This window comes from Serratia sp. PAMC26656 (genome assembly GCF_016469055.2).
Taxonomy (GTDB): domain Bacteria; phylum Pseudomonadota; class Gammaproteobacteria; order Enterobacterales; family Enterobacteriaceae; genus Serratia; species Serratia plymuthica.
In genome coordinates, this window is record NZ_CP150486.1 from 2673981 (window position 1) to 2731651 (window position 57671).

The window sequence follows — 57671 nt, forward strand, 5'->3', positions numbered from 1 at the left end:
CGCTCAGGGGCTGGGGGCGGCAGTCATGATGGCGATGACCATGGCGTTGGTGGGCGAGACCCTGGGTAAAGACAACACCGGCCGGGCGATGGGGCTGCTCGGCACTATGTCCGCTATCGGGACTGCGCTCGGGCCTTCGCTGGGGGGCGCGCTGATTTTTAGTTTTGGTTGGCGGGCGATGTTCCTGATCAATCTGCCGGTGGGCCTGCTGGCGTTTATTCTTGCTTACCGTTACCTGCCGACCCCGGTTCATGAACCGCAAAAGGAACGGGCCAGGTTTGATTACCCCGGTACCTTGTTGCTTGGACTGACGCTGGCCAGTTATGCGCTCTCCATGACGCTGGGGCGCGGCGATTTCGGTTGGCTTAATCTGGTTCTGCTGCTGTGTGCCGCATTGGGGATCGGGTTGTTTGTTTGGGTGGAGAACAGCACGGTATCGCCTTTGATTCACCTGGCTATGTTCCGTCAGCCGGGGCTGAGTGCCGGGCTAATGATGAGTCTGCTGGTGATGGTGGTGATGATGACCACGCTGGTGGTGGGGCCGTTTTACCTGACGCACGGTCTGGGGCTGGCGGTGGAGCAGGCGGGATTAGCGATGTCGGCAGGGCCGATTACCGCTGCGGTGGTCGGTGTGCCGGCCGGCCGGTTAGTGGACAAACTGGGTGCGCAAAAGATGACGGCCGTGGGTTTGGTTATCCTGGCCACCGGCGCCGGTGTCATGTCGATGATGTCGATAAGGCAAGGAGTCTTGGGGTACGTGCCGCCGCTTTGCGTGATCACCCTTGGTTATGCGTTGTTTCAGGTCGCCAATAATACCGCGCTGCTTAAAGACGCTACCCCCGAGCGACGCGGGCTGATTTCCGGCATGATAAACCTGTCGCGCAACCTTGGGTTGATCACCGGTGCCTCTGCCATGGGCGCACTGTTTATGTTTGCCTCGAACACGGCAGATATCAACACCGCCGAGGCTGTCGCCGTGACCGCCGGTATGCATTTCACCTACGGAGCGGCGGCGTTGCTGGCACTGGCCGCGTTGGGTATTGCCCTCGGCGGCCGGGCGCTTAGGGTTCGCTATTCGGCGCGCTGACGGCGTAACGTTCCTGCACAAATCCATTGTCGGAATGCGTCGCGGCGATCAGGCGCAGCTGTTGTTCTGCACCCACGGCACCAAACAGCGGTATGCCGGAGCCCAATAACAGCGGAACGCGCGTAATGGTCAGTTCGTTAATCAACCCGGCCTGCAGGAAACGCTGCACGCAATTGCCGCCATCGATATACAAATGTCGGTATCCTTCATTCGCCAACCGGGCGACGATGGCCTCAGGTGCGCCAGCCTCCCGCCTTACGTTGTTTTGCAGGTGGGGCGGGATGTCGAGCGCGCGTGACGACAAAACGATCACCGGCAAGGCGCCATAAGGCCATTCGGGGAAAGCGCTCACCTTTTCATAGGTATTGCGGCCCATCACCAACGCGTCGACGTCGGCAATAAATTCCTCGAAGCTCAGCCCGTTGAGCAGCGATACGGCGTATTCAGGCCGCAATAGCCAATCGATATCGCCGTCGGCTCTGGCGATAAAACCATCCACGCTGGTGGCGATGTATACCGAGCATTTTATCAAAGCAAGTCCCCGCGATAGGCCAGATGAATCTTGTTGCCGTCCGGGTCACGCAGGTAAGCGCCAAAGTAACCTTTGCCGTAATTCGCGCGCTCACCGGGTTCACCCTCGGCGCTGCCGCCGGCCGTCAGGCCTGCGGCATAGGCTGCCAGCACTTGATTCTCATTGTCGGCGGTGAATGCCACCATGCTGCCATTGCCGGCGCTGGCGGGTTGACCGTTATACGGCTCGTAAGCGTAAAATCGCGGCAAGGTCAGCCCCGGTTTGATCCAACAACGCGCGGCGGGGCCGCCATCGGGCGTTACCGGCCGTTGTGTTAATCCCAGCGGCAGCAAAATGGCATCGTAAAATTCTGCGGCCTTGTCCAGATTGCTGACGCCTACGGTGATATGGCTAAACATCTCTTCTTCTCCTTGCTCTGGGGTCCATTGTCTGTTCATTCATACTATCCCAAATCGACAAAAAGCCGACATTGCGCCGGCTAATGCTTACCCCAGATACTCGATAATAGACAGACCGCCGTTGTAATCCGTGCTGTAGATAATGCCCTGGGCGTCGACAAACACGTCGCAGGATTGGATCACCTGCGGGCGGCCCGGGCGTTTATCCATCATGGTCTGCGGCGCAGCGGGCACCAGCGCGCCGGTTTCTTTCGGCTGATAAGGGTTGCTGATGTCGTAGGCGCGGACGCCGGCATTTTGATAGGTGGCAAAAATCAGCGTCGAGCTGACAAAGCTGCCGGGGCGGTTCTCATGCAGATTATGCGGCCCGAAGTGCGCGCCCTTGCCGACGTAATCCCGTTCATCTGGCTGCGGAAAGGTGGCGATGCTTATCGGGTTGGCCGGTTCGCGGATATCAAACAGCCAGATCAGCTTTTCGCCGTCCTCCTGGTTGTCGAGCACCGCCTCATCCAGCACCACCAGCAGATCCCGTTCCGGCAGCGGCAACGCGGTGTGGGTGCCGCCGCCAAAGGGCGGGCTCCAGTTGCGGTGGGCGATAAGCTGCGGTTGGTTGCGATCGCGGATATCCAACAGCGTCAGCCCGCCGTCGCGCCAACTGGCGTAAGCGGTGTCACCGCTGATAATGGCATGGTGCAGGGCGTAGCGTTTGCCCTCCGGCCAGGTTGGCGTTTCGCCTCCGGCGCTGTGCATGCCCGGCAACCACCAACGCCCGGCGATTTGCGGGTTGCGCGGATCCGCCAGATCGACAGTCAGGAAAATATAGTCGCTGTAGCCGTCAATCAGGGCCGAAACGTACGCCCATCGGCCACCGACATACCAGATGCGGTGCACGCCGATGCCCTCCAGCGTCAGAAAACCGATTTCCTGCGGTCGCTCCGGCGTGGAGATATCGAAAATACGTACCCCGGCGCTCCAGCCGCGGGCGTCGTTGCCTGACACCGTCTGGCTGATGGCGCGAGTGTAATACACCTTTTCGTCGGCAAAACGGGCGTCGGCAAACAGGTCACGGGCGTTGATCACCAGCAGCAAATCGTCATGCGCCTGCAAATGCACGTTCCAGGTGCCGGGCGGTGCAGGGACAAAGCCGACGGCTCGCGGGTTTTTCGCATCGCGCACGTCGACGATGGAAAACCCCTGCGACACCATATGGCCGATGTAGGCGTAGCCCCGGTGAACCATCACCTGCACGCCATCGGGCCGTCCGCCCTGGTTGCTGTGGCCAATCAGCCGCATGTTGCGGCTGTACTCGGGGTGGGGAAGCGGTTGCGATGCCATTAACCTTCCTTATTTTTTAGCCTGTTGCGCTTCAAGCGTGGCGAACCATGGCGCAACGAAATCGTCCGATTTACCCCAACCCGGAATGACCTTGGCCAGCGAGGCGACATTGGTGGCTTCAGGGTGGTTCAGCAGCAGCGCTTGCGGAATGGCGGCGGCCTTAAACTCATAGGTTGCCGGGGTTTTCTCGCCGGCGATTTTGTTGGCCACCAGGCGCAGGTTAACGGCGCCAATCAGCTTGGGATCGACCGCCACGCTGAGCTTCCAGGCGCTGCCCTTGGCACGCATCAACGCGAGATCCTGGTTCGAGATATCAATGCTATAGAGTTTGATTTCGGTGCGGCCATTCTCCTGCAAGGCTTTGTACGCGCCCTGGCTAAAGGCGTCCCAGGTTCCCCAGATGGCGTCGATTTTGCCTTTGGGATACTTGGCCAGAATCGCGCCGATCTTGTTGGCCGTGTCGCCCTGAACGTCGGAAGACACCGCGCCGATAGACTCAAGCTCTTTGATGCCGGGTTGGTCGCGCAGCAGTTTCTGGTACTGCGCCTGGCGCCGCTCCATCGGCGGGAAACCCGCAACCCAAAGTTTGACGATGTTGGCTTTGCCGTCGAAGTCTTTCACCAGTTGACCGAAGGAGAGATCGGTTAATGAAGCGTCGTCCTGCTGGCTGACGGTGACGCCCGGGATGTCGCCCTGTACCGCGGTATCAAAGGCCGCCACCGCGATGCCGCTGTCGGCAATGCGCTTGAGCAGGGCGGTTGAGTATGGATCGCGTCCCTGCGACAGAATAATGCCGTCGTATTTCTGGCTGATCGCCTGATTGACGAAGTCCTGGAATTTGGCATCGTCACCGTTGGTCAGGAAGGTGTTGACCTGAAACCCCAGCTTGCGGCCTTCCTGCACCGCTCCGGTGACGAACTGCGTGGTATTGTCGTCCGAGCCCAGATTGCGGATCACCGCAATGCGGATCGGCCCCTGATGGTTGGCGATCGCCGCTGGAACCGGTGCGGCAGTGGGGGCGGAGACAGCGGGAAACACGGCGAACAGGCTTAACGCCAGTAATGAGGTGTTGAACAGTTTCATTAAGTTTTACCCTGCGTGGTTAAGCATCATTAAAAAACGGAAGGACAATTCATCGTCACCATTGGAATGGTTTTTTTTACCGGCATGAATTGAGGCAGCCAGTTTCCACGGCGGCCGGACGGATGACAATGAATGAAAAATCATAAGCTAATGCAAAACAGTATTAGTCATCGGTCTTCCCACCCCTATGATGGCAACAGCAAACAAAATAAGGACTTGAACATGAGTGATACCCACATTCGCGTGGTCGCCGGCCCCGCCAACTATTTTGCTTTCCCCGGTGCGATTGACCGGTTGGCGCAGTTTTATTCGCCGCAGCAACTGGATAACGCGCTGTGGATTTATGGCGAGCGTGCGCTGGCGGCAGCCAAACCCTGGCTACCTGCGGTGTTTGATGCGCCCGAAGCCCGCAAGGTGTTGTTCAACAGCCATTGCAGCGAAAGCACGGTGCAAAGCATCGTGCAACAGGCGGGGGCGGATCGGCAGGTGGTGATTGGCCTTGGCGGCGGCGCAGTGCTCGATACCGCCAAAGTGGTGGCGCGCCGGCTGGGTCTTCCGGTGGTGGCGATCCCGACCATTGCCGCAACCTGCGCCGCCTGGACGCCGCTTTCGGTCTGGTATAACGATCAGGGGCAGGCGCTGCGTTACGAAATTTTCAACGATGCAAACCATCTGGTCCTGGTGGAACCGGAAATTATCCTGCGTGCGCCGAAAGCGTATTTACTGGCGGGCATTGGCGATACGCTGGCGAAATGGTACGAAGCGGCGGTGCTCAGCCCGCAACCGGAACGCTTGCCGTTAACCGTGCAACTGGGCCTCAATACCGCGCTGACCCTGCGCGACGTGCTGCTCACCGAAAGCGAAGCGGCATTGCAGGCGCTGGCGCACGGGCAATTGAGCCAACCTTTCCTCAACGTGCTGGAGGCGATTATCGCCGGCGGCGGCCTGGTGGGCGGGTTGGGGGATCGTTACACCCGCATTGCGGCGGCGCATGCGGTGCATAACGGGCTGACCGCTTTGCCGCAGACCGATGCTTTCCTGCATGGCACCAAGGTAGCCTATGGCATTTTGGTGCAAAGTGCCTTGCTGGAGCAGTGGGAAACCGTGACGCAGTTAATCGCGCTTTACCGGCGGTTGGATCTGCCGGTAAGCCTGGCCGCATTGGCGGTGGATATTCACGATGACGAGCAGGTTCAGCGCCTGATTGCTCGTACGTTGCAACAGGGCGAGTCGATTCATTTGCTGCCGGTAGCGCTCAGCGAGACCACATTGCGTTCTGCGCTGAGCTATGTGGAAGCGCAATCCGCCTAAAGAGTGCTACAGGTGAGGAGCATGCAGAAGCACCGACACGCCGTGAATCCGTCCATGGAGGCTCGTATCGCGCGTCCATGCGCTCAACGGTCGGCTAACCTGCATGCCTCCACCTGTCTCAGGCTCGGGGGTGTGGCGGTACTGAACTAAACCGGGGGAAAGGGCTCTCCCCCGGTTCGATTAGCTTTTAGAGGCGTTATTGCGCAACCAGGCTACCGTATCGCCGATCGTTTGTTCTACCGGCCGGAATGTCAGGCCCAGTTCCCGTTCGCTTTTGGCATGATCGAAATGGGAGCGGTTGGCCTCTTTGACCATCAAACGCACCGTCGCCAAACTGAGCAAGACCGGCTTGCCGCTGAGGCGAGCGTAAGCTTCCTGCAGCGCGGCGATGATATAGAGCAGCGGTAATGGCAAGGTGCGCTTTGGCGTTTGAACCCCGGCTATTTTGCCCAGCAGCGGCACCAGTTGCTGCATGGTCATATGTCGTCCCGCAGCCAGATAGCGTTCTGCGCGTTTGCCGCGTTCGGCCGCCAGGATCATCGCTAACGCCACATCTCGCGCGTCAACCACTGAAAAACTGCCCGGCACCAGGCCTGGCAATTTGCCGTTCATCACGTCATTGGCCAACTGGCCGGAAGAAGTGGGGCCAAGATCGGCGGGACCCCACATCCAGCCCGGCAGGACCAGGCTGCCGTTCATATCGGGGTGGCTTTGCAGAAACGCCAGTACCACCTCGTCAGCCAGAATTTTACTGCGGTAATAATCATCGGCATCCTCCGAACGACGCAGACAGGTTTCGTCTATCGGCATGCCCGGTTCACCGTTGAGCACCGCAATGGAGGAGGTATGAACAAAACGGCGTATGCCTGCGTGGTATGCCTGCTCCAGCAGACGTTCCGTACCGTCGACGTTGATCGCTTTCAGTTCGGGCCAGTGGCTGCCGCCCTTGTAGTTGTCACGAAAATACGCGGCGGTATGAAACAGTACGTCACAGCCTTGCAGATGCGCGGCAAAGGCGGCCACATCGGTCATATCACCGGCAATCAGCTCGACGCCTTTGACGGAACCGAACTGCCGGCGGCCTTTCTCCAGCGAGCGTACCAGTGCTTTGACGTGGCAGCCTTTTGCAATCAACTCTCTGACCAGGTTATTGCCGAGCAGCCCGGTGGCACCGGTGACAAAAACCGTTTTCATGTTCATCATCATTAAAATCTTAAGTGAGTTTCAAAGTTCATATGATATCTTAATTTAGTGGGGGGCATTTAAAATATCAAGTGATATCTTAAATGCGTATCCATTACTCCAAAGCAGCCTAAAGTCGAAGAAGATGAAGACAGAAAAAAAGCGGTTAACCCGCGAAGAAAGCCAGCAGCAAACCCGCGAGCAGTTGCTTGAAACCGCGCGCCAACTGTTTGTCGCCGGCGGTTACGGCGGTACCTCAATCCGGGATATCGCCAGCCAGGCCGGGTATTCCCAGGGGGCGTTTTATTCCAACTTTGCTTCTAAGGAGGCCTTGCTGCTGCAACTGTTACAACGCCATATGGAAGCGGAGGCCACGCAACTCACTGCGCTGGCGCAGAGTGATATCGATACGCCGGAGCGAGTGTTGACGGCGCTGGAGGCTTGGGCGGCGACCCTGAATCTGGAGGCGGACTGGTGCATGCTGTCGGTTGAGCTGCAGTTGCACGCGAAACGCAGCCCGGCCTTTGCCGTGGAGTACAAAAATATCTGGGACGTACATCAGGCAAAAATTGGTACGGTGATTGGATCACTGTTTCAACGGGTAGGCAAAGCGCCGCCGGCGGATCAAAACGAACTGGCGGCAGCCTTGATGGCGATGGCGCACGGGCTGGCTTTGCAGCGGACCGGCACCGGCACCGATCCCTCCGGCAAGTTGATCATGTTGTTTCTGCGCAGCCTGCTGTTTGCACCATCGGCAACCTGAAATGTCTACCGCAGGTGCGCCGTTCACGGAACATAAATGATTTCAAAACTCGAGGTTTTGTCGTAATAGGGCGTCATGCCGCCGTCGACGTAATAGACTTGTAAATCATAATGATAAACCAGCTTTTTATCCGGATTAAGGATCAGTTCCAATACCGAGATCTTCACGTTGACCGAATGAGCGGGATGGTCTTTATCCAACTCGACGGTTTGATTGTCGATATTCACCAGAATACGCTTGATCGGGCGCGGGCCTGAGGGATCGTAAGCACCGCTGTCGCTCCTGAATTCAACGGTTTTATTGATGTCTACCGGGGCGGTCTGTTTGATGAATTCCCGAACTTTGCTTTGGTATTTGGCGTCCAGCGCGAGCAGCACCGGGAGATTGTCCGGGTTAAAGCCGACGAATTGCACCGCCAGATAACCCTTGAGCAACAGGTTTTGCGGTGAGCGGTCAAATAACGCATCCCAGATCAGCGCAAACTGTTGGGCGGGCAGCGTGAAGGAATCCACGATGCCGCTTTGCAGGTTGATCAGCGCATTTTTCTCCTCGGTTTTTCCATCGGGTAACCCCAACTGCAGCTTCAGCGAGTCGGCGTTGGCGAACGGTGCCAGCTTGCCGTCCGGTTGTGTTTGCGTGAACTGCCCGGCGGCGTCGGCGATGCGCGCCTGGTTTACCTTGGGCGAGAGAAAATAATCGAAGGTCACTTTGACATCGTCCAGCGACGTCGCGTGTTCTGCGGCGGCGAAGGAAATCGACAGCATAGGTTTGTCGTCGTCGTCGGCATTGGTCGCCAGCAGGAAGGTATCCGGCAGATAGTAAAGGTAATTTTTGCGGACATAGTCCTGATAATAGTTGTACCACACGTCCTTATAAGGCATTGGGGTGAGAATCAACTGCAGACGCGGCGGTGGCGGCACAATACCCTGGTAAATATAAGGGTAATAGTTTTCGGCAAAATAGAAGATTTTAGGTGAGGTAATGGTATTGAGAATGCCGTGATCGGTGACGATGGCCACCACCAGCGTGGTTTGCGCGTCGTAATCCGACAGGGCGCGCAGCAGGGCGTCGCGCTGTTCCAACCGATCCAGATCCAACTGCGCGTGGTAGCGGTTTTCCGTGGCGGTCAGCAACACTTTATTGAATATCATTTCGTCAACGTTGCCGAAGGTACTGAAGGTCAGCACCACATAGGGGACTTGCGGTACCTGCCTGCTCAGTGCGAAATCCAGCTTCATGCTCCAACTGGTTCCGTCTGTAGTGGTGGCAATCTGGTAACGGGTTTCCCCCGAAACGATCTCGGTGCAGACCTCTGCGGCCAGATCCTCTGCCAATGCGGCGGGCGCGGCGCGATAGCGCAACCGTTTTGCCTCGGCGTCTGGAAACTGTTCGCGTGCGTTGTCCAGAATGATTTTGTTCAGTGTGACCAGATCATTGAGAAAGGTATTCATAGCTATCCTCAGTGCGATGGGGGTGGGCCAGAGATCTGAATGGGTTCAGGCAGGCCGAGGTCCAGAGGAAGCGCCCGTCATGCCGACGGTAAAGCGGGCTTTCCAACCGGTCGGCGGGCCGTTGCCAGCGGGCCAAAGCGTCAATGACGGGCGTGAGTTGCGGGATCCCGCGCTGTCTGGCGTATTCCAGGGCGGTACGCCATTCGTGGGGATGAGCGTAATAGGGCGTCAGGGTGCTAAGCCTGTCGTAGTGGTTGCCGCACCACTGCACGGCCCGGTTCAGCATTTGAAGAATGCGCAGGTAGGCCGGCGCGACAACGCCGGTTTCAGCCTTTAGCGTATTGAGTAAAATCAGTGCGTTGGTATTTACGCAGCAATCCAGTTGACGGATGTCATTGTCGTCCTTCATCCAGGTATGAAAGCTTTGGCATTCCGCCCACTGATGTTGCACCGCCGACTGACGGGGATCGACCCGGCGGACCTGATAAGCGTTCATGTGCGCAACGGTCTGCCTGAGCTGCGCCAGCGAAATGCGGCCAAACTTGTAAAGCAGTTCGGTAATGATGGCGGTGTCGTCAATGTCTGCGCAGAGGCTTTGGTTCGCCATCCATGCAGGATGGGCTGCGGTCGGCCAAAAGCTGAAATGGAACGGCCGGGTTTCGCAGGCGAGCAAGAAATCGAGTGCCTTCTCGATATAAGGCGCGGTCTGCCGGGTGTACTCCAGAGTACGTAAGACCTGGGCGGTGACAAAGGCATTTTCATCCCGATGCCAACGGCCATCCGGTGTTCTGACATGGGAAATAAAGGCACCGCTGGCGCACTGCTGCTCAAGCAACGCCGTCAGGTTGGGACGGGCGTCACTTACCGCTGGGGGGGCCGCTCTCAGTGGCAACACCTCGAATTGCGTGTTTTGCGGGCTGAAAGTACAGCTGATGCCGTGACGGCCCTGCATATCAACCGAAAAACCGACCACGTTGAACTGCAGCGGGACCTGCGCGGTCATGGCCCGTTGCAGCAAGGGCAGGGTGCGGCCGCTTTGTGCCGACAGGGCTTGCACTGCGGGAAATACCCGCTGGTTATCGCCAAAGAAACCGGGCGCGATGGTGAACAACGTAAAACTCTCCAGTGCGCCGTTTTGGTCATAGGCCAGGCTAAAACCGTAGGTGGTGGGTGGAAAACCCTCGCCACTCAACGTGTGTCGCAGTGCGCTATCCAGCAGTGGCGTTAGTGCCGCAAGCCATCCCTCGCAGCCAAAAAAGGCCATGACCGCCGCAATATCTGCGTGCGTGATCAGTGCGCTGTGCCATTGAAAGTAATATTCGCGCGGTGAGGCAGGCAGTTCCGGGTAATAGCCAACCATCAGTAACGACAAACCTGCCTGTTGGCAACCGGCAACCGGGTAATCCGCCGTGCCGCCAGGCCATGTGGACGCGTCAGGCACTTCGGAATACACTTTGAACTTGACTGCATCCGGCGCATATTTTCGCCCCAGCCAGGAGCCAAATCGCAGCGGCTGCACACTTTCGCGCTGCATGCGATTGACTGCGTCAAAACTGACCTCAGCATTAACGTGCGGAGGAGCGGCGGTGATTCGTTGGCAATGCCGGTAAAAAGCCGCGATCCCGCGATCCTCCGCGTAACGCGGCAAAAAAGGATCCAGCGTGCAGGATAACGCCTGCGGTTTAGACGAGGAGACGGTGAACTCAAGCGGGCAACCGTTATAGGCCAGCAGGCTGGTGTTAAAGGCGGCGGCCAGGCAACCGGAGGCCAGGCGTGCCTGGCTGAAACGGGTGATCTCGGGGACCAGCGTGGTCCGCAAATAAGGCGCTTCCTGGCACAGGGCGTTTACCAGGGCGTTCCATGCCGCTGGCAATACTGCGTTACGTTCGGCCATCGTCAGTCACCTAGGCCACGGCTGGAATAACGATGGCGGGCGGGTTCTCGGTGCCGTCTCGAACGACGCTGTCGCCACCGACCAGGAAGTACGTGATTTTATAGCCAACCTTCCAGGGTTTTTCCGTCAGGCAGCGATATTTGAAGGTCTGTTCATCACTTTTATCTTCGGTAAACAGGTACTTCTTGGTTTTACGGCTTTGCTTGTCATCCAGATAATTCAGCTCGACAATTACCTGATTGTAATTCTCCCAAGAGAATTTCCTGTCGAGGAAGATGGTTATTTCGTTGAAGGTCAGCACCGAGCCGGGATCCAGGTTCAGCAGGGTTGAGGCCGATACCGTCTGCGGCTGATAGCTGCTGCTGCCTTCCCAACCGGAGGTGGCGGCAGACTTGAAGGCATACTCGCTGTGGATCACAAAGAGTTCATTGCTGTCGCTGCTGCGCGAGATGGTTTTGCTCCATTTACCGTCATCGGTGATAAATGGCTCGGCCGTATAAACCTGTTTGTTGTAGTCGATTTTGAAGGTGGCGGCTTTAATGCCGTATTCGGCAAAGCCGTCCGGTCCCAATACGGTAAAATCGATTTTCTGGAAGAAGGGATCGTTAACGTTCACTTCAATAAAGTAAGGCGGTTCTTTTTTGGCGCGCAGGATGTCGCTGCCGATAAAGTTTTGCGGCACGGCGGATTGACTGAGCGCTTTCGACGAGGTGTAGTTGAAATTCAGGCTCTTGGTTTCTTCGATTCTCACCAGTTTTATTTCCAGCGAGGCGCTCGGGAACAAACCGCCTTTACCGCCTTCTTCGCCTTCTTTACCGCTGGAAATCAGCGAGTCCAAAATCGAGTCGCTGGCCGATTTTGCCTGGGTATTGCTGTCGTCATTGGGCTTGAGCGACGCGGTGAAGAAGCTTTTCAGGATCTCCTCTTTAACGAATTGCAACGCCCATTCCTTTTCCTTCGCCTCCTCTTCGCTCGGCATGCTCTCGGTGACTTTGATCACCAGCTTCTGATCCTGCTGCAGTTTTTTAATCACGCTGTCAAAACCCAACCAAAAACTGGCGGGGGTTTCCACCGGGATGGGGATATTGGCGCCAAACTTAAGATCGAACTCTTTGTAAAGGCTTTCAAACCTGGCCTCGACCTCGACCTTTAACGCCGGGGTGATGCCGGTAAAACTGAGGTTATAGGCCACGGCGGCTGGCGCTTGCGCCTGATTGAAGGCGGCTTCCAGAATGACGGCCTGTTCCGGCGTCAGTTTGGCGCTGAAGATGGCGCTGTTATTGCCAAACAGGCTGGGGCACTGCGCGCTGATCAACTCGCCGTTAGCGCTGCCGACATCAAGCACAAAAAAGTTGACCGTGCCTTTGTCATACGGCACCTGGGCCTTACGGGCGGTTTTGGGATCAACATTCAGTTTACGCAGGTATTCGTTGAAGGTGCGGTCCAGCTGGGCTTCATCGATCGCGGTATTCACCTCGAAGTTGATGTAACCCCCTTGCTGACCGCTGCCGTCGCCGGTGTATTTAATCAATGAAAAAATCGGCTTTCCGTCTTTCTCTGCAATATGGATATCACCGGGCAAATACCAGAACTGTTTGTCATCGGAGTCATCGGCAAAGAAGGTGATGTTGTTGATGGTGGCGGTTCTTGCTCTGAGTAATAACATGGTGTTTCCTTAATTAATTGAGGTTGGCAATATCAATAGTGTCTTGATCGGTGGCGGTTTGGACGTACTCGGGCTTATCCCCGCCCTGGCCCGGTAGGTAACTGAACCAGATCTCAAGGTTGACAATGAGCCGTTCGGGATCGACCTGGTCGGCGCTAAAGCGCTGTGAGGCGGCATCGATTTCGGTAAACTGAAAAATTTGCTGCAGAGGCGGGGTTTCATCGCCGGGCAAATAGGCATAGCTTGCAGACACCAGAACCGACTCCACCTGTTGCCAGTCCATACTGGCAGACAGCGTTAATACTCGCTGGTGATACAAACTGGAGAACAGGTATACGTCCTGACTGGTCGGTTCGTTCAGCTCCGCAGAAATATGGGGCGAATTGACGGCGCTACTGTACTCTTTGGTGACGTCAAATAAGTACTGGTCGGGGTTGGGCAGCATCACCGGGTAGCTGTCCTGCTGCGCCGTCTGGCTAATCTGAAAGCTTTTCGACAGGCTGGCTGCCGGCATTCCAATGTGCCGGCAGCGCAGGGTGACCAACACCGACTGGTACCAGCGCCAGTCAAACAGGCTGGCGGTTTTGATGACAAAATCATAGCGGCCGTAGAGCGACTCAATATCCAGATAGACATCGTTCAATTCGGTTTGCAGCGCGCCGGAACTGACCGATCTTACGCCGCCCACCGCCTGGTTGAGGTAGACGGTGAAGTCATACTCGACGGGCCACAGCATTTTGCCGGTTTTCGGATCGGTGATACTGGGTGACCGGAAGATTTTCGGTTTGGTATCCCCCTGGCGGAAAGTGTATTGCTTGTTGTCCGGGCCATAGCGCAGACGCACCATCACCAGTTGAACGTTATCGTCCAGTTCGTCGGACAGCAGACTGACCCGGACCTCTCGGTGGGCAAAGAAATCATCCTGCAGATCGTGTTGGCTGATCACCCGATCGGCCTGATAGTCGGTACCGGCGACCAGTTCAGCAAACAGCGCCTGCGGATAAAGCGAGCGTTTGACTACCGTGGTTTCAGTCAGTTTTCCGCTTAAACGCCGTTGGTCAATATCCTCAACCGACAGCCGTTGCAGATAAAACCCGGCCTTTGGCTTGGATTGTTGCGGGACTTCGGCAAACACCGGGGTAAAAAATTCGCTGATCAGGATCTGTGTCAGTTCGGCCGCGGCCTGCTTGAAGTGGCCATCGGGATCCGTGTCCCTGACTTTGACAGTGACCACTTTTTCGCTGATTAACCGCGACGAGGTTTCTTCGATATCGACGGAAAAAATCAACAGGTTGAAACCGACCGATTCTTGCAGGAACTGATAAACCTGGTTCCAGCGGGCTTCCAACTCAAACGTGGCAGGGGGGAGCTGTTGCAGATAGTCAATTTTGTAGCTGATGGCGATCGGCGTGGAGGCCGGCGCGTTCATCAGGCTCGCCAACAGTGCAATATCGGCGTCCGGCGGCAATTTGGCCAGCAGATAGCAGTTCTGTTGCTCACTCAATGAGGTTTTGCTGGTTTGACCGGCGATAAAGCCGGGAATGTCCAGCGTGGCGCTACAGGCAATGGCTTGTAACGGCAATAACACCGCATCGCGCGGGATGTCCGGGCTGCCCGCTGCCGCCGCCTGTGCCGCCTCGAGGCTGCTGGTCAACTGGGTTTGCAGCGACAACATGGCATAGTAAACCGTGGCCGGTTGACTGCTGTTTCTAAATATCTGTAGTTGGACGGCGGGCTGGTTGCCGTCAATAACGCTAATGCCCGGCGCGGCCGCGCAATAATAATAAATCGGCCTGTCCGGGTCGGCTCGGATAAAACAGATGTTTTGCACTACGACCTGAGTGTTCATAGCGACCATTCCATTTTATAAAGGTGAATCAGGGCAAAGAAGCTTTGCCCTGGGGTGTGTCAGTGCATCAGTAAGTCACCACCACGATGGTGCTGGTTCCTGTCACATCCTTCTCGACGGTTTTTTCCAGATTGTCAGCCCCGTAATACACCGTAGAGACGTAATGGATCTTCACCTCATTCTCTTTATCCGCCTGCATCAGGTCGAAGGTCAGATACTGGGTGAGGGACTTGGAGTCAAACTCGGTCAGGGCCAGGGATTGGGATTGCGTAAAGTCCCATTTCGGGTAATACACCACCATTTCATAGGTGATCAGGGTGATCTCTTTCTGAGTCGGTTTGAAGATAATGGTGTACTTCTGCGATTTCGGCAGGGCATTGGCGACCAGGATCTGGTGGCCACGGATCAGCCCATAGCCCGGTAGCTGCGGGCTGGTCTCAACGCCGCTGGGGATATAGGTCAGGCTGTCACCATCCAGGGCATAGTAATCGGTGGAGAAATAAATCGGTTTATCCACCTCGACGCCAATCGGGTAAATAAAGGGTTGAGGCGGAGTCGATTCACTGACTACCTGGCTGTTGGTCTTGAGTTTGACGCCCTTATCCGGATCGGAATATTGCGTTTTGATCACCACCTGGCTGAAAACTTTCCAGCCCATAGGATCGAGCAGCGTAGCAATGTCGGCATAAACGATGCCGCAGTCGGCCACGTTGATGGAGATAATCAGATCCTGATCGCTCTGAAGTTCGCCAGAGTGGTAGGGCTTGGCCTGCATACCGGTGAAGTTGACGGTATAGGAATATTTAAATGCACGGCCCAGCTCGGGTTTGATAAACCATTTGCCGGTTTTTTTCGCTTCGCTGTCGCCAGGGGAAAACTGCAGAGTGCTCTGATTGTCTTTGTCGTAGATGGCGGTCACCACGATATTGGCCACGTTGTATTTCGCCAGGTCCTGAGTGACAAAAAACTCGGGCTGAATGTACTGATAGAAAGGATCGTTGAGATCGTACTCTTTAAAGTAATCTTTCAGATTGGCTTCGCCGACGATGGATTGGATAGACGGCAACTGGGTCTGGGGGGCGATGGAGAAAGAGACCACCGAGTTTTCCTCATAGACGCGGGTAAAACTTTTGGTTTCGCTGAGGCTGGATTTGAATTTATCAAAGCCGTCGGCGTCATTAAGCAACTCGAGGCTCATGTCCAACCCGGTTTGGCTACTTAAAATCTGCTCTACCTGTTTTTGCCCCCAGGCGGCCAGCCCCTCTTTCCATTTATTGTATTGTTCCTGCGTCATGCCCATTTCATCGTAAGAGAGCCCGGTCTGAACATCGACCTTGATCGCGCCTTTTTCGATATATTCGCGCTCAATTTTTTTCTCATCGGCCGACCAGGTGTGGTAGCTGATGCTTTGCGTTACCGACTTGGTGATCTCGCTATCGTAGCTGACGGTGACTTTGGCCGCCGGCAGGGAAGCATCCAGACTGAAATCGAAGCGAATGCCTACGCTGGAGTTCGTATCGGTACCTTTCAACACCTGTTCGAACAGGGTGGCGCCTTCGCCTGTGAGTGAAAGGCTGAAAACGGTATTGTTATCCCCCAGGCCTGATGGCGACACCGTGGTGGGGATTTGGCGATAGAATTTCTCGTTGCTGTCCAGAATCAATGAAGCCTGTGCCGAGGTGAGTCTCGGGACTTCCAGCTTGATTTTTGTTGGCGTCAATTCATGCACGAATTGGTCATTGCCTTGGTTGCTGTCATATAACGCGACAAATCTGGCAGCCTGATCGTCATTTAAACCGGTATTGCGCAACGCGGTATCCATGGCTGCTTTTTTGGTCGCATTTTCGGGATCGGCCACCGAGGCCTGCTCGGCTTGAACATACTTGACGATCAGGGTGGATTTCGCGATCAGCGGCTTTTTAAGCTCGCCGAGCAACTCGATGCTGATCTTGTCTTTCATCTCCGAATCAGGCTGCGGCAGCATGACGGTAAATTGCGCATAGCCGCCCTGGGTGTCTTCACTACGATACTTGTAGAACATGAAATAGGGGCTTTTGGTATCCCTGGCGACAAACACCGGGATCTCCGGCACCACATAGTAAATATTCTTATCAATGCTGTCGCCATAACAGGTAAAGGCATATTCCTTAATACCCAGATACTTATCCGTAGCGATCTTGACCGATTGCTGCAAAGCGGTGGTTAACATAGGGCGTTCCTCTTGTTTATGTCACTTGTTGTATTGCAGTTTGACGGGGCTGACGGTGGCCTGTTGTGGGCCAGAGTCGTAGGTTTTGGGGAACAGCGACGAGGTTTTTCCTTGCCAGCGGTAATCGATTCGGCCATTTAGTCCGGCTGCATGGGCATTGATCCACCAGTTGGTCTGCCATTGCTGGTTGACAAACGCGAAGCTGAAGTTTTGTTTTTTAACCTGGCCGGCAGGGACATAAGTGGCCGTGCCGTTAATCGATTTAAAGCCGTCCTTCAGGTGCCCGGCTTCAAACAGTACGCTGTAAAAGCCCAGGTCTTGAGGGGTGAGTGCGACTGCGTCTTGCCAGCCGAATTGGCTTTCATAACTGGAGTAGTCGGAAAACGTCACTTTGAGGGTGATGTCGTCGACCGTCGTTTCGGTTTTTAAGATCACCGGCGGGAAATTGGGCCACTGCATTGGCGTTTGCTGGCCCGCCCAACGCAGTTCGATAGACATAATGTTGAAACCGTTAGGGTTGAACCCCAGGCTGACCAAGCACTGGCGGTGCTCGATGGGTTTGTCCGGTCGGCTGGGTTCCGGCAACGGCGTTGGCGTAAAGGTGATAATGCTGTCGGCGGGCAGTTGGCCGAGCAGGGTGGCGATGTCTTGTTGCTGTGCCAGCAAATAGCGTTGTGGCACGCTGTTGCTGTAGCTGACGTCATAACTGAGCTTGTTGGGGATCTCATCTACCGAGTGGATATTGCGTAACGTGTTGCTGACCAGTTGCGACGCGGTTTTCACCAACGAATCCCTTACCAGCTGACGGGTCTGTTCCGAGGGGGTATTGTCAAACTGCTCCAGGAGGGTGATCACGCCGGCGTCGATCTGCTGGTTGAGCAACAGGGCGATAGCCTCCGGTTGGCGCGCCTGTTCGTTGAAGGCCAGGGTTAAAAACGCGACCCAGTTCGCATCCAGGCTGGCGGTGGCGCGGCTGCTGACGCTGAACTGACTGTGCGTGACCAGGTAAACCTGGTTTTTGGCCCCGCGAATGGCGTTGTCCAGCAGGCCGGCTTCGGCGTGGGTCAGCGGCATTTTTGACTGTTCGAACTCGACGTTATAGCTGTCTGACTCCGGCTGGCGGACAAAGCGCAGGAATAACGATTGGCGAATATCGCCTTGCGCCAGGCTGATTTTTCCCGGTGCCGGGATGAAATGCTGGCGGATGTAGGCTTCGATCGCCGCTGTATCGACCGGCATGTTTGGCGCGATAAAGGTTGCCAGGCCCCCGCCGGGGCTGGTCAGCAAATGCAGCGCGCTGACTTTGCCTGCCGGGGTGTCCAGCACCACCTGCGGGGTAAAGCTGCCATAGGTGTAGCACTCCGATGGCAAGGTTTGATCGTGAAACGCCAAGGCTCTGCCGAGCAGGAAAAAATTCTGTAAGGTTTGTTGGGGATTCAAAGAGTCAGTCATTATTTTTCACCTTCGATATCAATCGTTTGATCGCCGGTCACATAGGGCGACCATGAGCCCGTAGAGGTTTTGTAACGAAATCCGGCAGCAAAAATAGAGGTGACATTCCATTGATATCCGAAGCTGTCCTGCTGGTGGGTAAAGGTATGCTCCGACGTTCGGGTTTCGTTTTGCGGTTGAAAGGTCAACACGGCTTTAAGCATTTCGGCGGGCAGATGAACGGTGATACGCGCCCGCTGCGAACCAAACTGCGGGAAACTGTAGGCACCGATGGTGGTGGCCTGGGTTATTGGCATAGGGAGCGGCACGGCATCGCTGCCGGACAAGGAATAAGCCGTCGCATCGGCATAGGTATCGTCACCGAGGATCGGGCAACTGAAATAGGGCGTTGCCGCCGTTAACGCCAGGTCCTGCCGCCAGCCGGCAGAGTGATAAAGACCGCCAATCCGGCTTTGCTGGGCAAAACCCGGGTCAATGCCGATGGTCAGGAAATCGCAGGGCAGCGCGGCGTAATCCAGTACCAGAGCGCGATTATCACTGCGCCGCACTTCACTACTCAGGGTGCGATAAGCGCCATCCTGCGGGTAGTTAACGCGGATTTGGTAGAGGAACGCTTGCTTGTCCAATGCGCTGTTATGGAACCTGAAGGTCAATCGACTGCTGTCAGGAACCAGTAATTGTGTTTGCGTCTGGTCAAGCGGGTAAATATCGCCCGCCGGCACGGTGAGCTGAATGTCGATAAAGACGTTACTTTTCAACCCAAGCGGGAAGGCGTAAAAGACGTCGATCTCCAGTTCGCCTGCCGGTAATGGCGGGGCGGTGGTGCGATGGATAATGGTATCGGGTGAGACCTTGGCAATTTGCTGTGCTGCGGCAAAAGGATCCAGCAAAAAGCAAAGCGGCCGCCGGCTAAGTACTACCCTATCCAGATTGAAGATCTCCCGGCCGCCTTGCGTCGGCAGGCTCAGGCAGACCATGGCCACGTTACTGGCCGGTGGGCCGACGTAAGGCGAGCCCAGCTGGTTGCAGAGTCGATCAAGAAACGCCTGGATGAAAAGCAAGGTTTCCTCGGGGGCGTTAATCGGTAGCGGCGGGGTGATTTTCAGCGGCAGCAGCGCGGCATTCTGGTACAGGTATTGGGTCAACAGACCATAGTCGAAGGCTACGCGATCGCCCTCAACGGGGTACGCGCCTTTGACCCCGGCGGCCAACTCGCGCATCAGTGCTTTGGGATCAAACTCGATGGCATAGGCGAGGCGTGGCGATACCCCTTCGACAAAGCCGTCCAGCCGCGCATTAAAGCCGAGGGTGTCATCGAGCAGCGTTTTCTCAATGAGTTGGGTACTGGCCGAATTCAGCAAAATAATAAACTGGATGCACTGTGCCGAATACCAGGTGGCATCATAGCTTTGCCCGCTCAGGGTGCTGTGATACTCGACAGGCACGTCAAACCCCAGGCTGCCGGGCAACACCGGCAGCACCCTTACGGCTTTATCCGGGTATTGCTGTTTGAAGTCCGCCAGGCTTTGCTCGCCGGCAAACTGCAGTTCGGTGGTGAAGTTCAGCCAGCCATAAATGCTGTCGGTGCTGACACTGCGGACAATATCCAAAGAGAAGGCCAGTGGGTCTGCCGCCAAAATGCTGACGGATTCTGGGTATAGGAAATAGGCATCATTTTGCTGATAGGTGGCGATAAACCTTTGGCTACCGGTGATGATAATTTCCTGAAAATCCGGATATCCTTGGTACATGATATTACTTACCCGCCAGATTGAGATGGTTTTGGTAATCCTGATGCCATTCTTGAGGCAGTTTGCTCAGGATATTGACCGGTCGCTGATGATATTCATCCTCACAAACCCTTTGCATCAGGTTATCGCCGACCAAGATGCCATTGGCGTATAACGTATTATTGTCGTAAGGCAGCTTGTCTACCGGCGTATCTATCGGTAATTGCAGGTTATAAACCTTAATGTCGCCTTCTTTTTGCACCAGGCTGACAATTTCAGCCTCGCCATCCAGCGTAATAACCCGGCTGGCGTGATTGAGCTCTCGCGCCATGACAATGCCTGTTGATGTGATAAAAGGGTGCCCAAGGCTGGCGGTAATGTTTTTTATTTTATTACTGTTATCCCGCAGGGTGATCTCAACATAATGGCGCTCATGCCCGGTAGTGATGGCATCAATCCTGAGTACGCGACCATTACGCGTTTGTATATATTCGCCGGTGCTAATATCGGTAATAATTTTCTCGTTGCCATCCTGCATCAGGATTTTTGTATTCTCACCCAGACAGCCATAAACGATGCACATGGGTTTTAACGGTGCGGTATTTAAAAAACGTTGGTCCGGCTCAAGGTTCTTGGGTGCATTGGTAATAAATGCAACGATGTTTCTGCCCTCGACGTTCAGATTAACTCTGAATACATAATAAACCCATTCGCCAGATTCAAAATCAACTTGATTGAATTTTAACCAGTCAAGATCCCAGGAGAGGGTATCGCCATTAATTTGGGTGTTGGACGAGTTAAAAATATTTAAATCGCCATAAGGTGTTACGGGATCGCCACCGGCACGGGTGCGGATCAGATAAATAACATTCTTTGCGTTTACCGGCTGGCCTGCATTAAGATCTATTTTACCGTTATAGGTGATAGTGCCTTTAATTGGCACCCTGACGGTACCGTCACCGTCGTACCCATAACGATAGTCACAGTCTGGCGCATCACGGGTTAAACAAATCTTTATTGCGTCCTGGTTATAGAGACTGCGCGGTGAATCATTGTAAATACTTTTAGGGTAACTTTGCGTAGTAATAATTTCCGCGCCATAAAAGGTATTTTGGTCAATAGTCTGCGCGAAGGTATAAATGACCGTGACCGGAAAATCACCGGTGAGCTGGCTTTGCGGATAATCGCCATTCGCGGTGATTGCGCAATCTGCGGTGTAAACGTAGGCCTTGTTGGCTGTCACCTGGCCAACATTGGTCGCCTCGGCGTCAAACAGCCCGAGGGTCTGCGTCACATTGCTGGCAGAAACCGGCAAGGAGCCAATAGCATCTGCGCGATAGCTTCTGCCGTCGATGGAGTCCAACCGCACTATGCTGTAGACCGGTTGGGCATGGCCGTTGCCAGCCTCGCTCAGCCGGCCTGCAGTGCGTTTACTCTGTTTCGATTGTTGCCAGACTTGGGAGAATTGCGGCGAAGCACCTGGAGTGATCCCCGCAAGTCTTAGTTGGATATCGTAAAAATCGACCAATAATGGATTTCCGGGCTCAATAATAAATATGCCGGTATTGCCATACTGATTGATAACCGCTTTAACGATATTCTTTTCATCGGACGTATAATTTTGCGAAATCATAATATCAGGAACCCAATAAAATTCTGGCACTGTCGTGCGAAAGTATCGATGGATAAAATAATTGGCGACAGATAGGGTTGTGGATTTATTTACAGGTTTCTTTGCAATAGGAATAAATGGCGCTCAGACTGTCGGAACCAAGATAGGCTTCAAATTCACCCTCGGTCGGATCGATATTGGGGTCCGCGGTCATACTGAAAAGTTCTTGAGCAAACATGTCTTTGGTGGCGGAAGGTTTATTTTTAAAGTAGGCCTTTAATTTTCCTTTACTCACTTTGCGTATCCATGCGAACTCACCGCCAAGGGTGACCTGACCGGTGAAGATGAAGTCGTTGCTGGTATAAACGCTGATATCATTGGGATAAGCCTGATAACGAACAACCTGATTGACTTCAATATTCTTTAGGGTTTCTTCCCAGGTTTCTCTTTTTATCACGTTTAAGGCAAAGTTCTTGCCGTCAACCGGACCGTCTTTTGCATCTGCCGTCCCCCCAAATAACATGGGGCAACCTCTGGCGAAGCCGGTGGCTTTCAAACCTAACAGAATAAAGTCGTTATTCCCGACAGCTTTTGGATTGCTGTCAAGAATGACGTATTTTTTAATAGGCATAATCAGATCCTTATACGCTTTTGAGTATAAAAATAGAATATATTTGCTGGTCGGGAGCGGTGATTTACTCACCTTCAACAATAGCAATGGCGACTAAAAAATCAACTGACACATAAAAATAAATGAAGTATTTTTTTATTGATGTTGAGATAATCAAGCAAATCACGACGTTGAAAAAACAAATGACAAATCTTTTAAATAATCAAAAAAAGAGGATGCGATAGTTCTGTTTTTGTTAAATTAGCGTGTTAGCCGTATCAAATCAATACATTGAAAAACGCCCTTGTTTGAAAGGGGCGTGTGGTCTGTCATTAACCGTAATTGTTAGCACCGTAATCAATCTATTGCTTAGGGATTTACTTATTAATGGCAGTAATGGAAATGAGTTTTAACAGAAGAAATAGCGATGATAATACATCAACAATCATATTTATTCCAAGCTAACTATATGCAGGTGCAATGAGCGGTCAGATCCTTTCGAACCGTAAAAACTCACCGAAGCGAGCCAGATCCCGGCTCGATCATGTCAAATTTCCCAGCCGTGGAGCCGGAAGATCACTGTGGATGAACCTTCTATAGACAGGGGGCAGTTTTGATATCGAAAATTATTGTACGTTAAGCCTGTTTTTTAACCGCAATCCGTCGAGGGTATATGACTCAATCTCTGATGTATGAAATCAATGAGCGCTCTTGTTTTAGCGGGCAAATAACGCCGATCTGAATAAAGTGCGAACAATTGCAATGGGGCTGCCGATTGTTCAAACTCAACCTCGATTAACCGTCCATCGCTAATGTAGGGTTGGCAGGCTTGTTTCGATAGAATTGCAAAACCGACACCGGATACGGCAGCTCGTCCTGCCATCTCTCCGCTGTTTACCCGATAATGCCCTTTAACCTTAATGGTCTCGAATCCCCCCTTTTTATTGACAAACTGCCAGGGAGCACCTTTCAGTGCACTTACCGTTGTAATACAGGGTAATTCTTCAAATTGCTGGATATGAGAAGGGGTGCCATAACGCTGAATGACGGAGGGGGCTGCAACAATGGTGCAAGGGATAGTCACCAGATGACGGGCTATGTAGTCACTGTCATCCATCTGACCACGGGTAATAATGACAGCTAAATCCAGATCATCTCGCAGGGATTCGAAACCTGACAAATTTGTGACACAGCTGATCTCCAGGTCCGGGTACTGACAGGCGAAATCGGCAATAACAGAACCCAGCAATGCAGGACCTATTTCATTGGGAATACAGATACGTAATGGGCCCCTGAGTTGCATTTGCCGCAACGTTAATTCTGTCTCAGTTTGCTCAAGCGCCTCCAGTAATGGCTTCGCTCGAGTATAGAGTAGGTGCCCCGCCTGGGTGAGTTTCATATGTCGGGTGCTGCGCTCAATGAGCTGAAGATTCAGTTTTTCTTCTAACTGAGAAATACAACGACTCACATTTGATGTCGGCATTTCGAGGACTTTCGATGCCCCAACAAAACTTTCTCTTTCAACCACCGCAATGAACACTTTCAGGGTATTAAAATCAAGAGCCGAACGCATCAACTATCCCATATATGATAATAATAAGTGCCATTTTTACCATGTAATGAACACCATTGATAGCGGTTAAACTCGGATATCTTTCATCCATAGGTTACTTGCTATGCCACTGGTCACACAGACGTTTAATCATAAAGCCCTCATGCGGATAGCCATTGCAATGGCTTTTATCCAGTTCACTAATGCGCTGGAATATATGGTGTTCAACCCTGTTTTTGCTTTTATGGCAGCAGATTTCGCAGTTCCCGTATCATTCTCAGGCTATGTGTCCGGTATGTACACATCTGGTGCAGTCCTTTCGGGAGTTATCGCCTTTTACTGGATTGGTCGTTTCAATAAGAAACGTTTTTTAATCGCCAATATGGCACTATTAGGTCTACTGACACTTTTGACGACATTCACCTCCAGTTTTAGTCTTCTGCTTACACTACGATTCTGTGCAGGGTTGGTTGGAGGGACGACAATGGGTGTGGGTATAAGCATATTGATAAACAACGCGCCGACTAACTTGCGCGGAAAAATGTTGGCGACGGTGATTGCGTCATTTTCGATGGTAAGCATTGTGGGAATGCCCACTATATTATTTTTGTGTGCAAATTATGGTTGGCACGTTGCTTTGTGGTTAATAAGCACACTTTGTTTATTGGCATTGCCACTGATTGTATCCCTCATACCCCAAGACCCGGTCTCTTTCGACAGGCTCCGCACGCAGCCTCTTGATGTGGATACTTTACTGTTCGCCTCCAGTAATGCGCTTGTACAGTTTAGTCCAATGCTGGTCATTCCTATTCTGGTACCATTAATGACACAGCAGTTGGGCGCTTCGCAAGACCTGTTGCCTTGGCTGTTCTTCGGCGGGGGTGTTACAGGTTACCTGTCTACAAAAATTACAGGCGTGTTAACCACCCGTTTTTCTGCTTTGATTCTGGCTACAGGGTCGACCATAGTCTTTATACTGAGTTTGCTAATACCCATCCTGGGCTATCAGCATGCAGCGTTATTTATTACTTTATTTCTCGGTGCATCTTACAGTCGTCTGGTTTCATCTTCAGCGGTTACGATTCAGTTTCCTGATGACAGGCAACGAGCTGGATTTTCTTCATTACAGACATCAATCATGTATCTGATTACAACCGTCGCATTTTTCCTGTCCGCTTTTCTATTACCTGATCATGGCATGGCACCACAAAATGTGAACAAGTTGCTGGCGGTATGTGCAATTTCCGCATCAGGGTTCCCAATTATCGTTATCATTCTGCAAAAGAAACTGGCTAAACGTGTTCATCTGTCAGCAATCTCACCCTAACTTTCAGATTTATGGCGTCGTAATTTTTGCGGCAGTTGCCGTATCGACATTAACGTTTTGATAATGACATCCTGAGTCTTATTCCCTTAAGAACACGGATCCAGCATCGATTGCCGCATCGCATTCCATGGTTTTAGCCGTTATTAAAACAGAGTTCGATGAAGGGGCGGCGCACTGCCAGGCAGTAAACCCGCCCCTTTGTCTGGTTGTTAACCCCCGGCAACAGACTCGCGAACGAAGTCTTCATAAGTGCGCAGCGGGTGCCCGATAATAGTCTGAAGCTGTTCTACGGTTCCTTCAGCGGCTTGCATGCCGAACGCCTGGATGCCTGCCATCATCAAACGCATGTCATAAGCCAGCCAACTGGGGCTGTATGAAGTGAGTTGGCCTTCGAAAGCCGCGACGTCATCCCCCCCGTATAGGATCTCCCGACCCAGGGCAGAACTCCATATTTTCGCTACGGACGCACCGGTAAGCGGTTGCGGCCCAATCAACTCCAGCGTTACGCGTTCTTGCGCAGACGATGCTCTGTCGCGTCGCAGCAACTCAGCCACGGCGACATCCGCGATATCTCGCGCATCAATCATTGAGACGCCTGCCGAGCCGATTGGCATCGGATATACCGAGTAGCTCTCAATCGTCTGTTGAACCATGTGGTCGTTTTGCATGAAGTAAGCCGGGCGCAAAATGGTTGCGGAAATGTCGTGGCTTTCGATCATGCGTTCAACCGTGTGCTTGCCGGTAAAGTGCGGGACGTTAGTAAACTTGTCGGCATGAATCACCGACAGGTAAACGATGCGCTCGATGCCCGCCTCGCGAGCGAGGTTCAGCGCGATCAGGGCTTGCGTAACCTCGTCGGGCGTAACCGCATTAATCAGAAACAGCGTATGCACGGATGACAGCGCGGCGCGCATCGAGGCGACATCGGTGAGGTCTGCAACGACTTCAGTGACGCCTGCCGGGAACGCACGCTTACCTGCCTGGCGGACAAGGGCTTTGACCTCGGCGCCTGCGTCAGCCAGGCCCTGAGTGATGAGTGAACCAATAGTGCCGGTGGCACCGGTAACGAGAATGCTCATGTTTGAAACTCCTGCATAGGTATAGGGTTAACGAGAGAAGTCCGCAACGACCTTGCCGGTCCGTGAAAGGCTACGATTGCGTTCGATTGCTGCGGGAATATCAGCGAAGCCCACTACGTCGCCAATTCTGGACTGAAGGGTGCCGTCGGCGACTTCTTTGGCCAGTTTTTCCAGCAATTCGGGATCGGGTTTATTCATAAACCAGAGCCCCCGGCGGTTTTCCGGCGTGCGGGTCAGAATGTCCGGGGACGACGTACCAATCACTACGCCGTCCTGAGCCAGTACCTGCCAGGAACGGTCCAGCACTTCACCCCCGACGTAATCGAGCACCAGGTTTATGTCCCTGGCGATGTCCTCGAAACGTTGAGAGCGGTAGTCGATGACACAATCGGCGCCGAGGCTGCGCACAAAGTCCAGATCGGCCGTGCCCGCAGTCGCGAAGACTTCGGCACCTGCCCGTTTGGCAAACTGCACGGCGTAGGCACCCAGTCCACCGGCCGCGCCATGAATAAGGATTCGCTGGCCCGGAGAGAGCGCTCCTGCGTGGTGTAAGCTATTCCAGGCCGCGACGGCGGCTACGGGGATGGCGGCGGCATGGACATCGTCCAGACTCTCGGGTGTCGGGGAGAGGTTTGCTTCATCGATTGCCGCGAATTCGGCGTACGCACCCAGTCCTGTCATTGCGCCCATGACGCGGTCGCCGACACGGAAGCGAGAGGCATCGGAGCCGACAGCCTCGACAACCCCTGCCATCTCGGCGCCCAGGATGATGGGGAAGGGAAGTGGAAAGGCATTTCGTACCTGGCCTTCACGAACTTTCCAGTCAATACCGTTTACGCCAGCGGCCTGAACCCGAACCAGAACCTGGCCTTGTCCCGGTGTCGGCTTTTCGATCTCTGCCACTTCTGCGGCATCGGCCCCGCCGTAGTGACGGATCAGTACAGCGCGTTGTATGTTGTTCATTGCAGTTCCTCGTATCTCGTTCTGATAACGAGACAGTATTCCGTTGCAATAAAAAAACAAAGAGCATAAAACGTAGACACCTTGTTTCAAAAATGGAACACCATGAACCTGAACGCGCTGTCTGATTTTATCCTCGTCGCAACGAATGAAGGGCTGGGGAAGGCAAGCCGTGCGAGCGGCATTTCCAAAGCCACGCTATCGCGACGGATCGCCGATCTTGAGGAGCAACTGGGTGTGAGACTGATCGAACGTAGCGCTCGCGGTTTGAAGCTCACCGAAGCCGGCGAAATGCTGATGTCCCGAACCGAAGGTCTGCTGAATGAGGTAACCGAAGCCATAACGGCGGTCGGTGACGGTGTTTCGACGCCTCGCGGACGTTTGCGTGTAGCGGCACCCGTTCTGTTTTCCCAGCTTTCGATGGGGCGCATTGGTGCGGAATTTTGTGCGGCCTACCCGGAAATTGAGATTGAGATCGTGGCGGAAGATCGCATGGTGGATCTCGTCGAGGAACAATTTGACGTTGCCATTCGGATCAACCCCAGTCCCGACAGCAATTTAGTCGGGCGGTGTTTCGCCAAAGACAGGCTGGTTGTCGTGGCCGCACCTGAAATACTCAAGCCGACACCCGGTGCAATTAGACCCGTTCCCAGCATCGTAACCTCGAGTTTCCAGCCTACGCACTGGAGTCTCGATGGAGGGCAACTGGTCCTGGAGCCGATCCCAAAGCTGCGCTTCTCTTCGTTGCTGATGGTTCGGGATGCCGCTATTGCCGGCGGTGGTGCTGCCCTCATTCCTCAGTCCATCGCATGGAATCAGCTTGCCCGTGGCGATTTGATTCAGTGGGGCACGGTGTCGGGCGCAGATCGAGCACTTTGGGTATTGCATACCTCCAGGCGGCTTGCTGCGCCAAAGGTTCGCGCCTTCGTCGATTTCCTTTGCGCCAGATACCCGGATATGTCGCTGGTTCTAACGGGGTGACGTTACAATACTGATGAAGCATCGCGGACAGTAAAGACAGGTATCGAACGCTTTGGTCATCTGGATAAATAAGGAAATTATGATGAAGAGAGAGACATTATTCAGTTACGCCCGGGAACATTTTAAATCTGAGCCGGAATATCTCTGGCGTAACCTGCCGGGCTATGCCGTACTTCGCCATCATGACGGAACCAAATGGTTCGGTCTCGTGATGAATGTCTCCGGTACAAAGCTGGGTCTGAAGACGGATGATGTGTTGGATGTCCTCGAAGTGAAAGTCAGGCCGGAGTACATCGGTTCATTGCGTAAAAAAGACGGCATTTTGCCCGCTTACCATATGAACAAAGAGCACTGGGTTAGCGTGCTTCTTTCCGGGCCGCTAACGCCAAAGGAAATACATGAGCTGCTTGCTGACAGCCATGATCTGACATCCTGACAACATAATTCAAAAAACAAGATTCGCGTGATATCGCAGAGATCGCGGTGGCTGCACTGCTGCGTCGCGACAGGGCATCAGATGTGTTCGATAGCGTGGCTACCGGCAAGGTGTAACCGGGCTTGTCGCGCGGCGATCGCGGGTCTCTCTTGCGATCACCGCGCACTGCCGATGATTTCTTGCCGGATGGAGCAGGTTCAGGATTGCGGAATGACGATATCGGCGCTGATGCGCGCGCCGTCGGCATCAAACACCAGGCATTGTTGTGCCTGGAATCCCGGTTGCAATTTTTGGTAGGGCCGGAAATTCGCATCGCCGGGCAACAGCATTTTAAAACCATCGTGGCCGTGGCATTGGCCGAACAGATAGGTGTTGTTGCCGAGCCGTTCGACCACTTCGCAGTGGAAATCCAGGCGTAACGGTGAATCTGAGTGGGTTGTCAGGTGCTCGGGGCGAATACCCAGCGTAACCGGCTCGCCGGGAGAGATCTGCAGGGTGGAGAGGGCGAGGGCCAGGGTTTTGTCTGAGCCTATGGAGACGGTCAGTAGCTCTGGCGTCCAGCTCACCACAGTGGCCGGCAAAAAGTTCATCTTCGGCGAGCCGATAAACCCGGCGACGAATTTGTTGATCGGGTTGTAATACAGCGCCATCGGCGCGCCCATTTGTTCCACCTTGCCGTAATTCATGACCACAATCTTGTCGGCCAGCGTCATCGCCTCAACCTGATCGTGGGTAACATACACCATGGTGGTTTTCAGCTCCTGGTGCAGCTTGGCTATATGTAAGCGCATATCGACCCGCAGCTCGGCATCCAGGTTGGAAAGCGGTTCATCAAACATGAAGACTTTGGGATTGCGCACGATGGCGCGCCCGATAGCGGTACGTTGGCGCTGGCCGCCGGAAAGCTGTTTGGGTTTTCTGTCCAGCAGATGGGTCAGTTGCAGGGTTTTTGCCACCATCTCGATCTGATGGCGGATCTCTTCTTTCGGCGTCCCGTTCACCTTTAATCCATAACCCATGTTTTCGGCGACGGTCATGTGCGGGTAGAGCGCGTAGGACTGAAACACCATGGCTACGCCCCGGTGAGCGGGTGCCACATCGTTAACCCGTTCTTCGCCAATCAGGATATCCCCGTCGCTGATCTCCTCCAGCCCGGCAATCATGCGCAACAGCGTAGATTTACCGCAGCCTGACGGCCCCACGAACACGGCGAATTCCCCGCCTTTAATCTCAAGGTTGATATTGTGCAACGTCACCGTTTTACCAAAACGCTTGGTGACATTCCTCAGTCTTATGCTGGACATCTTGTTGATCCTCGGAAGTTATCAATAGGCAAACCCTGTCAGGGCGTCTTCTGGCTGTTACTCTTGTTTGTATGTAATACGTATAACAAATATTTTCTCATCGTCATAACGGCCAGAACGTCTTGAAAAGACTATAACTGCGCTGGATTTCAAGCCATATCACCGGTTTTCATTTCTGCAATAACGATCACACAATGGTGATAATTGTATAGAGTTAGCGTGGTTCTCAGCGTAGCGTATAACAAGCCGAGGCAATGACCAGGTTATCGCATTACACGTTGTAATACTGAGCATTGTGCCAGGCCTGAAGCATCTAATCCCAAAGTGATAAAACAAAAATGTAATACCTTCACATGAGGTGGGTAATGAAAACCAAAACAATCACTGCTCTGGTACTGGCCACATTGGCGGCCAGTCAATATTCCGGTTTCGCCCTCGCAGCGGCAGGCCAACAGCTTACCGTCTGGGAAGACATCAAGAAGTCCGACGGCATCAAGGGTGCCATCGCCGATTTCGAAAAACAGAACGACGTGAAGGTTAACGTGCTGGAAATGCCGTTTGCGCAGCAGATTGAAAAGCTGCGGCTGGACGGCCCGGCCGGTATCGGCCCCGATGTGCTGGTGATCCCTAACGATCAGGTGGGGGCCGCGGTGGTGCAAGGTTTGTTATCGCCGATAAAGCTGGATCAGGCCGCAGCCGACGCGTTCACCAAGCCGTCCATCGGCGCGTTCACCATGAATCAAACGCTGTACGGCGTACCGAAAGCGGTAGAAACGCTGGTGCTGATTTACAACAAGGATTTGCTGCCGCAGCCGCTGGCTAATCTGGATGCCTATTACGATTTCTCCAAACAGCAGCGTGCGGCGGGCAAATACGGCCTGCTGGCCAAGTTTGACCAGATTTATTACAGCCGCGGCGCGATCGCCGGCATGGGCGGTTATATCTTTGGCAACGACGGCAAAGGCGGGTTGAATCCGTTGGATATCGGCCTGAACACCCCCGGCGCGGTTGAAGCCGTCAGTTACCTGAAAAAATTCTACGCCGATGGCCTGTTCCCGGCGGGCATCATCGGCGATGGCGGGTTGAACGCTATCGATTCCCTGTTCACCGAGAAGAAAGCCGCAGCGGTGATCAACGGCCCGTGGGCCTTCCAGCCTTATGCCGACGCGGGTATCAACTATGGTGTAGCGCCACTGCCAACCTTGCCGAACGGCAAACCGATGAACTCTTTCCTGGGCGTGAAAGGCTACGTGGTCTCCACCTGGAGCAAAGATAAGGCGTTGGCGCAGAAGTTCATCGAGTTTATCAATCAGCCGGCCTACGTGAAAACGCGCTATCAGGTGACCAAAGAGATCCCTCCGCTGGTGGCGATGATTGACGATCCGCTCATCAAGAACGACGAGAGAGCCAGTGCGGTAGCCATTCAGGCCAGCCATGCGACCGCCATGCCGGGCATTCCTGAAATGCAGGAAGTCTGGGGGCCGGCCAACGCGGCGCTGGAACTGAGCATGACCGGCAAACAGCCGCCAAAAACGGCGTTGGACGATGCCGTCAAACAAATCAAAATGCAAATCGAAGCGATGCAGGCCAGCAACCAGTAACCGAGCCAAAGTTGTCTTTGAACCCGAGATACCCGGGCCTAGCGCACCGAGGGGCACTCCGGCGGGCAAGCCGCTACGACCCCTACGGCACGCTCTCCCTAATAACGGGCTTTGCCAGCAGTCTGCAACGGGAGGTCTCCTCCCGTTTTCAAGAAGGAGCAGTGTGTGATTGTCACTCCAAGTGAAAAGTTGTCCGCCGACCGAGGCCGATACAGCCATTCCGTGGGGGCGCTGATATTGGCGCTGATCCCCGGGTTTGGTCAGTTCTATCATCGCCAATGGGCGAAAGGGCTGATCTTTCTGGTGCTGCTCAGCAGCTTTGTCGGGGTGACCTGGCAGTTCCTCACCGAAGGGCTGTGGGGGCTGTATACGCTCGGCAGTGAAGTGCCACGCGATAACTCCATTTTCCTGTTGGCGGAGGGGATCCTCAGCGTATTGGTGATTGGCTTTGGCCTGGCGATTTACGGCCTGTCGATACGCGACGCCTGGGTGAATGGCAGAAAGCGTGATGCCGGTATGGCGCTGAACAGCGTGCGCAAGCAATACCAGATGCTGCTGAGCGAGGGCTTTCCTTATCTGATGATCACACCGGGGTTTATCCTGTTGGTGTTCGTGGTGATCTTCCCCATTTTGTTTGGCTTCTCTATCGCCTTTACCAACTACAACCTGTATCACACGCCGCCGGCCAAGCTGGTTGACTGGGTCGGGTTCAGGAACTTTATCAATATCTTCACGCTGTCGATCTGGCGCTCCACCTTCTTTGACGTGCTGCAATGGACAGTGGTCTGGACGCTGTTGGCCACCACGCTGCAATGCACGGTAGGGGTGATGTTGGCGATCCTGGTCAATCAGAAGGATTTACGTTTCAAACCGCTGATCCGCACCATTTTCATTTTGCCTTGGGCGGTGCCGGGCTTTGTCACCATTCTGGTGTTCGCCGGGATGTTCAATGACTCGTTCGGGGTGATCAACAATGCCATTCTGGCGTTTTTCGGCATCGCACCGAAAGCCTGGATGACCGATCCGTTCTGGACCAAAACTGCGCTGATCATGATGCAGACCTGGCTGGGCTTCCCGTTTGTGTTCGCCATGACCACCGGCGTGCTGCAGGCGATCCCGGATGACCTGTACGAAGCCGCGACCATGGACGGGGCGAGCACCTGGACCAAGCTGCGCACCATCACGTTGCCGCTGGTGCTTTACTCGATTGCGCCGATCATCATCACGCAATACACCTTCAATTTTAACAATTTCAATATCATCTACCTGTTCAATAACGGCGGCCCTGCGGTGGCCGGCTCCAACGCAGGGGGGACGGACATTCTGGTGTCCTGGATCTATAAGCTGACGATGTCGTCTTCGCAGTACGCCATCGCCGCCACCATCACCATTCTGTTGTCGATTTTCGTGGTGGGCATCGCGCTGTGGCAGTTCCGCGCCACCAATTCGTTCAAGAACGATGACGCGGCCTAAGGGGATAGCAATGTCAAAGAGCATCAAGAAAGAGAAGTGGGTGCGTTTATCGCTGTCCTGGCTGGTGATTATTCTGGTGTCCGCCATCATCATCTACCCGCTGGTGTGGACCGTCGGCGCGTCGCTCAATGCCGGTAACAGCCTGCTGAGCAGCTCGATCATCCCGGAGAACCTGTCGTTTCAGCACTATGCCGACTTGTTCAACGGCAAGGTCAATTACCTGACCTGGTATTGGAACTCGATGAAAATCAGCTTCCTGACCATGGTGCTGACGCTGATCAGCGTCAGTTTTACCGCCTATTCGTTTTCACGCTTTCGTTTCAAGGGGCGGCAGAACGGCCTGATGTTGTTCCTGCTGTTGCAGATGATCCCGCAGTTCTCCGCGCTGATTGCCATTTTTGTGCTGTCGCAGCTGCTGGGGCTGATCAACAGCCATATGGCGCTGGTGTTGATCTACGTGGCGGGGATGATCCCGATGAACACCTATCTGATGAAGGGCTATCTGGATGCGATTCCGAAGGATCTGGACGAGTCCGCCCGGATGGACGGCGCCGGCAACTTCCGGATTTTTATCGAGATCATCATGCCGCTCTCCAAGCCGATTATCGCCGTGGTCGCGCTGTTCTCGTTTACCGGCCCGTTGGGGGATTTCATCCTCTCCAGCACCATTTTGCGTACCCCGGACCAATATACGCTGCCCATCGGCCTGTATAACCTGGTGTCGCAAAAGATGGGCGCCAGCTACACCACCTACGCGGCGGGAGCGGTGTTGATCGCGCTGCCGGTCGCCATCTTATACCTGGCCCTGCAAAAGTACTTTGTTTCCGGCCTGACCTCTGGCAGCACAAAAGGATAATGCGATGAAAACATTCAAACCGGCTTTATTAAGCCTGTGCCTGGCGGCCGGGCTGTTGTCCGCCACGGCGTTTGCGGCGGACAGCGTCATCATCAAACCGCTGAGCAATGTTCCGACCGGCTTTATCAAGGGCGTGGATATTTCTACCTTGGCGGATGTGGAGCAGCATGGCGGCAAGTTCTACGACCAGAACAACGTTCAACAGGATCCGCTGGTCATCCTCAAACACAATGGCGTGAACTATGTGCGTCTGCGCCTGTGGGTCGATCCGCAAGACAGCGCAGGCCAACCTTATGGCGCCGGCAATAACAATCTCGCCACCACGTTGGCGCTGGCCAAGCGCGTCAAGGCGCAGGGCATGAAGCTGCTGCTGGATTTCCATTACAGCGACTTCTGGACCGATCCCGGCAAGCAATTCAAGCCTAAAGCCTGGGATAAAATGAGCTATGACCAGCTGAAAACGGCGATCCACGACTATACCCGCGACACTATCGCCAGCTTCAAGCAGCAAGGCGTGTTGCCGGATATGGTGCAGATCGGCAATGAGATTAATGGCGGCATTCTGTGGCCGGAAGGCAAAAGCTGGGGCCAGGGCGGCGGGGAGTTTGATCGCCTGGCCGGGTTGCTGAACGCGGCGATCGCCGGGCTGCGGGAAAACCTCGATTCGCCTTCACAGGTGAAAATCATGCTGCATTTGGCCGAGGGCACCAAGAATGACACTTTCCGTTGGTGGTTTGACGAGATAACCCGGCGCAATGTGCCGTTCGATGTCATAGGTTTATCGATGTACACCTATTGGGACGGCCCCATTTCAAAGCTGCAAACCAATATGGACGACATCAGCAAGCGGTATAACAAAGACGTGATTGTGGTTGAGGCCGCTTACGGTTATGGCCTGGAAAATTGCGACGATACCGACAACAGTTTCTCCGCCAAAGAAGCGCAGGATGGGGGATACCCGGGCACCGTTCAGGGGCAGGCCGATTTTATTCGCGATCTGATGCAAAGCATCATTAACGTGCCGGCTAACCGTGGCAAAGGCGTGTTTTATTGGGAGCCGACCTGGATCGCCGTGCCGGGCGCCGGTTGGGCTACGCAGGCCGGGATGAAATATATCGGTGAATCCGGCAAGGATGGCAACGCGCGTGAAAACCAGGCGCTGTTTGATTGCCGGGGTAAAGTGCTGCCTTCATTAAAGTCATTTAATTAATTGCGCCGTCCGTAATAAAGAATTTCAGTAATTATTTTCTAAGGAATTATGATGAATAAATTTCCTCTTTTGAGTGCAAAGGTGCCTGGCCTATTGCATGGAGCAGACTACAACCCGGAACAATGGGCTAATTATCCGGGCATGGTGGAGAAAGATGTAGAGCTGATGACGCAGGCTAACTGCAATATTATGTCGGTAGGGATATTCAGCTGGTCGAAGCTTGAACCTGAAGAGGGTAAATATCAATTCACTTGGTTGGACGAGGTGCTGAATAAGTTATATGTGCAGGGTATTCACGTATTTTTGGCTACGCCAAGCGGCGCGCGTCCGGCGTGGTTGTCGCAGAAATACCCGGAGGTATTACGCGTGGGGCGCAATCGGGTACCCGCGTTGCACGGTGGCCGACACAACCATTGCCTGTCATCCCCGGTATATCGGCGCAAGGTGAATGAGATCAACCGGGAGTTGGCTCAGCGCTATGCGCACCACCCGGCGGTGATCGGCTGGCATATTTCCAACGAATACAGTGGCGAGTGCCATTGCAGCCGTTGCCAGAGCGATTTCCGCGATTGGCTGCAGCAGCGTTATCAGACGCTGGATCGGTTGAACGAGGCCTGGTGGAGCGATTTCTGGAGCCACACCTACAGCGATTGGTCGCAGATTGAATCGCCTGCGCCGCAGGGTGAGGTGTCGATTCATGGTCTGAACCTGGACTGGCGGCGTTTTTGCAGTACCCAGGCCACCGATTTCTGCGCACAGGAAATTGCGCCGCTGAAGGCGGCCAATCCAGACTTGCCGGCCACCACCAACTTTATGGAATATTTCTACGATTACGATTACTGGCAGATGTCGAAAGTCATCGATTTCATCTCCTGGGACAGCTACCCGATGTGGCATAACCGGCAGGACGAAACCGGCCTGGCCTGCTATACCGCCATGTTCCACGACCTGATGCGCAGCCTGAAACAGGGCAAGCCTTTTGTGCTGATGGAATCGACGCCGAGCGTCACCAACTGGCAACCGATCAGCAAGCTGAAGAAACCGGGCATGCATATTCTCTCCTCACTGCAGGCGGTTGCGCACGGAGCGGATTCGGTGCAGTACTTCCAGTGGCGCAAAAGCCGCGGCTCGGTGGAGAAATTCCACGGCGCGGTGATTGACCACTCCGGGCGGCTGGACACCCGCGTCGGCAAGGAGGTGAGCGAGCTGGGCCGGTTGTTGGCCGCCATGGCACCGGTCGCCGGTAGCCGGGTCGAGGCGCGGGTGGCGATTATCTTCGACTGGGAAAGCCGCTGGGCGATGGACGATGCCCAAGGGCCGCGCAACGCCGGGCTGCATTACGAGCAGACGGTGGTGGAGCATTATCGTCCGTTCTGGGAGCAGGGCATTGCGGTGGATATCATCAACGCCGATTGCGATCTCTCTGGTTATAAACTGGTGATTGCGCCAATGCTGTATATGGTGCGCGAAGGTTTTGCCGCGCGTGCGGAAGCCTTTGTCCGGCAGGGCGGGCAGTTTGTCGCCAGCTACTGGAGCGGCATCGTCGATGAAAGCGATCTGTGCCATCAGGGCGGTTTCCCGGGGCCACTGCGGCCGCTGCTGGGGATCTGGGCGGAAGAGATCGACAGCCTGACGGATGACGAGACCAACAGCATTCGTGGCGTGCCGGGCAACGAGCTGGGTTTGCAGGGCAGTTATCAGGCGCGCCACCTGTGCGAGCTGATCAACCTGGAGGGCGCCACCGCGCAGGCGGTCTACGGCGGTGATTTTTATGCCGGCCGCCCGGCGTTGACGGTCAACCGCTTTGGCGACGGCAAGGCGTGGTATGTCGCTTCGCGCAACGATGCCTCATTCCAGCGTGATTTCTTTATGGCGATAGCGCAAGAGCTGGCGTTGCCGCGCGCACTGGACACGGCATTGCCGCCGAGCGTGACCGCACAGCGGCGCACCGACGGTGAATCCGAGTTCATTATCGTGCAAAACTACAGCGACAAGGCAAAAACCGTGGCGTTGCCGGTGGTGTATACCGATATGTCGAATGCCAAGACTCTACAGGGCGAAATGACGTTGGCCCCCTGGGGCTGCCGCCTATTGACCCGCAAGTTGGCCTAGTTTCTTTCCCTTGCGCCCGTTCAGTCGAACGGGCGTTTTTTTACGTCTGTATCTTATGAGGAAATAACCATGGTCAGTTTAAAAGCCTTTACGCATTATTTCTCGCACCCGAAATCGCCAGTGGAAGATAATAGCGTCGACATGCCGTTTTTAGAAACGCTGATGCAGCATTTGGGCGGCCGAGAAAATATCCAGCATGTCGATGCCTGTATTACTCGCTTGCGTGTAACGGTAACGGATTTAGCCAAAGTCGATACGGAAGGATTGCAACAGTCGGGAGCGCTGGGGGTGATTATTATTGGTCAGGAGGTGCACGCGATATTTGGCAAGCAGTCAGATAATTTGCGTAAATTATTGGCGGAGCGTTTTTCGGTTAATCATCAGGAATAAAAAATAATTGGTAACCCCCCAAAAGGGGGTTACCAATGGACGACCGCAACCGGAGAGCATCGTCAAAGACACAGAAGATAATGATGAGAGGATTAAGGTACTGCCAATAAGCCAAGAGCCGTTATTTACCCTGAGTTGTGCCTGTTACCACCAGGCTTCAACCTGCACGCCAAAGTTCCAGGTATTGCTGGCGGTGCCGTCCTTGAATGAATTGCCTTGCTCTGAATCATTGAGATAGGAGGCGTAGACGCGCAATTCAGGGCGGGACATGAATTCCGGCCCATCCGCCAACCCCAGCGCCAAGGTGTACTTTTCGCCGCCTTGCTTGTAGTGGCTGCCGTCTTTGTGATCATCTTTCTGGTAGAAAGCGCCGGCTTCGCCAATGCCGCGTACGTACTGCGTGAACTGATACTGTGCCCGGCCCACCAGAGAGAGCAGGTTACTCTTGTCGATCGCATCGCTGAGATCGCTGGCGGAACCCCAGGTCAACACGTGGTTAAGGGAGAACTTGTCGGTAATCGGGATCAGGCCGGTATTGATCACCCGGTAACCTGTGGCATCGCGGGTGTTGTTCCAGACGTCATACCAACCGCCGCCCTGAGACACCATGTTCTGCGCCAGACCCTTGGTGGCGTACTGCAACACCATTTTGTTATAGCCGCCCAGCATGTCCTGGCTGATCTCGCCGGTCAGCATCACGCCGTTTTCCGCGTCGTACAGGCCGCCGTACTCTTTTTGCTTGTTGGTCGGGTTCGGCATCGCATAATCGATACCAAACTCGGTCCAGGCGCCGGTCCACGGTTTCCAGCCGGCATAGCGCAGGTCGAGATAGTTGATGTTGAGGTCGTTATCGTTGTCGACACGGTAATCCACGTCGTTGCCGTCACCGCGGATCCAGGCTACGGAGATGGCGCCCGGCCCAAAGGAGAGGTTTTCCACCCCGGCACCCGCGCCGGATATGTTCCAGTATTTGGTATCGATGATGTGCAGGTCATGGCGCTGATAGTAGCGCTTGCCGCCCCAGATCACCGCGTTAGGGTCGCCCGGGATCAGCCCTTTGATTTGCAGATTAAGCTGACGCAACCCGAATTCGGCGTCATCCCCCAGCGTGGTTTCACTGTCGTTTGAGCCGTCCGATACCATGCTGACCATAGTGTCGAGATAGAAGCTGACGTCGTTCTTTTTGTAGACTTCGCTGCCCAGTTCGATTTCACCGTAGGTGTCGGATTCGTTGCCCAGGCGGCCAATTTTGTTCTTCTGCCATTCTTCTAACCCACCATCCTGGGATACCCCGACACCGGAGCGCAGATAGCCATGGAAATCGATCCCTGGTGTTTCGGCGGCAAAGGCAACCGGTGAGGAAAGCGCCATCGCCAAAGCGACAGACAATGTGCGTAGTCTTGTTTTCATGTATGCCTCATTATGTTTTTGTATTACGTTCACATCCGCGCAGCAATAGAATGGCTAATCATGACAACACACAATCGCGTTATTGATTTATTGTGATTTAGTGCAAATAAAACAGCAGGATTTGTAACGGTTAGTGAGACAGATCACTAAGACTGGATATGTGAACGAATAACTTTTCTGGAAATTTGATGGATGTGATCGGGGTAACTATGCGGTGAGGGGGGCGCCTGTTACAATCAGTCCAGAGCAATCACAGGGAACGGATTATGAAGTCGAAAAGCACCACGTTAGAGGATGTTGCCCGCCATGCCGGCGTGTCTTACCAGACGGTTTCACGGGTGTTGAACAAGTCAGCCAATGTCTCTGAAACCACGCGTCGCAAGGTTGAACAATCTATTGAGCTCCTCAGGTACGTGCCCAATCGTCTGGCGCAGCAGTTGGTGGGCAAACAGAGCCGAACGGTGGGGCTGGTCACCATCTCCCTGGCTTTGCATGCCCCTTCGCAGGTGGCGGCGGCGGTAAAACGTTACGCCAATGCGGAAGGCTATCAGGTGCTGATTTCAATGATTGATGAGAACGTCAATCATGGCATTCAGGACTCGATCAACGATCTCAAGTCGCAGCGGGTAGAAAAAGTCATCATCAACGTACCGTTGGAGACGACGGTGGCGGAAAAAATCGCCGCGGACAACGATGACATTACCTGCCTGTTCCTCGACGTTGACCCTTACAGTTCAGTGTTTAACGTTTCTTTTAACCCGGCCGACGGCACCCGTGCCAGCGTCAAGTATCTTTACGAGCTGGGGCACCGCGACTTTGCCTTGCTGGCTGGGCCGCAATACTCCATTTCGGCCAATTTGCGCCTGAAGAACTGGCAGGATGCGCTGCAGGATTATGGCCTGACGCCGGTCACGGTGCTGCACGGCAACTGGGACGCGCAAAGCGGTTACGCCGGCGCATTGCAGATGCTGCGCGAGACCCCTCATTTCTCGGCGGTGCTGGTGGGGAATGACCAAATGGCGCTCGGGCTGCTAAGCGCCTTCCATCAGAACCAACTGCCGATACCGGGGCAAAAGTCGGTGATTGGCTATGACGATGCTTATGAAAGCGCCTTCTTCTACCCGGCGCTGACCACCGTCTCGCTGGATCTGGATTTGCAGGGCAAGGAAGCGGTCAGGAAGGTGCTCAACACCAGCGAGAACGAGCTGTCGCGTGCGTCATCGATTCTGTCGGCAAAGCTGGTGATCCGTAATTCCACCGGGCCACGCGAGCATAATGACAAGGATTTGAAGCAGATTGCCGAACAGCTGCGCCTGTTGGCGCAACGCCTGGAGCAGTGATCGCGGCCAGGCGCTGTTCGACATCGGTATTATCCGGCTCCGGTGTTTGCGTCCCAAACTGCCAGCAAGGCAGTTGCGGCGTTATCGAGCACCGAATGACCGACACCGTCGCGCGCCAACGTCGAAACGCCCAGCAGGAAGCTATCAAACAAAGTGGCGAGGGCTGCAGCGTCGGTATCCTTGGCCAGTTCGCCGCCGGCGATGCCTCTTTCGATGCAGCGCATAAAACCGTTCAGCGTACGCAGGCGCGAATCGGCAAGCGGTTTCAGGACCGCCGAATGCTCATCCGTGCCACCTGTCATTACGCTCAATGCAACCATGCACCCCTTGGGATGTTTATCTTCACACTGCATCTTCACCGAGCGGCGCAGCGAGGTTTCAATCGCCTCTCTGGGCGGCAGGGAGTTATCCCAGAGCGCATCATTGACCCGCCCATAGCTGTTGAGATAGCAGGCAACCGCTTCTCTGAACAGCGCTTCTTTCGAACCAAAGGCGGCATAAAAACTGGGCGCGGTAATGCCGCCGCCAATGTTCGCCTTAAGCTGAGCCAGAGAGGTGGCCTCATACCCGTGTTGCCAAAACAGATGCAATGCCTGCTGAACGGCCTCGTCGCGGTCGAACCGGCGAGGGCGACCCATTTGTGCCATGGCTGACTCCATGTTTGTAAGTTACATACCGATCAGTATAAATCTTGTTGACACTCAGATGATAGCTCCTTAGCATAATTATACCACTCGATACATAAATCAATTCCAGTGACGTACTGACCGAAATGCACCCTGGCAAAAGAGTGCATTTCGCTGTCGCCTATATTTATACCGATCGATATATAAATGGATAAACCATGAGCCAAACGACTACCCATTGCAGTGATGTCAGGGCGATCCACGAGGAGACACAGCGTTTGCCGATTGCCGCGCTGCTGGCATTAGCCATGACGGGATTTATTTGCATTGCTACCGAAACGCTCCCCGCCGGTTTGCTGGCCCAGATCGCACCTGGCCTGCAGGTGTCGCCTTCGCTTGCCGGACAGATGATCACCGCCTACGCGCTAGGTTCGGTACTGGCTGCCATTCCGTTGACGCTCGCCACTCAGCGTTGGCGGCGACGTAATGTTTTGCTGCTGACTATTGCGGGTTTTTTTCTCTTTAACTCGATCACTGCCATGTCGGGCAGCTTTGCGGTTACGCTGACCGCGCGCTTTTTTGCCGGTGCGGCGGCGGGACTGGCCTGGAGCCTGCTCGCCGGCTATGCGCGCCGGATGGTGGCGCCTCATCTTCAGGGCAAAGCGATGGCGGTGGCGATGGTGGGCGCACCGGTCGCGCTGTCGTTGGGCGTGCCGCTCGGGACCTGGTTGGGATCGGTGGTCGGTTGGCGCGCCGCCTTTGGCGTTATGTCGCTGCTGTCGTTGGTATTAATTGTTTGGGTGCTGGTAAAGGTGCCGGATTATCCGGGGCAGACGGGAACAAAACGGCTGCCGCTGCACAAGGTGTTGATGACCCCCGGCGTCAGATCGGTATTGGGCGTGGTAGTGCTGTGGATGTTCGCTCATAACATTCTCTATACCTACGTTGCGCCCTTTGTTACGCCGGCCGGCCTTGGCGACCGGGTTGATGCGGTATTGCTTATTTTCGGGTTGGCGGCGCTGGCGGGGATCTGGATCACCGGCCGGGTGGTTGATCGCCACCTGAGAACGGCGGTGCTGACCAGCCTCGCGCTCTTCGCCGCCACCAGTGTGCTGTTGGGCCTGGGATTCCAGAATGCAGGAGTGATCTATGTCGGCATGGTGCTGTGGGGGTTGAGTTTCGGCGGTGCGGCGACGCTATTGCAGACCGCACTGGCGGATGTCGCCGGTGAAGGTGCGGATGCGGCGCTGGCCATGAACGTGGTTACCTGGAATAGCGCCATCGCCGGTGGCGGCATTTTCGGCGGGATCTTGCTTGATCGGTATGGCCCGGCGTTTTTCCCCTGGGCAGCGCTGGTGCTTCTGTTGGGCGCACTGGCTGTCGCGGCTGCGGCTAAACGGCACGGATTCTCTGCGGGAAGACGCCAGGGCTGAACCCGGCGGTTGCAGATGGCGCATTCCGTGCGCCATCCGGCTTCAATCCTCGGGTCAGGTGTTATCTACCCGGGGATTGGAACGAGTCGGTTGACTGGGGTATTCCACCTGATGCTTGTGCAAATAGTCCCGTATCAGTTGCCGGATCACCAGACGGAGTGACGTCCTGTTGCAGGCACAGCTCTTCAAGGGCTTTTTTCTTATCCGGATCGATGAGTATCGTCAGTCGTGCCGTTTTCTTTTCCATGAGGATTCCTCCAGAGGATGAAAATGGCATGCTGAGTAATCGGCTAAATAGTTTCCGTTTCCCAAACGGAGCCCTTTCATCAAAGCGTGCTCACAATCAGTGCAATGACCTTCAAACATGCCCTCGACGACGGGTGCTATCTCTGCAGAGATCAGCTATATTCATCCTATCCCCCCCCATAGGATACAACTATGCATCAACATGAAACACATCCCGATATCATCAAGCGACTTAAGCGTGCAGCGGGTCATCTGAACAGTACAATCCTGATGCTGGAAAATGGAAGAACCTGCCTTGATATCGCACAACAGCTTCAGGCGGTTGAAAAGGCGGTGACTAATGCAAAAAAAACGCTCATCCATGATCACCTCGATCACTGTCTGGATCACGCTGTGAAGGCTGACGGGGAAGTATCACCGGCAGTTGTCCGTGAATTTAAAGAAATAACAAAGTATCTCTGAGGTGCGTCATGCCCGATTTTTCCTCCCTGCTGCAGCAAGGCGTGGGTAACGCCTGGCTGTTTATTCCCAGCGCTATCTTGCTTGGCGCCTTGCATGGTCTTGAACCTGGACACTCCAAAACGATGATGGCCGCCTTCATTGTGGCTATTCGCGGCACGATGAAACAGGCGGTTTTGCTGGGGCTGGCGGCGACTGTCTCGCATACGGCGATAGTGTGGTTAATCGCTTTTGGCGGCATGTATTTGAGCCGTCAGTTTACCGCAGAGGCGACAGAACCTTATTTTCAACTCTTTTCCTCGATCATTATCTTGGGTACCGCACTTTGGATGTTTTGGCGTACCTGGCGGGGTGAACAACAGTGGAAAGCCGAACAAGCTTATGAGCTTGAACATCAGGGCCATGACGAATCACACCTGATTGATACTGGCCATGGGCGCGTTGAATTGTCGATCTTTGAAGACGGCATACCACCGCATTGGCGTTTAAGAAATGTCGCTGGGCAAAACTGGGGAGCAAAGTCGGTCACGGTGACTACTGTGCGCGAAAAGGGCTTCCCACAGATTTTTGAATTCGAGGAAAAAGACGGTTTCTTGCAATCCGTGCATGCGATCCCCGAACCGCATAATTTCACGGCGCGTTTATCGTTAGGCCATGGCGGGCATTCTCATGACTATGACGTCGAGTTCAAAGAACATGACCATCACCACGATCATGATCATTCGGCGTTGGCAGGATTGGATGTTTCTTCGCAGGAGTATCAGGATGCCCATGAGAAAGCGCACGCTAACGATATCAAACGTCGTTTTGCCAACCAAAATGTGACGACCGGTCAGATTATTCTCTTTGGTTTGACGGGCGGGTTGATCCCATGCCCTGCGGCAATCACCGTACTGCTGCTGTGCATCCAGGTGAAGGCATTTAGCTTAGGTGCGGCATTGGTACTGTGTTTTAGCATCGGCCTGGCAATGACCTTGGTGGTGGTGGGTGTTGCTGCCGCTTATAGCGTCAGGCAGGCGACAAAACGCTGGGGCGGTTTCAACACATTGGCCCGCCGTGCCCCTTATTTTTCAAGCATATTGATTGCCGCGGTGGGTATCTACATGGGTATCCACGGTTGGACAGGTTTGATGAATTGATGTGGTCCTGCGCATTGGTGGCCGAGGCTAAAGGGCACGGATTCTCTGCGGGGAGACGCCAGGGCTGAACCTGGCGGTTGCAGATGGCGCATTCCGTGCGCCATCCGGCGTCAATCCTCGGGTCAGGTGTTATCTACCCGGGGATTGGAACGGGTCGGTTGACTGGGGTATTCCACCTGATGTTTGTGCAAATAGTCCCGTATCAGTTGCCGGATCACCTGAGACGGGGTGACGTCCTGTTGCAGGCACAGCTCTTCAAGGGCTTTTTTCTTATCCGGATCGATGAGTATCGTCAGTCGTGCCGTTTTCTTTTCCATGAGGATTCCTCCAGAGGATGATAATCAAATGATAATGGCATGCTGGGTAATCGGCTATCCAACCCACAATTTCTAGTTAAAATGCAGCCGCTCAATTTTGCGCGACAGAAAACCTAAATCACAGCCAAAGGTCGGACCGACGGCGGCGGAAAGGCTGCGCAGCAGGCTGAGCGGCGTCTCAACATGGCCCGGTGTAGCGTAAATAATGACGTTGCCGCTGGGTGCCACGCAGTAAAGAACGGTTTTAAATGCGCAGTGCAAGCTGTGATACAGCAGCGTGCTGTCATCGGGCACTTCATGATAATTCAGCACCAACCAGCCCTGAGGCGAAAGACGACCGGCGCATTGATCCAGAAAATTTCGCGTGCCCTGTTGCGGGTCCATCGCGAAGGCGCTGTAAAGATCGGAAAATATCAGGTCATACTGCCGAGTGGCGGGAGCCTGTAAAAAATCGGCGGCATCAGCGGTGTGCAGGGTGACCGTTTTATCGGCGGGCAGGGTGAAATAACGGCGGGCGACAGACACCACCGCCGGGCGCAGTTCCACTACGTCCAGCAGCATGTTGGGATCATAAGCATGCAATGCTCGCACCAGGCTACCACCTCCCAGACCGAGGATCAGCGCCGCCGAAGGCGGCTGCCAGGCTACGGCCATCAGCATGGTTTTTATGTAGTTGTGAACCGGCACCTGCGGCGCGCTGATGCACATTTTGCTCTGCTCGCAAATGCCGTCGAAACGCAGGGTACGGTAGTCTTTGTGGTCAGAAACGATAATTTCACCGCAATGGTCTTCCTCCCGGGCGATGACTTGTCCACGGGGAGAAAAATCAAGGCTATTGAACAACTTATCAACAATAGACATGGTAGCTTCGCTTTGGCTCCTTTAGAAACGGGGGCTTATTTACGGGCGCACATAAATTCGGCCGTACAGATACGGCGGCCATTGACCGTCGCCATTCCGGAAAAACGGGCAATACCGGATCGTTGCCGGACAAAGGCGACGTCCATGCGCAATTGGTCGCCGGGTTGGGCCGAGCGGTAGAAACGGGCGCGTTGAATGGACGCAAAGTAATAATGTTCGCCTTCTGACAACGGGCCGAGAAAGTAGTGGGCCAGCAGGCCGGTGCTCTGCGCCAGGGCTTCCACCATCAGGATGCCGGGGAAAACGGTGGTCTGGTGGTGGCCGGTCCAAAAGGTCGGTTCATTGGCGGTAATGTTTTTGATGGCGCTCAAGCGCCCTTCAGAAATCGACGTGCCGGCGGGCAGAATGCGGTCGACCAGCAGACAGGGGAACCGGTGTGGCAGGATAGATTGAACATCCTGGTACTGTAGTGGATTTCCATTCAGCGGCATGATTGATTTTGGATCCTGTCAGCGGGACGAAGCTCGGCCAGCGGTGGCTTATGCGCCCAGCGGGAATGTAATAGCATTATAATGTTATTATCATCATATGCACTAACTGAAAATCGCCAGGTCGGGCATTAACCGCCGTTTAGTGACAACGTAACTTTAAATTGACGATTGAAATTGGCGTCCAACAGATTGATGGATAATTATTTTTAATGGGAGAGAGGGTTAGCCGCCATCAGAGTGATGACGGCCAGATCGGTGAATCAGTGCTTCTCACGCGTTATTTTATCGAGGTAGCCCATCAGGAAAGCGGAAAGCACGAAGGTGAGGTGGATAATCACATACCACATCAGCTTATTGTCCGGCACGTTCTTGGCATCCATAAACACCCGCAACAGGTGAATGGAAGAGATAGCGACAATGGATGCGGCTACCTTGCTCTTCAGTGAGGTAGCGTCCATTTTCCCCAGCCAGCTCAACTTTTCTTTGTGCTCGCTGATATCCAACTGCGAAACAAAGTTTTCATAGCCCGAGAACATCACCATGATCAGCAGGCCACCCACCAGCGCCATGTCGATCAGCGAAAGCAGGGTGAGCACCAGATCCCCTTCGGTTATGGAGAAGATGCTCGGCAGAACATGCAGTATCTCCTGGAAGAATTTGATCGACAGCGCCACCAGCGCCAGCGACAAGCCAAAGTAAACCGGTGCAAGCAGCCAGCGAGAGGCATACATAGCGTTTTCTATAAAGCGTTCCATAGTCATCTGAGTTTGTTACCAAAAGAGACGCACAGTATAGCTCAGGACGCCCGGCAGAAGGCAAGCGCGGCACCTTGTGGTTACTGCACCTTAACTTTTAACGCCTTTGTTATCCACGTGGCCTAATGGCCGCTCGGGAAAGCATCGATCGCGCAAACGCTGTTTGAGCGCTGCCGCGTCGGGGAAGCCGCCTTCGGTTTTGCGATCCCAGATGACAAAGCCATCCACGGTGACCTCATAAATGCCGCCGGTGCCGGGAACCAGCGTAACGGCGGCCAAATCGGTGCTGAAGGTGTGGAGCAATTCTTGCGCCATCCACGCGGCACGCAGCAGCCAGTTGCATTGCGAACAATAGTGAATGGTGACAGCGGGGGACGTTTTCATTGAGCAGGCCTGGGCGGTAAGATTTTCTCATCATCATCGAATGCCGCCGCAACCCTGTCAAGCCGGCCGTTCAGGGCGCAACAGGGTCAAATCGATCCGCCATTTATTGATTTTATTGTACAGCGTGGTGCGCGATAGTCCGAGCCGCTGCGCAGCCTGCCGCAGATTGCCGCCACTGGATTCAATCACCTGCATGATATGGGTACGTTCGTTATCTTCCAGCCTCGCGGACGGTGTTGCGTCAGGTTCAGTACGATCACGAGTGATTTCCTCCGGCAGGTCGCCCACGTCGATCTGCAGCCCTTCGCACAGGTTCACCATTCGTTCCACCAGGTTTTCCAGTTCGCGCACGTTGCCCGGCCAGCGCCAGGCGCTAAGGCAGGCCATCGCCTGCGGTGATACCTGCGGCGGGATTTTTTTCATGCGCGTACAGAGTTTGTGCACAAAGCCGTTAACCAGCCCGACGATATCTTCCCGTCGTTCGCGCAGCGGCGGAACAGAGAGGGAGATGACGTTCAGGCGGTAATACAGATCGCGCCGGAAAGCGCCATTCTCCACCGCCTGCGCCAGATCACAATTGGTGGCCGCCACGATGCGCACGTTGACCTTCACCGGGTGGGTGGCGCCGATCCGCAGCACTTCACTCTCCTGTAGTACGCGCAGCAGACTGGTTTGCGCATCCATCGGCATTTCGCCGATTTCATCGAGCAGTAAAGTACCGCCATCCGCCAGCTCAAATTTCCCGGCTGAACCGCCACGGCGCGAGCCGGTAAAGGCGCCATCCACGTAACCGAAAAGCTCGCTCTGCACCAGATCGCGCGGCAAGGCGCCGCAGTTAACGGCAACGAAGGGTTCATTGCTGCGTGCGCTGCCGTTGTGGATCGCCTGAGCAAACAGCTCTTTGCCGGTTCCGCTCTCGCCGGTCAGCAGAACGGTGCTGTCGCTGCGGCTGCTGGTGCGCGCCTTGGATATGGCTTCCCGTATGCGGCTGGAGTGGCCGTATATCATGTCAAAGGTATAGCTGGCGCTGACGCCCATCACGCGGCGGGTGATAGCGCGAATACGCTGGTTCTCCCGCAGGGAGAGCACTCGGCCGTCATCCGGCGCGGGCATCAACGAAATCACGCAGGAGAGGGCCGGTTTGCCTTCGGGCATAAAGACCATTTCACGATCGTTACAAAACGGCATGGTCAGCAACGAGCCGGACTGCGGGCGCAGCAACTGATCGAGGGACAGCTCGCCAGGTTCCAAGCCGTCAAAAATCTGGCGCGCATAGCGGTTGACGGTTTTCAGCCTGCCGTGGCGATCGCAGACAATAACGCCTTCATTCAGCGTTTCCATAATGGACTGTTGTTCCGCCAGCAGCCGACGCAACTGCAACTGTTGGCCGACGGCCTCCGCAGCCGCCTGCACGGTGCCCAGTGTGTGGGCGTTGAAGTTATCCGGCGTGGCGGTGAGCGTCAGCACGCCGATCATCACGCCTTCAGCGTTACGCACCGGTGCCGCCGCACATTGGCGATGGCGCTGACGTAGGCCCATTTTCCAGTTTTCACCGCTTAACACATACACCAGGCGCTGTTCCCGCAGGCAGCGCGCGGTGCAATTGGTGCCCTGAACCTCCTCGCTGAGGATGCTGCCGACCGGTGTCAAATCCGCGCCGCAGTAGTGAAGGGTGACGCCGGAGGCATCGGTCAGGTTGATGTGGCCGTCAGGGTTGTAGGCCAGCAGGTTTTCCATGATGCTGTGCGCCACCTTAATCAGCTCGCTGTTTTGCGCCAGAATCATCTGCAACCGCTCTGCCGGCGGCGAGTGATAGACAAACTCTTCGGGGTCGATGCCGTTTTCACGCGAACGTTGCCAGGATTGCAGGATCGACTTGCGGATCCAGCCGGGTTGCCCGCCTTCATTAAAAACCTGCCAGCCTTGCCAAAACAGGCTATCCCATTCACTGGCCTCCGGGCCTCCCGGGAGGCTGAAAATCGGGTCGCTCTCGTCTTTGATCGGCATCAGTCCGGCGGCAGTGTGCATGCGGCTCTCCAGTTTGGAATGTAATGTTCATTTTATTGACATGTGAAATTGACATGTCAATTTAGTTGTCACTTTGTTGTGGTTATCTGTGCATCGCCTCACAAATTCCTCCCTTTTCGCGCTGGCATCCCCTTTGCAATACCCACAGTGACCTCCGTAGCCCGACAAGGGCGTTAATCCACATAAGGAATCACTATGAGTCATTCACCTCACAACTTGCGCGTTGGCCTGATCGGTGCCGGCCGAATGGGCACTTTCCATGCGGAGTCATTGGCGCGGCGCGTGCCGGGCGCCGTTTTGGCCGCCGTGGCCGATCCGCTGCCGGGTGCAGCGCAGCGGTTGGCGGACAGGCTGGGCGTCAGCGCCTTTAGCGATTTGCAGAGCATGCTGGATGACAGCGAAATCGATGCGGTAGTCATTGCTTCCCCGGCGCGTACCCATGCGGAGTGGGTGATTGCCGCCGCCCAGGCAGGGAAGCACGTGTTTTGCGAAAAACCGATGGCCATCACGCTGGAAGAGGCGGATCGGGCCATCGCCGCCGCCAAACAGGCGGGCGTCGTGCTGCAAGTGGGCTTTAATCGCCGCTTTGTCAGCGGTTTTGCCGCCGCCATTGCCGCCGTGAAGGAGGGAGAGAATGGCGTTACCCAGCTTTCCCGATCGGTAACCCGCGATCCGCAGTTGCGCGATCCGGCGCCGATCCCCGCCTGGACCATTTTTTTGGAAACGCTGATCCACGATTTTGACACGCTGTTGCACTTAAACCCTGGCGCCAGACCGGTTGAGGTATACGCGCTGGCGGATGCGCTGGTGCGTCCGGACTTCAAGGATAAAGGGTTACTGGACACCGCCGTGGTGACTATCCGCTTCGATAACGGCGCTATCGCCACCGCAGAAGCCAACTTCCAGGCAGTCTACGGCTACGACGTGCGCGGTGAGGTATTTGGCAGCAAAGGGATGTTGCAGGCGGGCAATATCAACCTGAATAACTGTGTGCGGTATCACGCCGGCGGCATCGCCATCGAAACCTCGCGTCAGGATACCGATCTGCTGCATGACGCTTATGTGGCGGAGCTGACTGAATTCGCCCGCTGTGTCCAGCAGAGGGAAATGCCGCGCGCGACCGGACAGGATGCCCGCAATGCGCTGGAGATTGCATTGGCCTGCATCGAGTCGGTGAAGCAGGGCAAACCGATCACGCTGGGGAGACAATAATGGCCGGATATCAGCTGTCTGTGTGCGCCGAGATGGTGTTCCTCGATCTGCCGTTTGTTGAACGCGTAGCGCGTATTCATGCGCTTGGCTTCGGCGTCGAGATCTGGAACTGGGAAAATAAAGATCTTGATGCGTTGATTGGCACCGGCGCACGTTTTACTTCAATGACCGGTTATCTCGCCGGCAACCTGACCGACGACGAGGATATCGCCCAGCTGTTGCAAACGGCGGAACAGTCGCTCGCCATCGCGCAGCGGTTGAACTGCCCCAGCCTGAATCTACACGGCACCGGCCTGGATCCCAACGGCTTGCCGGTGAAGCCGGTGGAGGTGGTGACCGGCGCCATGTGGCTGAAGGCGGCCGATACCTTGGGCAAGCTGGCGCAGCAAGGGGAGCGCGCCGGCAAGGTGTTCACGCTGGAAAACCTCAACTTGCCGCGGGACCATCCGGGCACGCCCTTCGCCAAAGCCTGCGACACGCTGGCCTTGGTTGAGGCGGTCAACAGCCCGGGGCTGAAGATGAACCTCGACCTTTATCATGCGCAAATCGGCGAAGGCAATCTCATCGAGCTTATTCGCCGTTGCGGGCCGGCGATAGGCGAAATTCAGGTGGCCGACGTACCGGGGCGGCAACAACCGGGGACCGGTGAAATCAACTACCGTGCCATAGCCCGCGCGTTGGACGAGATCGGCTACCGGGGCGTAGTGGCATTGGAGGGGTGGGCATCCGATGACAGCACCGCGGCGCTGCAACAGTTCCGTGACCATTTCACTTTATAACCGCAGTAAACCCGGGCTGTTATCTGTTGCCCGGGATGAAGAGTGATGCATTGATTTTAATAATAAAATTATCTCAACCTACAGGATGACATCATGAAAATCAGAAGCGTGCTGTTGATATTACTTAGTCTGTTTATGACCTTTAACGCCCAGGCGAAAACCTATAAGGTCGGCGTCGCGCTGGCCAATTTCGATCTCAACTTCGTGTCCATTTTACGTTCGCAAATGGTGAGCGAGCTTAAGCAGTTGAACATGGATGGCCAGTTTGTCGATGCCAAAGGCGACGTGGCGCTGCAAGTGCAGCAGGTGGACGATTTTATCAACCTGGGGGTGGATGCCATTATCCTCAACCCGGTAGATACCCAGGGTGTGAAACCGATGATGGATGCCGCCGAGCGTGCGCACATCCCGCTGATTTTCGTCAACCGCAAACCGGAAGTTAAGCTGGGTAATGCCATGGCGTATGTGGGTTCGGACTCGGCGGAGGGGGGCAAGTTGCAAATGGAGGCGCTGGCGAAACGGATGAATTATCGCGGTAATGTGGCGATCCTGATGGGGGCGCTGTCCAACGAAGAGGCGCGTGAACGCACCCGCGCGGTGGAAGAGGTGATCGCCAAGTATAAGGACATGAAGGTACTGGAAAAGCAGACCGCCAAATGGCAGCGCAATGAAGCGGTGGATGTGGTGTCCGGGTGGTTGCTGAACGGCCGCCCGATTGATGCTATCGCCGCCAATAACGATGAAATGGCGATTGGCGCCATCATGGCGCTGAACCAGGCTAAAAACAAAAGCATCCTGGTGGCGGGCATTGACGGTACGCCGGACGGCCTGCAGTTTATTAAAAACGGTGGCATGGTATTGACTATTTTCCAGGACGCCAAAGGGCAAGCCATCGGGGCGGTGCAGATCACCAAGGCACTGCTGGAAAAGCAAAAGACCGAGGCTTACAACTGGGTGCCTTATAAAACCATCACTCAGCAGAATCTGGCGGAGTTTGTGGCCGCCAATCAACAATAGCCGCAGGATCTGCGGCTATTGTCGGATGGCTTAATGACTCAGGCGACGGTGCGCGGGGTGCGCTTGGCCAGCATTCGCAGCGCCAGGCCGCCCGCCGAGGCCAGCGTGGCCAGCAATACCACGCCCGGCCAACCGGCGCTTTCGAGGACTTTGCTGCCGAGAGCGGCACCGCTTGCCATACCGATAAACACCAGGGTAAACATGATGGCATTCAGACGGCTGCGGGCTGCCGGGTTGATGGCGTAAATAATGGTCTGGTGCGCCACCAGCGTCGCCTGGATACCGAGATCAAAACCTACCGCGCTCAGCGCGATGAGCGCCAGCTGGGCGGGCAGCGGAAGCCAGGGCAGCAGAAACATCAGGGCGAATGAACACACCACCATGGCGGCGCCGATTTTAGTGACATAGTCCGGCCCGTGACGATCGGCCAGCATGCCCGCCAGGGGGGCTGCCAGCGCACCGGCCGCGCCTGCCAGCCCAAAGGCACCGGCTACGGCGCTGCCAAGCTGATATTTTTCCGCCAGCATGACCGCCAGCGTCGACCAGAAAGCGCTGAACGCGACCGACAGCAAGCCCTGAGCCAACGCCGCACGCCGCAGTTCCGGGTAGTCGGCCCACAGTTTTCCCAATGAGCGCAGCAGCGCAGGGTAGCTCAGCGTGGTATTGGGTTTAAAACGCGGCAGTACCGCACCGATCGTGAGGGTGATGACCAGCACCCCCAATGCCGCCAGCATATAAACGCTGCGCCAGCCGAAGTATTCCGCCACCACGCCGCTGAACACGCGCGAGAGTAAAATGCCGGCCAGCAACCCGGTCATTACCGTGCCCACCGTCTTGCCCCGGTTGGCGTCCGAAGCGAGCGTGGCGGCCGCCGGGATAATGTCCTGCGCCACCGTAGCGGCCAAACCGATCGCCAGGCTGCTGAGCAACAACAGCGGAAATGAAGAAGAAAAACCGCACATCAGCAGGGTGAGTGCCAGCAACACGCCCTTTATCCGAATGATCTGGCGGCGATCGTGACGGTCGCCCAGCGGAGCCAGCAGCAGGATGCCCAGCGCATAGCCCGCTTGGGTCAGCGTGGGTACCATGCCGATATCGCTGACCCCGGCGTGGAACGTATCGCCCATGATGCTCAGCATTGGCTGGCTGTAGTAAATGGACGCCACGCTCAGACCGGCACCGGCGGCCAGCAGGAAAACGATTTTGGCGGAAAGCGCATTGTCGGGCGCGGTGGTGGTGGCTGAAATCAGGCTCATGACGGTTATCCAGAACGAGTAAAGTGGGGCTATTCTTGCCAGTTTTCGGTGGAAACTGTAGCCCCCGCACAGGTAAAACTGTTATACGTAATACGTATGAATAAAAATCCATTTCCCAATGGCGACCGTATAGCCATGCTGCAAACTCTGGTGCGCATTGTCGACAGCGGCAGCCTCTCGGCTGCGGCTGCGCAAATGAACACCTCGCAGCCCACCATTAGCCGGCGTCTCCAGGTGCTGGAGCAACTGCTCGGCGTTAAATTAATCCAGCGTACGACTCACGCCATGAAGCTGACGGACGACGGCGAGCGTTGTTATCAGCATGCGCGCAAGCTGATTGAGCACTGGCAAATCATGGAGGATGAACTGCGCGGCGTGCGCGATGAACCCGTGGGCGTATTGCGGGTGCGCGCACCGCATGCCTTTGGCCAGGATCAACTGATTGGGCCGCTGGGGGATTACCTGCAACGCTATCGTCAGACCAGCGTGGAGTGGACGCTCAACGATCATTCGCCCGATTTCATTCCGGAAGGCGTGGATTGCGCGATTCACGTCGGTGCGGTGACCGATCCCTCGGTGGTCGCGGTACTGCTGGCGCAGGTGCCGCGCATTGTGGTGGCCGCGCCTGAACTGCTGGCGCGCCATACGCCGCTGGTGCAGATCGGCGATTTGGCGCAGTTGCCCTGGCTGGCGCTAAACAGTTTTTATCGCAATGAAGTGACGTTGACGCATACCGCCAGCGGCGAAGATTACCGTTTTGACATTGTCCCCAGGCTGAGTACCGACAGCCTTTATGCCGTGCGCAAGGCGGCGCTGAACGGCGTGGGAGTGGCGATGTTGTCGTCCTGGGTGGTCAAACAGGATCTGGAGCAGGGGCTGCTTACCCCGTTGATGCCGGGCTGGCACGCCGCGCCCTTGCCGATTTATCTGCTTTACCCCTATGCCAGTTATTATCCGGCACGGTTGCGTAAATTCCTTGAACTGATGAAAGAAGTGATGCCGCGCATTACCGGCGCGCAGGCGCCATTGCCGTGAGGGCGGCGGCTTTGCACGACATACAGCGGAATAGGTCGTCAGCGGAGCGATAAACAGCGTAAATGTAGAGTCCCGACGGGCGGATTCAACCTGATTGGCGACGGTATCTGTTTGATAATCGAAGAACACCTACCGTCCATTTCACTCGAGAGAATCGCCCATGCACTTTACTCAAGCCATTGCCAGACTCCCTGCCGATAGCTGCGGCAGCGGCCAGACCACCGCTCAATTGGGCGCGCCGGATATCGCCGCCACCGGCCGTCAGTTTTTGGCCTATGTGGATACCTTGCTGCGCCTGGGCCTGAAAGTGACGGTGCTACCGGCGGCCCCGGCCTTCCCGGACGCCCACTTCGTGGAAGACACGGCGGTGGTCATGCGGGAGCTGGCCGTGATCACTCATCCGGGTGCGCCGAGCCGCCAGGGCGAGGTTGACACCATTGCACCGCTGTTTGAAGGCGAGCGCCCGGTGGTACGGATGAGCCGGCGCGGCCACCTTGACGGCGGCGACGTGCTGCTGGTCGATCGTCAATTTTTTATTGGCCTGACGGCGCGCACCGATGAAGCCGGCATTGCCGAGTTTGCCGCTGCAGTAGAGCCGTATGGTTACCGGGTGACCGCCATTGAAGTCAGCGCCGGTCTGCACCTGAAATCCATCGTCAACTATGTTGGCCGCAACACCCTTCTGTTGACGGAGGACTACCAGCGCCATCCGGCTTTTAGCGGCTTTAACGGCATCGTTATCCCCGAAGCGGAGTCCTACGCCGGCAACACGCTGTGGATCAACGATACCTTGATTACCCCACGGGGTTACCCGCACACGCTGGCCCAAATCGAAAAGTTGGGCATGCCTATCGTTCAGCTCGACACCAGCGAATTTAAAAAAATGGACGGCGGCCTGACCTGCCTGTCACTTCGTTTCTAGCGCTTTCTTTCACCGGGGATCTCAGCCATGAAAAAAACATTAGCGGTTCTACTGACCAGCCTGGCACTGGGTGGCCCGGCGGCGGCCCAGTCTTTCGATACCATCAGCTTTGGTGTCGACGGCGGTTATCCACCTTTTGACGTGCTTTCGCCTAGCGGCGAGATCACCGGTTTTGATATCGATATCGCCAATGCGCTGTGTACGCAGTTGCATGCCAAATGCGTTTTCGTCAAACAGCCTTTTGAAAGCATGATCGCGGCGCTCAATGCGCGTAAGTTCGATGCCATTATCGCTTCGCTGACCATCACCGACGAGCGTAAAAAGGAAGTGGACTTTACCGATCGTTACTACCGCAGCTCGGCGCAGTTGGTGGCGCGCAAGGGCAGCCCGCTGCTGCCGGATGCCGCCAGCCTGAAAGGCAAAACGGTCGGCGTACAGACCGGATCCATTCATGAAACCTATGCGAAGAAACATTGGGCCGGACAGGGCGTGAAGATCGTTTCTTACGCCAACCAGGACAATGTCTATCTGGATTTGATGTCCGGGCGGATTAATGCCTCGTTGCAGGACAATACCCAGGCGGCCAGCAGCTTTATCGATACTCCGCGCGGGCAGAAGTTTGCCTTTGCCGGCCCGGCGATTACGGACAGCAGCATCTCCTCTGACGTGGGCATCGCGGTGGGCAAAGACAACCCGGCGCTGCGTGACGCGCTCAACGGTGCCATTAAGGCCATCCGTGCCGATGGCACCTATGACGCCATCCAGAAAAAGTATTTCAGCTTCGACATTTACGGCGGCTAAACCGGCGCGCTGACGCCGGCTGGCCCGGCATTTAGTCAAGTATGGGAGGCCGGGAATGGTCATCGAGTATTTGCCGTTGCTGGCTCACGGCGCGGCGCTGTCGCTGTGCGTGATGCTGGTTTCGCTGGCGGTGGCGCTGGCGCTCGGCCTGATCAATGCGCTGATTAAGCTGTTCGGCCCGCGCTGGCTGCGCTGGTTATCGACGGGTTACACCACGCTGGTGCGCGGCATTCCCGAACTGGTGATTATGCTGTTGCTGTTCTTTGGCGGCGAAATGCTGGTCAACGGCTTTCTTGGCCTGCTGGGGTTGGGGCCGCTACGCTTCAACACCTTTATCTCCGGCGTGCTGGCGATTGGTTTCGTGTTTGGCGCTTACTACACGGAAACCTTTCGCGGCGCTTTTCTCACCGTTGAACGCGGGCAACTGGAAGCCGCAATGGCCTACGGTATGCGCCCAGGGCAGGTGTTTCGCCGCGTGTTGCTGCCGCAAATGCTGAGTTTCGCCATTCCCGGGATCAACAATAACTGGCTCGGCTTGATGAAAGCCTCGGCGCTGGTGTCGATCCTGGGGCTGGAGGACATGGTGTGGCTGGCGGAGCAGGCGGGGCGGGCAACGCAAAAACCCTTCTTGTTCTATTTCCTGGTAGCGCTGATCTATATGGTGATCACCGCGATCTCCAGTTGGGGCTTTAGCCTGCTGGCGCGCCGCTACGCTCTGGCTTCCTCGACCGCTGCAGGAGCACGCTGATGACTCTGCAAGATATGCTGGAAGTGACGCCCACTTTTTTGTGGAGCGACGGTTCGGATGTGACGGGGCTGGCGCTGACGGCCAAACTGTTTTTGCTGTCGGTGGTGCCGGGCATGCTATTGGCGGTGCTGATGGCGGTCGGCCAGGTGTATGGCCCGCGCCCGCTGTCCTGGTTAATCCGTTGCGTGACCTATTTTTTCCGCAGCACGCCGCTGTATCTGCAATTGATGCTGATTTACTACGGCCTGTCGCAGTTCGACGTGGTGCAGTTGGGCTGGCAGAACGATCAGCCTTTCTGGCTGCTGTTTCGTGACGCCACCTTTTGCGCCACGCTGGCGTTGGTGCTCAATACCAGCGCCTACGTCGCGGAGTTGTTGACCGGCATGATGGGCACCTTTCCCAGGCAGGAGTGGGTCGCCGGGGAGGCGTTTGGCATGAGTCAGTGGCAGATAATTCGCCGGCTGGTGCTGCCGGCGACGTTACGGCGGGGTATTCCTGCACTGAATAACGAGATGGTCTTTCTGCTGCACGCCACGTCGCTGGCCAGCACGGTGACGCTGCTGGACATTACCGGGGTGGCGCGCGCTTTTTACGCCGCCACCTATTCGCCGTTTATTCCCTTCCTGATGGCGGCGGCGCTTTATCTGCTCTGCACCTTCCTGCTGATCTTCCTGTTTTCACGGGCAGAGCGGCGCTGGCTGGCCTTTATTCGCCGTGACTGAGGCGGTTCAGGATCGCTTGATGGATTGCAACTCGGTCAGGGTAACGATTTTATCCACCCGGAATTTTTTGCTGGTCAGCCAGGTGTCGGCCAGCAGCCGGTAGCTTTCCATGCTGCGGCAGCCGATGCGCACCAGAAAATCGAAACTGCCGCTGACCAGCCAGCAATCCAGCACCTCTGGGGTATTGCGCATTTCCTGCTCGAATGCGGGTTGGGAATGGCCATGATCGGCCAGCGCGATTTGCG

Annotated in this window: 52 protein-coding genes and 1 pseudogene (2 of these 53 cut by a window edge); 24 read left to right on the plus strand and 29 right to left on the minus strand. The window is 55.2% G+C overall.

All coding sequences use genetic code 11. The features are described 5' to 3' along the window. Positions 1 to 1087, plus strand: partial view of an MFS transporter gene (locus JEM67_RS13675; RefSeq protein ID WP_199635811.1) — the 3' portion only. Its footprint begins 329 nt before the window's first position; 1087 of the gene's 1416 nt are visible here — the last part of the coding sequence; its start codon lies off the left edge, out of view; it ends in the stop codon at positions 1085 to 1087. Here JEM67_RS13675 and JEM67_RS13680 read toward each other — a convergent pair. The 4 genes from JEM67_RS13680 to JEM67_RS13695 all read right to left on the minus strand — a co-directional run bounded on the left by JEM67_RS13680 (position 1062) and on the right by JEM67_RS13695 (position 4435). Next, positions 1062 to 1619 carry a dihydrofolate reductase family protein gene (locus JEM67_RS13680; protein WP_013812852.1) on the minus strand — a complete coding sequence of 186 codons (558 nt, stop codon included), beginning with the start codon at positions 1617 to 1619 and terminating at the stop codon, positions 1062 to 1064. The two genes, JEM67_RS13675 and JEM67_RS13680, sit on opposite strands and share 26 nt — an antisense overlap. Then, a complete protein-coding gene (locus JEM67_RS13685) occupies positions 1616 to 2017 on the minus strand; it encodes a VOC family protein (protein ID WP_199636095.1) in 402 nt (133 codons plus the stop codon). Before JEM67_RS13685 ends, JEM67_RS13680 begins: the two co-directional genes overlap by 4 nt. Before the next feature lie 87 nt (positions 2018 to 2104). After that, on the minus strand, positions 2105 to 3352 hold the full coding sequence (locus JEM67_RS13690) for an LVIVD repeat-containing protein (RefSeq protein WP_199635812.1): 1248 nt from the start codon (positions 3350 to 3352) through the stop codon (positions 2105 to 2107). Between the two features lie 9 nt (positions 3353 to 3361). After that, positions 3362 to 4435 (minus strand): sugar ABC transporter substrate-binding protein, encoded by a 1074-nt coding sequence (locus tag JEM67_RS13695; protein ID WP_199635813.1) that lies wholly within the window; start codon positions 4433 to 4435, stop codon positions 3362 to 3364. 222 nt (positions 4436 to 4657) lie between these two features. Between JEM67_RS13695 and JEM67_RS13700 the strand changes: the two genes are divergently transcribed. After that, entirely contained in the window at positions 4658 to 5746 is a 1089-nt protein-coding gene (locus JEM67_RS13700; protein ID WP_199635814.1) for an oxidoreductase, read from the plus strand. A 180-nt stretch (positions 5747 to 5926) separates the two neighbouring features. Here JEM67_RS13700 and JEM67_RS13705 read toward each other — a convergent pair whose 3' ends face one another. Then, positions 5927 to 6952: an SDR family oxidoreductase gene (locus tag JEM67_RS13705; protein WP_199635815.1), complete on the minus strand. Its 1026-nt coding sequence runs from the start codon at positions 6950 to 6952 to the stop codon at positions 5927 to 5929. 121 nt (positions 6953 to 7073) lie between these two features. On the opposite strand from JEM67_RS13705, the gene JEM67_RS13710 reads away from it, so the two are divergent. Next, positions 7074 to 7691, plus strand: coding sequence for a TetR/AcrR family transcriptional regulator (locus JEM67_RS13710; protein ID WP_199635816.1), 618 nt, complete (start codon positions 7074 to 7076; stop codon positions 7689 to 7691). A 23-nt stretch (positions 7692 to 7714) separates the two neighbouring features. Here the strand turns inward: JEM67_RS13710 and JEM67_RS13715 are convergent, their stop codons facing one another. The 10 genes from JEM67_RS13715 to JEM67_RS13760 form a co-directional block, all read right to left on the minus strand. Then, positions 7715 to 9142 carry a hypothetical protein gene (locus JEM67_RS13715; protein WP_199635817.1) on the minus strand — a complete coding sequence of 476 codons (1428 nt, stop codon included), beginning with the start codon at positions 9140 to 9142 and terminating at the stop codon, positions 7715 to 7717. Continuing rightward, positions 9123 to 11036, minus strand: a complete 1914-nt coding sequence (locus JEM67_RS13720; RefSeq protein ID WP_199635818.1) for a hypothetical protein — start codon at positions 11034 to 11036, stop codon at positions 9123 to 9125. The genes JEM67_RS13715 and JEM67_RS13720 overlap by 20 nt, the downstream gene beginning before the upstream one ends. A gap of 10 nt (positions 11037 to 11046) precedes the next feature. Beyond that, positions 11047 to 12702 (minus strand): hypothetical protein, encoded by a 1656-nt coding sequence (locus JEM67_RS13725; protein WP_199635819.1) that lies wholly within the window; start codon positions 12700 to 12702, stop codon positions 11047 to 11049. Between the two features lie 13 nt (positions 12703 to 12715). After that, positions 12716 to 14551 (minus strand): hypothetical protein, encoded by a 1836-nt coding sequence (locus JEM67_RS13730; RefSeq protein WP_199635820.1) that lies wholly within the window; start codon positions 14549 to 14551, stop codon positions 12716 to 12718. A gap of 67 nt (positions 14552 to 14618) precedes the next feature. Continuing rightward, positions 14619 to 16760 carry a hypothetical protein gene (locus JEM67_RS13735; protein WP_199635821.1) on the minus strand — a complete coding sequence of 714 codons (2142 nt, stop codon included), beginning with the start codon at positions 16758 to 16760 and terminating at the stop codon, positions 14619 to 14621. 21 nt (positions 16761 to 16781) lie between these two features. Next, a complete protein-coding gene (locus JEM67_RS13740; protein WP_199635822.1) occupies positions 16782 to 18212 on the minus strand; it encodes a hypothetical protein in 1431 nt (476 codons plus the stop codon). Next, positions 18212 to 19963: a hypothetical protein gene (locus JEM67_RS13745; protein ID WP_199635823.1), complete on the minus strand. Its 1752-nt coding sequence runs from the start codon at positions 19961 to 19963 to the stop codon at positions 18212 to 18214. Before JEM67_RS13745 ends, JEM67_RS13740 begins: the two co-directional genes overlap by 1 nt. A gap of 4 nt (positions 19964 to 19967) precedes the next feature. Continuing rightward, entirely contained in the window at positions 19968 to 21575 is a 1608-nt protein-coding gene (locus JEM67_RS13750) for a hypothetical protein (RefSeq protein WP_199635824.1), read from the minus strand. A gap of 85 nt (positions 21576 to 21660) precedes the next feature. Beyond that, positions 21661 to 22185: a hypothetical protein gene (locus JEM67_RS13755; protein ID WP_199635825.1), complete on the minus strand. Its 525-nt coding sequence runs from the start codon at positions 22183 to 22185 to the stop codon at positions 21661 to 21663. Positions 22186 to 22813: 628 nt separating this feature from the next. Beyond that, the gene (locus tag JEM67_RS13760; protein WP_199635826.1) at positions 22814 to 23737 is read right to left on the minus strand and encodes a LysR family transcriptional regulator; all 924 of its coding nucleotides are present in this window, start codon (positions 23735 to 23737) and stop codon (positions 22814 to 22816) included. A 103-nt stretch (positions 23738 to 23840) separates the two neighbouring features. On the opposite strand from JEM67_RS13760, the gene JEM67_RS13765 reads away from it, so the two are divergent. Next, entirely contained in the window at positions 23841 to 25043 is a 1203-nt protein-coding gene (locus JEM67_RS13765; protein WP_199635827.1) for an MFS transporter, read from the plus strand. Between the two features lie 209 nt (positions 25044 to 25252). Here JEM67_RS13765 and JEM67_RS13770 read toward each other — a convergent pair whose 3' ends face one another. Both JEM67_RS13770 and JEM67_RS13775 read right to left on the minus strand, forming a co-directional pair. After that, positions 25253 to 26122, minus strand: coding sequence for an NmrA/HSCARG family protein (locus JEM67_RS13770; protein ID WP_199635828.1), 870 nt, complete (start codon positions 26120 to 26122; stop codon positions 25253 to 25255). 27 nt (positions 26123 to 26149) lie between these two features. Then, the gene (locus JEM67_RS13775; protein ID WP_199635829.1) at positions 26150 to 27085 is read right to left on the minus strand and encodes an NADP-dependent oxidoreductase; all 936 of its coding nucleotides are present in this window, start codon (positions 27083 to 27085) and stop codon (positions 26150 to 26152) included. A 102-nt stretch (positions 27086 to 27187) separates the two neighbouring features. Here JEM67_RS13775 and JEM67_RS13780 point away from each other — a divergent pair, with 102 nt between their 5' ends. Both JEM67_RS13780 and JEM67_RS13785 read left to right on the plus strand, forming a co-directional pair. Continuing rightward, a complete protein-coding gene (locus JEM67_RS13780; protein WP_199635830.1) occupies positions 27188 to 28063 on the plus strand; it encodes a LysR family transcriptional regulator in 876 nt (291 codons plus the stop codon). Between the two features lie 82 nt (positions 28064 to 28145). Continuing rightward, on the plus strand, positions 28146 to 28499 hold the full coding sequence (locus JEM67_RS13785; RefSeq protein ID WP_199636096.1) for an MmcQ/YjbR family DNA-binding protein: 354 nt from the start codon (positions 28146 to 28148) through the stop codon (positions 28497 to 28499). Positions 28500 to 28696: 197 nt separating this feature from the next. Here JEM67_RS13785 and JEM67_RS13790 read toward each other — a convergent pair whose 3' ends face one another. Continuing rightward, the gene (locus tag JEM67_RS13790) at positions 28697 to 29803 is read right to left on the minus strand and encodes an ABC transporter ATP-binding protein (protein WP_199635831.1); all 1107 of its coding nucleotides are present in this window, start codon (positions 29801 to 29803) and stop codon (positions 28697 to 28699) included. Between the two features lie 365 nt (positions 29804 to 30168). Here JEM67_RS13790 and JEM67_RS13795 point away from each other — a divergent pair, with 365 nt between their 5' ends. The 6 genes from JEM67_RS13795 (at position 30169) to JEM67_RS13820 (ending at position 37445) form a co-directional block, all read left to right on the plus strand. Next, positions 30169 to 31404: an extracellular solute-binding protein gene (locus JEM67_RS13795; protein WP_013812867.1), complete on the plus strand. Its 1236-nt coding sequence runs from the start codon at positions 30169 to 30171 to the stop codon at positions 31402 to 31404. Between the two features lie 165 nt (positions 31405 to 31569). Beyond that, positions 31570 to 32877, plus strand: a complete 1308-nt coding sequence (locus JEM67_RS13800) for a carbohydrate ABC transporter permease (RefSeq protein WP_199635832.1) — start codon at positions 31570 to 31572, stop codon at positions 32875 to 32877. 4 nt (positions 32878 to 32881) lie between these two features. Then, on the plus strand, positions 32882 to 33733 hold the full coding sequence (locus tag JEM67_RS13805) for a sugar ABC transporter permease (RefSeq protein ID WP_037430937.1): 852 nt from the start codon (positions 32882 to 32884) through the stop codon (positions 33731 to 33733). Between the two features lie 4 nt (positions 33734 to 33737). After that, positions 33738 to 34943, plus strand: coding sequence for a glycoside hydrolase family 53 protein (locus JEM67_RS13810; RefSeq protein WP_199635833.1), 1206 nt, complete (start codon positions 33738 to 33740; stop codon positions 34941 to 34943). 51 nt (positions 34944 to 34994) lie between these two features. Further along, positions 34995 to 37055 (plus strand): beta-galactosidase, encoded by a 2061-nt coding sequence (locus JEM67_RS13815; RefSeq protein WP_199635834.1) that lies wholly within the window; start codon positions 34995 to 34997, stop codon positions 37053 to 37055. A 69-nt stretch (positions 37056 to 37124) separates the two neighbouring features. Continuing rightward, positions 37125 to 37445 carry a glucose PTS transporter subunit EIIB gene (locus tag JEM67_RS13820; protein ID WP_199635835.1) on the plus strand — a complete coding sequence of 107 codons (321 nt, stop codon included), beginning with the start codon at positions 37125 to 37127 and terminating at the stop codon, positions 37443 to 37445. A gap of 144 nt (positions 37446 to 37589) precedes the next feature. On the opposite strand, the gene JEM67_RS13825 is transcribed toward JEM67_RS13820, so the two are convergent. Beyond that, on the minus strand, positions 37590 to 38855 hold the full coding sequence (locus tag JEM67_RS13825) for a maltoporin (RefSeq protein WP_199635836.1): 1266 nt from the start codon (positions 38853 to 38855) through the stop codon (positions 37590 to 37592). A 266-nt stretch (positions 38856 to 39121) separates the two neighbouring features. On the opposite strand from JEM67_RS13825, the gene JEM67_RS13830 reads away from it, so the two are divergent. Then, positions 39122 to 40195: a LacI family DNA-binding transcriptional regulator gene (locus JEM67_RS13830; RefSeq protein ID WP_199635837.1), complete on the plus strand. Its 1074-nt coding sequence runs from the start codon at positions 39122 to 39124 to the stop codon at positions 40193 to 40195. Between the two features lie 29 nt (positions 40196 to 40224). Here JEM67_RS13830 and JEM67_RS13835 read toward each other — a convergent pair whose 3' ends face one another. Continuing rightward, complete coding sequence (locus JEM67_RS13835) at positions 40225 to 40842, minus strand: TetR/AcrR family transcriptional regulator (protein WP_199635838.1); 618 nt, start codon at positions 40840 to 40842, stop codon at positions 40225 to 40227. A 197-nt stretch (positions 40843 to 41039) separates the two neighbouring features. On the opposite strand from JEM67_RS13835, the gene JEM67_RS13840 reads away from it, so the two are divergent. Continuing rightward, positions 41040 to 42254 (plus strand): MFS transporter, encoded by a 1215-nt coding sequence (locus JEM67_RS13840; protein WP_013812875.1) that lies wholly within the window; start codon positions 41040 to 41042, stop codon positions 42252 to 42254. Positions 42255 to 42308: 54 nt separating this feature from the next. Here JEM67_RS13840 and JEM67_RS13845 read toward each other — a convergent pair. Further along, positions 42309 to 42501: pseudogene (locus JEM67_RS13845) on the minus strand (ribbon-helix-helix protein, CopG family). Between the two features lie 191 nt (positions 42502 to 42692). On the opposite strand from JEM67_RS13845, the gene JEM67_RS13850 reads away from it, so the two are divergent. Both JEM67_RS13850 and JEM67_RS13855 read left to right on the plus strand, forming a co-directional pair. Continuing rightward, on the plus strand, positions 42693 to 42962 hold the full coding sequence (locus JEM67_RS13850) for a metal-sensing transcriptional repressor (protein ID WP_013812877.1): 270 nt from the start codon (positions 42693 to 42695) through the stop codon (positions 42960 to 42962). An 8-nt stretch (positions 42963 to 42970) separates the two neighbouring features. Further along, positions 42971 to 44098, plus strand: a complete 1128-nt coding sequence (locus JEM67_RS13855; protein WP_199635840.1) for a nickel/cobalt efflux transporter — start codon at positions 42971 to 42973, stop codon at positions 44096 to 44098. A 122-nt stretch (positions 44099 to 44220) separates the two neighbouring features. On the opposite strand, the gene JEM67_RS13860 is transcribed toward JEM67_RS13855, so the two are convergent. The 6 genes from JEM67_RS13860 to JEM67_RS13885 all read right to left on the minus strand — a co-directional run bounded on the left by JEM67_RS13860 (position 44221) and on the right by JEM67_RS13885 (position 48934). Continuing rightward, entirely contained in the window at positions 44221 to 44415 is a 195-nt protein-coding gene (locus tag JEM67_RS13860; protein ID WP_006318355.1) for a ribbon-helix-helix protein, CopG family, read from the minus strand. A 72-nt stretch (positions 44416 to 44487) separates the two neighbouring features. Next, positions 44488 to 45276 (minus strand): spermidine synthase, encoded by a 789-nt coding sequence (locus JEM67_RS13865; protein WP_199635841.1) that lies wholly within the window; start codon positions 45274 to 45276, stop codon positions 44488 to 44490. A 35-nt stretch (positions 45277 to 45311) separates the two neighbouring features. Continuing rightward, entirely contained in the window at positions 45312 to 45767 is a 456-nt protein-coding gene (fabZ, locus tag JEM67_RS13870; protein WP_004944391.1) for a 3-hydroxyacyl-ACP dehydratase FabZ, read from the minus strand. 260 nt (positions 45768 to 46027) lie between these two features. Next, a complete protein-coding gene (locus tag JEM67_RS13875; protein WP_013812880.1) occupies positions 46028 to 46522 on the minus strand; it encodes a TIGR00645 family protein in 495 nt (164 codons plus the stop codon). A 90-nt stretch (positions 46523 to 46612) separates the two neighbouring features. After that, positions 46613 to 46906: a SelT/SelW/SelH family protein gene (locus JEM67_RS13880; RefSeq protein WP_199635842.1), complete on the minus strand. Its 294-nt coding sequence runs from the start codon at positions 46904 to 46906 to the stop codon at positions 46613 to 46615. A gap of 57 nt (positions 46907 to 46963) precedes the next feature. Further along, positions 46964 to 48934 (minus strand): sigma-54-dependent Fis family transcriptional regulator, encoded by a 1971-nt coding sequence (locus JEM67_RS13885; protein WP_199635843.1) that lies wholly within the window; start codon positions 48932 to 48934, stop codon positions 46964 to 46966. Between the two features lie 195 nt (positions 48935 to 49129). Between JEM67_RS13885 and JEM67_RS13890 the strand changes: the two genes are divergently transcribed. From JEM67_RS13890 to JEM67_RS13900, 3 genes are all read left to right on the plus strand, one after another. Beyond that, complete coding sequence (locus JEM67_RS13890; RefSeq protein ID WP_199635844.1) at positions 49130 to 50146, plus strand: Gfo/Idh/MocA family oxidoreductase; 1017 nt, start codon at positions 49130 to 49132, stop codon at positions 50144 to 50146. After that, the gene (locus tag JEM67_RS13895) at positions 50146 to 50925 is read left to right on the plus strand and encodes a TIM barrel protein (RefSeq protein WP_004944418.1); all 780 of its coding nucleotides are present in this window, start codon (positions 50146 to 50148) and stop codon (positions 50923 to 50925) included. The genes JEM67_RS13890 and JEM67_RS13895 overlap by 1 nt, the downstream gene beginning before the upstream one ends. 93 nt (positions 50926 to 51018) lie before the next feature. After that, positions 51019 to 51942: a substrate-binding domain-containing protein gene (locus JEM67_RS13900; RefSeq protein ID WP_199635845.1), complete on the plus strand. Its 924-nt coding sequence runs from the start codon at positions 51019 to 51021 to the stop codon at positions 51940 to 51942. Positions 51943 to 51980: 38 nt separating this feature from the next. Here JEM67_RS13900 and JEM67_RS13905 read toward each other — a convergent pair whose 3' ends face one another. Continuing rightward, complete coding sequence (locus JEM67_RS13905; protein ID WP_199635846.1) at positions 51981 to 53198, minus strand: MFS transporter; 1218 nt, start codon at positions 53196 to 53198, stop codon at positions 51981 to 51983. A gap of 96 nt (positions 53199 to 53294) precedes the next feature. On the opposite strand from JEM67_RS13905, the gene JEM67_RS13910 reads away from it, so the two are divergent. From JEM67_RS13910 to JEM67_RS13930, 5 genes are all read left to right on the plus strand, one after another. Beyond that, positions 53295 to 54233, plus strand: coding sequence for a LysR family transcriptional regulator (locus JEM67_RS13910; protein ID WP_199635847.1), 939 nt, complete (start codon positions 53295 to 53297; stop codon positions 54231 to 54233). Between the two features lie 160 nt (positions 54234 to 54393). After that, positions 54394 to 55155: a dimethylarginine dimethylaminohydrolase family protein gene (locus JEM67_RS13915; RefSeq protein ID WP_199635848.1), complete on the plus strand. Its 762-nt coding sequence runs from the start codon at positions 54394 to 54396 to the stop codon at positions 55153 to 55155. 27 nt (positions 55156 to 55182) lie between these two features. Further along, complete coding sequence (locus tag JEM67_RS13920) at positions 55183 to 55956, plus strand: ABC transporter substrate-binding protein (RefSeq protein ID WP_004944430.1); 774 nt, start codon at positions 55183 to 55185, stop codon at positions 55954 to 55956. A 55-nt stretch (positions 55957 to 56011) separates the two neighbouring features. Next, positions 56012 to 56704 (plus strand): ABC transporter permease, encoded by a 693-nt coding sequence (locus JEM67_RS13925; protein WP_004944436.1) that lies wholly within the window; start codon positions 56012 to 56014, stop codon positions 56702 to 56704. Next, positions 56704 to 57426, plus strand: coding sequence for an ABC transporter permease (locus JEM67_RS13930; protein WP_199635849.1), 723 nt, complete (start codon positions 56704 to 56706; stop codon positions 57424 to 57426). The genes JEM67_RS13925 and JEM67_RS13930 overlap by 1 nt, the downstream gene beginning before the upstream one ends. A gap of 6 nt (positions 57427 to 57432) precedes the next feature. On the opposite strand, the gene JEM67_RS13935 is transcribed toward JEM67_RS13930, so the two are convergent. After that, positions 57433 to 57671 carry the 3' portion of an Lrp/AsnC family transcriptional regulator gene (locus JEM67_RS13935; protein WP_199635850.1) on the minus strand. It continues 217 nt past the right edge of the window, so 239 of the gene's 456 nt are visible here — the last part of the coding sequence; its start codon lies beyond the right edge, outside the window — the gene reads right to left on this strand; the stop codon is at positions 57433 to 57435.

Bases quoted from the DNA above. Each gene is read 5' to 3' on its own strand.
- JEM67_RS13835 (WP_199635838.1), bottom strand. From the start codon at position 40,842: ATGGCACAAATGGGTCGCCCTCGCCGGTTCGACCGCGACGAGGCCGTT.
- JEM67_RS13750 (WP_199635824.1), bottom strand. From the start codon at position 21,575: ATGATTTCGCAAAATTATACGTCCGATGAAAAGAATATCGTTAAAGCG.
- JEM67_RS13705 (WP_199635815.1), bottom strand. From the start codon at position 6,952: ATGATGATGAACATGAAAACGGTTTTTGTCACCGGTGCCACCGGGCTG.
- JEM67_RS13925 (WP_004944436.1), top strand. From the start codon at position 56,012: ATGGTCATCGAGTATTTGCCGTTGCTGGCTCACGGCGCGGCGCTGTCG.
- JEM67_RS13910 (WP_199635847.1), top strand. From the start codon at position 53,295: ATGAATAAAAATCCATTTCCCAATGGCGACCGTATAGCCATGCTGCAA.
- JEM67_RS13710 (WP_199635816.1), top strand. From the start codon at position 7,074: ATGAAGACAGAAAAAAAGCGGTTAACCCGCGAAGAAAGCCAGCAGCAA.
- JEM67_RS13810 (WP_199635833.1), top strand. From the start codon at position 33,738: ATGAAAACATTCAAACCGGCTTTATTAAGCCTGTGCCTGGCGGCCGGG.
- JEM67_RS13795 (WP_013812867.1), top strand. From the start codon at position 30,169: ATGAAAACCAAAACAATCACTGCTCTGGTACTGGCCACATTGGCGGCC.
- JEM67_RS13755 (WP_199635825.1), bottom strand. From the start codon at position 22,185: ATGCCTATTAAAAAATACGTCATTCTTGACAGCAATCCAAAAGCTGTC.
- JEM67_RS13905 (WP_199635846.1), bottom strand. From the start codon at position 53,198: ATGAGCCTGATTTCAGCCACCACCACCGCGCCCGACAATGCGCTTTCC.
- JEM67_RS13875 (WP_013812880.1), bottom strand. From the start codon at position 46,522: ATGGAACGCTTTATAGAAAACGCTATGTATGCCTCTCGCTGGCTGCTT.
- JEM67_RS13785 (WP_199636096.1), top strand. From the start codon at position 28,146: ATGAAGAGAGAGACATTATTCAGTTACGCCCGGGAACATTTTAAATCT.
- JEM67_RS13895 (WP_004944418.1), top strand. From the start codon at position 50,146: ATGGCCGGATATCAGCTGTCTGTGTGCGCCGAGATGGTGTTCCTCGAT.
- JEM67_RS13730 (WP_199635820.1), bottom strand. From the start codon at position 14,551: ATGAACACTCAGGTCGTAGTGCAAAACATCTGTTTTATCCGAGCCGAC.
- JEM67_RS13890 (WP_199635844.1), top strand. From the start codon at position 49,130: ATGAGTCATTCACCTCACAACTTGCGCGTTGGCCTGATCGGTGCCGGC.
- JEM67_RS13690 (WP_199635812.1), bottom strand. From the start codon at position 3,352: ATGGCATCGCAACCGCTTCCCCACCCCGAGTACAGCCGCAACATGCGG.
- JEM67_RS13825 (WP_199635836.1), bottom strand. From the start codon at position 38,855: ATGAAAACAAGACTACGCACATTGTCTGTCGCTTTGGCGATGGCGCTT.
- JEM67_RS13700 (WP_199635814.1), top strand. From the start codon at position 4,658: ATGAGTGATACCCACATTCGCGTGGTCGCCGGCCCCGCCAACTATTTT.
- JEM67_RS13790 (WP_199635831.1), bottom strand. From the start codon at position 29,803: ATGTCCAGCATAAGACTGAGGAATGTCACCAAGCGTTTTGGTAAAACG.
- JEM67_RS13775 (WP_199635829.1), bottom strand. From the start codon at position 27,085: ATGAACAACATACAACGCGCTGTACTGATCCGTCACTACGGCGGGGCC.
- JEM67_RS13830 (WP_199635837.1), top strand. From the start codon at position 39,122: ATGAAGTCGAAAAGCACCACGTTAGAGGATGTTGCCCGCCATGCCGGC.
- JEM67_RS13855 (WP_199635840.1), top strand. From the start codon at position 42,971: ATGCCCGATTTTTCCTCCCTGCTGCAGCAAGGCGTGGGTAACGCCTGG.
- JEM67_RS13740 (WP_199635822.1), bottom strand. From the start codon at position 18,212: ATGACTGACTCTTTGAATCCCCAACAAACCTTACAGAATTTTTTCCTG.
- JEM67_RS13770 (WP_199635828.1), bottom strand. From the start codon at position 26,122: ATGAGCATTCTCGTTACCGGTGCCACCGGCACTATTGGTTCACTCATC.
- JEM67_RS13885 (WP_199635843.1), bottom strand. From the start codon at position 48,934: ATGCACACTGCCGCCGGACTGATGCCGATCAAAGACGAGAGCGACCCG.
- JEM67_RS13820 (WP_199635835.1), top strand. From the start codon at position 37,125: ATGGTCAGTTTAAAAGCCTTTACGCATTATTTCTCGCACCCGAAATCG.
- JEM67_RS13900 (WP_199635845.1), top strand. From the start codon at position 51,019: ATGAAAATCAGAAGCGTGCTGTTGATATTACTTAGTCTGTTTATGACC.
- JEM67_RS13780 (WP_199635830.1), top strand. From the start codon at position 27,188: ATGAACCTGAACGCGCTGTCTGATTTTATCCTCGTCGCAACGAATGAA.
- JEM67_RS13735 (WP_199635821.1), bottom strand. From the start codon at position 16,760: ATGTTAACCACCGCTTTGCAGCAATCGGTCAAGATCGCTACGGATAAG.
- JEM67_RS13850 (WP_013812877.1), top strand. From the start codon at position 42,693: ATGCATCAACATGAAACACATCCCGATATCATCAAGCGACTTAAGCGT.
- JEM67_RS13860 (WP_006318355.1), bottom strand. From the start codon at position 44,415: ATGGAAAAGAAAACGGCACGACTGACGATACTCATCGATCCGGATAAG.
- JEM67_RS13685 (WP_199636095.1), bottom strand. From the start codon at position 2,017: ATGTTTAGCCATATCACCGTAGGCGTCAGCAATCTGGACAAGGCCGCA.
- JEM67_RS13915 (WP_199635848.1), top strand. From the start codon at position 54,394: ATGCACTTTACTCAAGCCATTGCCAGACTCCCTGCCGATAGCTGCGGC.
- JEM67_RS13715 (WP_199635817.1), bottom strand. From the start codon at position 9,142: ATGAATACCTTTCTCAATGATCTGGTCACACTGAACAAAATCATTCTG.
- JEM67_RS13720 (WP_199635818.1), bottom strand. From the start codon at position 11,036: ATGGCCGAACGTAACGCAGTATTGCCAGCGGCATGGAACGCCCTGGTA.
- JEM67_RS13760 (WP_199635826.1), bottom strand. From the start codon at position 23,737: ATGCGTTCGGCTCTTGATTTTAATACCCTGAAAGTGTTCATTGCGGTG.
- JEM67_RS13865 (WP_199635841.1), bottom strand. From the start codon at position 45,276: ATGTCTATTGTTGATAAGTTGTTCAATAGCCTTGATTTTTCTCCCCGT.
- fabZ (WP_004944391.1), bottom strand. From the start codon at position 45,767: ATGCCGCTGAATGGAAATCCACTACAGTACCAGGATGTTCAATCTATC.
- JEM67_RS13725 (WP_199635819.1), bottom strand. From the start codon at position 12,702: ATGTTATTACTCAGAGCAAGAACCGCCACCATCAACAACATCACCTTC.
- JEM67_RS13920 (WP_004944430.1), top strand. From the start codon at position 55,183: ATGAAAAAAACATTAGCGGTTCTACTGACCAGCCTGGCACTGGGTGGC.
- JEM67_RS13930 (WP_199635849.1), top strand. From the start codon at position 56,704: ATGACTCTGCAAGATATGCTGGAAGTGACGCCCACTTTTTTGTGGAGC.
- JEM67_RS13880 (WP_199635842.1), bottom strand. From the start codon at position 46,906: ATGAAAACGTCCCCCGCTGTCACCATTCACTATTGTTCGCAATGCAAC.
- JEM67_RS13840 (WP_013812875.1), top strand. From the start codon at position 41,040: ATGAGCCAAACGACTACCCATTGCAGTGATGTCAGGGCGATCCACGAG.
- JEM67_RS13765 (WP_199635827.1), top strand. From the start codon at position 23,841: ATGCCACTGGTCACACAGACGTTTAATCATAAAGCCCTCATGCGGATA.
- JEM67_RS13745 (WP_199635823.1), bottom strand. From the start codon at position 19,963: ATGTACCAAGGATATCCGGATTTTCAGGAAATTATCATCACCGGTAGC.
- JEM67_RS13695 (WP_199635813.1), bottom strand. From the start codon at position 4,435: ATGAAACTGTTCAACACCTCATTACTGGCGTTAAGCCTGTTCGCCGTG.
- JEM67_RS13815 (WP_199635834.1), top strand. From the start codon at position 34,995: ATGAATAAATTTCCTCTTTTGAGTGCAAAGGTGCCTGGCCTATTGCAT.